Source organism: Pseudoalteromonas sp. CR1 (assembly GCF_019392235.1).
Taxonomy (GTDB): domain Bacteria; phylum Pseudomonadota; class Gammaproteobacteria; order Enterobacterales; family Alteromonadaceae; genus Pseudoalteromonas.
In genome coordinates, this window is sequence record NZ_JAHXRM010000001.1 from 56,599 (window position 1) to 114,269 (window position 57,671).

At 39.7% G+C, this 57,671-nt stretch carries 59 protein-coding genes (2 of these 59 only partly in view); 35 read left to right on the forward strand and 24 right to left on the reverse strand.

Going from position 1 to position 57,671, the window contains the following annotated elements; all coding sequences use genetic code 11:
- A protein-coding gene (locus KZZ04_RS00300; protein WP_219421352.1) for an AAA family ATPase crosses the window boundary here: on the forward strand, window positions 1–17 show its end. It extends 1,996 nt beyond the left edge of the window; only the last 17 of its 2,013 coding nucleotides appear in the window; its start codon lies off the left edge, out of view; its stop codon occupies window positions 15–17.
- A gap of 78 nt (window positions 18–95) precedes the next feature.
- Here the strand turns inward: KZZ04_RS00300 and KZZ04_RS00305 are convergent, their stop codons facing one another.
- On the reverse strand, window positions 96–1,070 hold the full coding sequence (locus KZZ04_RS00305) for a hypothetical protein (RefSeq protein WP_219421353.1): 975 nt from the start codon (window positions 1,068–1,070) through the stop codon (window positions 96–98).
- A gap of 250 nt (window positions 1,071–1,320) precedes the next feature.
- Between KZZ04_RS00305 and KZZ04_RS00310 the strand changes: the two genes are divergently transcribed.
- Together KZZ04_RS00310 and KZZ04_RS00315 are read left to right on the forward strand one after the other, a co-directional pair.
- A complete protein-coding gene (locus KZZ04_RS00310; protein ID WP_219421354.1) occupies window positions 1,321–1,539 on the forward strand; it encodes a hypothetical protein in 219 nt (72 codons plus the stop codon).
- Between the two features lie 3 nt (window positions 1,540–1,542).
- Complete coding sequence (locus KZZ04_RS00315) at window positions 1,543–2,343, forward strand: hypothetical protein (RefSeq protein WP_219421355.1); 801 nt, start codon at window positions 1,543–1,545, stop codon at window positions 2,341–2,343.
- Window positions 2,344–2,555: 212 nt separating this feature from the next.
- Here KZZ04_RS00315 and KZZ04_RS00320 read toward each other — a convergent pair whose 3' ends face one another.
- From KZZ04_RS00320 to KZZ04_RS00330, 3 genes are all read right to left on the reverse strand, one after another.
- Window positions 2,556–3,074: an HD domain-containing protein gene (locus tag KZZ04_RS00320; protein WP_219421356.1), complete on the reverse strand. Its 519-nt coding sequence runs from the start codon at window positions 3,072–3,074 to the stop codon at window positions 2,556–2,558.
- Window positions 3,075–3,224: 150 nt separating this feature from the next.
- A complete protein-coding gene (locus KZZ04_RS00325) occupies window positions 3,225–3,545 on the reverse strand; it encodes a hypothetical protein (protein WP_109875366.1) in 321 nt (106 codons plus the stop codon).
- 199 nt (window positions 3,546–3,744) lie between these two features.
- On the reverse strand, window positions 3,745–4,137 hold the full coding sequence (locus KZZ04_RS00330) for a hypothetical protein (RefSeq protein ID WP_109875365.1): 393 nt from the start codon (window positions 4,135–4,137) through the stop codon (window positions 3,745–3,747).
- Window positions 4,138–4,389: 252 nt separating this feature from the next.
- Here KZZ04_RS00330 and KZZ04_RS00335 point away from each other — a divergent pair, with 252 nt between their 5' ends.
- Together KZZ04_RS00335 and KZZ04_RS00340 are read left to right on the forward strand one after the other, a co-directional pair.
- Window positions 4,390–5,409 (forward strand): YafY family protein, encoded by a 1,020-nt coding sequence (locus KZZ04_RS00335; protein ID WP_109875364.1) that lies wholly within the window; start codon window positions 4,390–4,392, stop codon window positions 5,407–5,409.
- Window positions 5,410–5,596: 187 nt separating this feature from the next.
- On the forward strand, window positions 5,597–5,806 hold the full coding sequence (locus KZZ04_RS00340) for a hypothetical protein (protein ID WP_109875363.1): 210 nt from the start codon (window positions 5,597–5,599) through the stop codon (window positions 5,804–5,806).
- Between the two features lie 169 nt (window positions 5,807–5,975).
- On the opposite strand, the gene KZZ04_RS00345 is transcribed toward KZZ04_RS00340, so the two are convergent.
- The gene (locus KZZ04_RS00345) at window positions 5,976–7,052 is read right to left on the reverse strand and encodes a mechanosensitive ion channel family protein (protein ID WP_219421357.1); all 1,077 of its coding nucleotides are present in this window, start codon (window positions 7,050–7,052) and stop codon (window positions 5,976–5,978) included.
- A 116-nt stretch (window positions 7,053–7,168) separates the two neighbouring features.
- On the opposite strand from KZZ04_RS00345, the gene KZZ04_RS00350 reads away from it, so the two are divergent.
- Complete coding sequence (locus tag KZZ04_RS00350; RefSeq protein WP_219421359.1) at window positions 7,169–8,122, forward strand: YihY/virulence factor BrkB family protein; 954 nt, start codon at window positions 7,169–7,171, stop codon at window positions 8,120–8,122.
- A gap of 7 nt (window positions 8,123–8,129) precedes the next feature.
- On the opposite strand, the gene KZZ04_RS00355 is transcribed toward KZZ04_RS00350, so the two are convergent.
- The gene (locus KZZ04_RS00355; protein WP_138529574.1) at window positions 8,130–9,014 is read right to left on the reverse strand and encodes a LysR family transcriptional regulator; all 885 of its coding nucleotides are present in this window, start codon (window positions 9,012–9,014) and stop codon (window positions 8,130–8,132) included.
- 112 nt (window positions 9,015–9,126) lie between these two features.
- Entirely contained in the window at window positions 9,127–12,150 is a 3,024-nt protein-coding gene (locus KZZ04_RS00360) for an EAL domain-containing protein (protein WP_219421361.1), read from the reverse strand.
- Between the two features lie 275 nt (window positions 12,151–12,425).
- Here KZZ04_RS00360 and KZZ04_RS00365 point away from each other — a divergent pair, with 275 nt between their 5' ends.
- Window positions 12,426–13,271 (forward strand): pirin family protein, encoded by an 846-nt coding sequence (locus KZZ04_RS00365; RefSeq protein ID WP_058403228.1) that lies wholly within the window; start codon window positions 12,426–12,428, stop codon window positions 13,269–13,271.
- A 17-nt stretch (window positions 13,272–13,288) separates the two neighbouring features.
- Window positions 13,289–14,260, forward strand: a complete 972-nt coding sequence (locus KZZ04_RS00370; protein WP_219421363.1) for a glutathione S-transferase family protein — start codon at window positions 13,289–13,291, stop codon at window positions 14,258–14,260.
- On the opposite strand, the gene KZZ04_RS00375 is transcribed toward KZZ04_RS00370, so the two are convergent.
- Genes KZZ04_RS00375 through KZZ04_RS00385 form a run of 3 tightly spaced genes read right to left on the reverse strand, consistent with a single transcriptional unit; the run spans window position 14,261 to window position 15,302 of the window.
- A complete protein-coding gene (locus tag KZZ04_RS00375; protein ID WP_219421365.1) occupies window positions 14,261–14,503 on the reverse strand; it encodes a hypothetical protein in 243 nt (80 codons plus the stop codon).
- A gap of 10 nt (window positions 14,504–14,513) precedes the next feature.
- Entirely contained in the window at window positions 14,514–14,960 is a 447-nt protein-coding gene (locus tag KZZ04_RS00380) for a threonine/serine exporter family protein (RefSeq protein ID WP_219421366.1), read from the reverse strand.
- Window positions 14,961–14,966: 6 nt separating this feature from the next.
- Window positions 14,967–15,302 carry a hypothetical protein gene (locus KZZ04_RS00385; RefSeq protein WP_058403224.1) on the reverse strand — a complete coding sequence of 112 codons (336 nt, stop codon included), beginning with the start codon at window positions 15,300–15,302 and terminating at the stop codon, window positions 14,967–14,969.
- 496 nt (window positions 15,303–15,798) lie between these two features.
- On the opposite strand from KZZ04_RS00385, the gene mraZ reads away from it, so the two are divergent.
- The 16 genes from mraZ to lpxC all read left to right on the forward strand — a co-directional run bounded on the left by mraZ (window position 15,799) and on the right by lpxC (window position 33,536).
- On the forward strand, window positions 15,799–16,257 hold the full coding sequence (gene mraZ, locus KZZ04_RS00390; protein ID WP_006792136.1) for a division/cell wall cluster transcriptional repressor MraZ: 459 nt from the start codon (window positions 15,799–15,801) through the stop codon (window positions 16,255–16,257).
- Window positions 16,258–16,285: 28 nt separating this feature from the next.
- Window positions 16,286–17,224: a 16S rRNA (cytosine(1402)-N(4))-methyltransferase RsmH gene (gene rsmH / locus KZZ04_RS00395; RefSeq protein WP_058403223.1), complete on the forward strand. Its 939-nt coding sequence runs from the start codon at window positions 16,286–16,288 to the stop codon at window positions 17,222–17,224.
- A complete protein-coding gene (ftsL, locus tag KZZ04_RS00400; RefSeq protein ID WP_058550716.1) occupies window positions 17,221–17,550 on the forward strand; it encodes a cell division protein FtsL in 330 nt (109 codons plus the stop codon). The genes rsmH and ftsL overlap by 4 nt, the downstream gene beginning before the upstream one ends.
- The gene (locus tag KZZ04_RS00405) at window positions 17,547–19,364 is read left to right on the forward strand and encodes a penicillin-binding transpeptidase domain-containing protein (RefSeq protein ID WP_058403221.1); all 1,818 of its coding nucleotides are present in this window, start codon (window positions 17,547–17,549) and stop codon (window positions 19,362–19,364) included. Before ftsL ends, KZZ04_RS00405 begins: the two co-directional genes overlap by 4 nt.
- Window positions 19,357–20,835 carry a UDP-N-acetylmuramoyl-L-alanyl-D-glutamate--2,6-diaminopimelate ligase gene (murE, locus tag KZZ04_RS00410; RefSeq protein ID WP_219421734.1) on the forward strand — a complete coding sequence of 493 codons (1,479 nt, stop codon included), beginning with the start codon at window positions 19,357–19,359 and terminating at the stop codon, window positions 20,833–20,835. Before KZZ04_RS00405 ends, murE begins: the two co-directional genes overlap by 8 nt.
- Window positions 20,832–22,214 (forward strand): UDP-N-acetylmuramoyl-tripeptide--D-alanyl-D-alanine ligase, encoded by a 1,383-nt coding sequence (murF, locus tag KZZ04_RS00415; RefSeq protein ID WP_058403220.1) that lies wholly within the window; start codon window positions 20,832–20,834, stop codon window positions 22,212–22,214. Before murE ends, murF begins: the two co-directional genes overlap by 4 nt.
- Window positions 22,214–23,296: a phospho-N-acetylmuramoyl-pentapeptide-transferase gene (gene mraY / locus KZZ04_RS00420; RefSeq protein ID WP_138529586.1), complete on the forward strand. Its 1,083-nt coding sequence runs from the start codon at window positions 22,214–22,216 to the stop codon at window positions 23,294–23,296. Before murF ends, mraY begins: the two co-directional genes overlap by 1 nt.
- A complete protein-coding gene (gene murD, locus KZZ04_RS00425; protein WP_138529588.1) occupies window positions 23,297–24,631 on the forward strand; it encodes a UDP-N-acetylmuramoyl-L-alanine--D-glutamate ligase in 1,335 nt (444 codons plus the stop codon). It abuts the gene before it with no gap.
- A complete protein-coding gene (gene ftsW / locus KZZ04_RS00430; protein WP_058403217.1) occupies window positions 24,628–25,803 on the forward strand; it encodes a cell division protein FtsW in 1,176 nt (391 codons plus the stop codon). Before murD ends, ftsW begins: the two co-directional genes overlap by 4 nt.
- Window positions 25,800–26,876, forward strand: coding sequence for an undecaprenyldiphospho-muramoylpentapeptide beta-N-acetylglucosaminyltransferase (gene murG / locus KZZ04_RS00435; RefSeq protein ID WP_219421368.1), 1,077 nt, complete (start codon window positions 25,800–25,802; stop codon window positions 26,874–26,876). Before ftsW ends, murG begins: the two co-directional genes overlap by 4 nt.
- Window positions 26,877–28,328, forward strand: coding sequence for a UDP-N-acetylmuramate--L-alanine ligase (gene murC, locus KZZ04_RS00440; RefSeq protein WP_138529595.1), 1,452 nt, complete (start codon window positions 26,877–26,879; stop codon window positions 28,326–28,328). It abuts the gene before it with no gap.
- Window positions 28,325–29,245 carry a D-alanine--D-alanine ligase gene (locus KZZ04_RS00445; protein WP_219421370.1) on the forward strand — a complete coding sequence of 307 codons (921 nt, stop codon included), beginning with the start codon at window positions 28,325–28,327 and terminating at the stop codon, window positions 29,243–29,245. Before murC ends, KZZ04_RS00445 begins: the two co-directional genes overlap by 4 nt.
- Window position 29,246: 1 nt before the next feature.
- Window positions 29,247–30,026, forward strand: a complete 780-nt coding sequence (locus KZZ04_RS00450) for a cell division protein FtsQ/DivIB (RefSeq protein WP_138529599.1) — start codon at window positions 29,247–29,249, stop codon at window positions 30,024–30,026.
- On the forward strand, window positions 30,023–31,255 hold the full coding sequence (ftsA, locus tag KZZ04_RS00455; protein WP_010555687.1) for a cell division protein FtsA: 1,233 nt from the start codon (window positions 30,023–30,025) through the stop codon (window positions 31,253–31,255). The genes KZZ04_RS00450 and ftsA overlap by 4 nt, the downstream gene beginning before the upstream one ends.
- A 21-nt stretch (window positions 31,256–31,276) precedes the next feature.
- Entirely contained in the window at window positions 31,277–32,521 is a 1,245-nt protein-coding gene (gene ftsZ / locus KZZ04_RS00460) for a cell division protein FtsZ (protein WP_219421372.1), read from the forward strand.
- A 103-nt stretch (window positions 32,522–32,624) separates the two neighbouring features.
- Window positions 32,625–33,536 carry a UDP-3-O-acyl-N-acetylglucosamine deacetylase gene (lpxC, locus tag KZZ04_RS00465; RefSeq protein ID WP_008126813.1) on the forward strand — a complete coding sequence of 304 codons (912 nt, stop codon included), beginning with the start codon at window positions 32,625–32,627 and terminating at the stop codon, window positions 33,534–33,536.
- A 103-nt stretch (window positions 33,537–33,639) separates the two neighbouring features.
- On the opposite strand, the gene yjjG is transcribed toward lpxC, so the two are convergent.
- The 3 genes from yjjG to KZZ04_RS00480 all read right to left on the reverse strand — a co-directional run bounded on the left by yjjG (window position 33,640) and on the right by KZZ04_RS00480 (window position 35,844).
- Window positions 33,640–34,314, reverse strand: a complete 675-nt coding sequence (gene yjjG, locus KZZ04_RS00470; RefSeq protein WP_058403211.1) for a pyrimidine 5'-nucleotidase — start codon at window positions 34,312–34,314, stop codon at window positions 33,640–33,642.
- Between the two features lie 15 nt (window positions 34,315–34,329).
- Window positions 34,330–34,869, reverse strand: coding sequence for an inosine/xanthosine triphosphatase (gene yjjX, locus KZZ04_RS00475; protein ID WP_138529605.1), 540 nt, complete (start codon window positions 34,867–34,869; stop codon window positions 34,330–34,332).
- Between the two features lie 75 nt (window positions 34,870–34,944).
- The gene (locus tag KZZ04_RS00480; RefSeq protein WP_138529606.1) at window positions 34,945–35,844 is read right to left on the reverse strand and encodes a phosphoribulokinase; all 900 of its coding nucleotides are present in this window, start codon (window positions 35,842–35,844) and stop codon (window positions 34,945–34,947) included.
- 157 nt (window positions 35,845–36,001) lie between these two features.
- Here KZZ04_RS00480 and KZZ04_RS00485 point away from each other — a divergent pair, with 157 nt between their 5' ends.
- Both KZZ04_RS00485 and KZZ04_RS00490 read left to right on the forward strand, forming a co-directional pair.
- The gene (locus KZZ04_RS00485; RefSeq protein ID WP_219421374.1) at window positions 36,002–36,877 is read left to right on the forward strand and encodes a hypothetical protein; all 876 of its coding nucleotides are present in this window, start codon (window positions 36,002–36,004) and stop codon (window positions 36,875–36,877) included.
- A 61-nt stretch (window positions 36,878–36,938) separates the two neighbouring features.
- Window positions 36,939–37,304 carry a hypothetical protein gene (locus KZZ04_RS00490; RefSeq protein ID WP_006794078.1) on the forward strand — a complete coding sequence of 122 codons (366 nt, stop codon included), beginning with the start codon at window positions 36,939–36,941 and terminating at the stop codon, window positions 37,302–37,304.
- 99 nt (window positions 37,305–37,403) lie between these two features.
- Here KZZ04_RS00490 and KZZ04_RS00495 read toward each other — a convergent pair whose 3' ends face one another.
- From KZZ04_RS00495 to KZZ04_RS00520, 6 genes are all read right to left on the reverse strand, one after another.
- Window positions 37,404–39,977, reverse strand: a complete 2,574-nt coding sequence (locus tag KZZ04_RS00495; protein ID WP_219421376.1) for a M1 family metallopeptidase — start codon at window positions 39,975–39,977, stop codon at window positions 37,404–37,406.
- A 123-nt stretch (window positions 39,978–40,100) separates the two neighbouring features.
- On the reverse strand, window positions 40,101–40,781 hold the full coding sequence (locus tag KZZ04_RS00500) for a hypothetical protein (RefSeq protein ID WP_138529607.1): 681 nt from the start codon (window positions 40,779–40,781) through the stop codon (window positions 40,101–40,103).
- Window positions 40,782–40,878: 97 nt separating this feature from the next.
- The gene (locus KZZ04_RS00505; RefSeq protein WP_058403205.1) at window positions 40,879–41,229 is read right to left on the reverse strand and encodes a DUF2750 domain-containing protein; all 351 of its coding nucleotides are present in this window, start codon (window positions 41,227–41,229) and stop codon (window positions 40,879–40,881) included.
- A 17-nt stretch (window positions 41,230–41,246) separates the two neighbouring features.
- On the reverse strand, window positions 41,247–41,825 hold the full coding sequence (locus KZZ04_RS00510; protein ID WP_219421378.1) for a glutathione S-transferase family protein: 579 nt from the start codon (window positions 41,823–41,825) through the stop codon (window positions 41,247–41,249).
- A 65-nt stretch (window positions 41,826–41,890) separates the two neighbouring features.
- Entirely contained in the window at window positions 41,891–42,172 is a 282-nt protein-coding gene (locus KZZ04_RS00515; RefSeq protein ID WP_002958009.1) for a peptidylprolyl isomerase, read from the reverse strand.
- A gap of 84 nt (window positions 42,173–42,256) precedes the next feature.
- On the reverse strand, window positions 42,257–42,832 hold the full coding sequence (locus KZZ04_RS00520) for a glutathione peroxidase (RefSeq protein WP_219421380.1): 576 nt from the start codon (window positions 42,830–42,832) through the stop codon (window positions 42,257–42,259).
- Window positions 42,833–42,880: 48 nt separating this feature from the next.
- Here KZZ04_RS00520 and KZZ04_RS00525 point away from each other — a divergent pair, with 48 nt between their 5' ends.
- The 3 genes from KZZ04_RS00525 (at window position 42,881) to KZZ04_RS00535 (ending at window position 46,697) form a co-directional block, all read left to right on the forward strand.
- Window positions 42,881–43,402, forward strand: coding sequence for a GNAT family N-acetyltransferase (locus KZZ04_RS00525; protein WP_257903494.1), 522 nt, complete (start codon window positions 42,881–42,883; stop codon window positions 43,400–43,402).
- Between the two features lie 119 nt (window positions 43,403–43,521).
- The gene (locus KZZ04_RS00530) at window positions 43,522–45,495 is read left to right on the forward strand and encodes an ATP-binding protein (RefSeq protein ID WP_219421382.1); all 1,974 of its coding nucleotides are present in this window, start codon (window positions 43,522–43,524) and stop codon (window positions 45,493–45,495) included.
- Between the two features lie 68 nt (window positions 45,496–45,563).
- Complete coding sequence (locus KZZ04_RS00535; protein WP_219421384.1) at window positions 45,564–46,697, forward strand: PleD family two-component system response regulator; 1,134 nt, start codon at window positions 45,564–45,566, stop codon at window positions 46,695–46,697.
- A gap of 156 nt (window positions 46,698–46,853) precedes the next feature.
- Here the strand turns inward: KZZ04_RS00535 and queG are convergent, their stop codons facing one another.
- From queG to KZZ04_RS00555, 4 genes are all read right to left on the reverse strand, one after another.
- Window positions 46,854–47,984: a tRNA epoxyqueuosine(34) reductase QueG gene (queG, locus tag KZZ04_RS00540; RefSeq protein WP_219421386.1), complete on the reverse strand. Its 1,131-nt coding sequence runs from the start codon at window positions 47,982–47,984 to the stop codon at window positions 46,854–46,856.
- An 86-nt stretch (window positions 47,985–48,070) separates the two neighbouring features.
- A complete protein-coding gene (locus KZZ04_RS00545; RefSeq protein ID WP_138529610.1) occupies window positions 48,071–49,288 on the reverse strand; it encodes a methyl-accepting chemotaxis protein in 1,218 nt (405 codons plus the stop codon).
- Between the two features lie 58 nt (window positions 49,289–49,346).
- Window positions 49,347–50,051 carry a glycerophosphodiester phosphodiesterase family protein gene (locus tag KZZ04_RS00550; protein ID WP_219421387.1) on the reverse strand — a complete coding sequence of 235 codons (705 nt, stop codon included), beginning with the start codon at window positions 50,049–50,051 and terminating at the stop codon, window positions 49,347–49,349.
- Entirely contained in the window at window positions 50,048–50,914 is an 867-nt protein-coding gene (locus KZZ04_RS00555; RefSeq protein ID WP_219421389.1) for a DMT family transporter, read from the reverse strand. Before KZZ04_RS00555 ends, KZZ04_RS00550 begins: the two co-directional genes overlap by 4 nt.
- A 157-nt stretch (window positions 50,915–51,071) precedes the next feature.
- Here KZZ04_RS00555 and KZZ04_RS00560 point away from each other — a divergent pair, with 157 nt between their 5' ends.
- From KZZ04_RS00560 to rlmB, 6 genes are all read left to right on the forward strand, one after another.
- Window positions 51,072–51,242, forward strand: coding sequence for a hypothetical protein (locus tag KZZ04_RS00560; protein ID WP_171034612.1), 171 nt, complete (start codon window positions 51,072–51,074; stop codon window positions 51,240–51,242).
- A complete protein-coding gene (locus KZZ04_RS00565) occupies window positions 51,239–52,342 on the forward strand; it encodes a sensor histidine kinase (RefSeq protein WP_219421391.1) in 1,104 nt (367 codons plus the stop codon). The genes KZZ04_RS00560 and KZZ04_RS00565 overlap by 4 nt, the downstream gene beginning before the upstream one ends.
- Entirely contained in the window at window positions 52,339–52,953 is a 615-nt protein-coding gene (locus tag KZZ04_RS00570) for a DNA-binding response regulator (protein ID WP_138529618.1), read from the forward strand. Before KZZ04_RS00565 ends, KZZ04_RS00570 begins: the two co-directional genes overlap by 4 nt.
- A gap of 113 nt (window positions 52,954–53,066) precedes the next feature.
- Entirely contained in the window at window positions 53,067–53,804 is a 738-nt protein-coding gene (locus KZZ04_RS00575; protein WP_219421393.1) for an enoyl-CoA hydratase/isomerase family protein, read from the forward strand.
- A gap of 200 nt (window positions 53,805–54,004) precedes the next feature.
- Entirely contained in the window at window positions 54,005–56,446 is a 2,442-nt protein-coding gene (rnr, locus tag KZZ04_RS00580) for a ribonuclease R (RefSeq protein ID WP_138529622.1), read from the forward strand.
- 5 nt (window positions 56,447–56,451) lie between these two features.
- Window positions 56,452–57,195: a 23S rRNA (guanosine(2251)-2'-O)-methyltransferase RlmB gene (gene rlmB, locus KZZ04_RS00585; RefSeq protein WP_006794097.1), complete on the forward strand. Its 744-nt coding sequence runs from the start codon at window positions 56,452–56,454 to the stop codon at window positions 57,193–57,195.
- Window positions 57,196–57,327: 132 nt separating this feature from the next.
- On the opposite strand, the gene KZZ04_RS00590 is transcribed toward rlmB, so the two are convergent.
- Window positions 57,328–57,671, reverse strand: the final stretch of a protein-coding gene (locus KZZ04_RS00590; RefSeq protein WP_138529624.1) for a TonB-dependent receptor. It continues 1,822 nt past the right edge of the window; the window shows 344 of its 2,166 coding nt (coding positions 1,823–2,166); its start codon lies beyond the right edge, outside the window; its stop codon occupies window positions 57,328–57,330.

Consider the following 57,671-nt stretch of genomic DNA (forward strand, 5'->3'; position numbering starts at 1 on the left):
GGAGAATAGGCTTTTGACATGAAATACAAGGTACTTTTAAGCTTTAGTAGAGCAATTGGCTTATATACTTTAACTAATACTGTTGTAGTTGAACGTTAGTCTGTCCCAACGGCGTCTAAAATATTTTTCACGTCTTGGTTGTCAGTAGTCTCGTCGCTATTAGGGTTTTCGTCGGGCTCAATATTAGTTTGCTGTTGAATTACTTGTTTCGATAGCTCGGTGAAATCGCATGCAATGAATGACTGTTCATGAATTTCCTTTTGTAATTTTCGAACAGTGCTGAGCGCTAACTCGTTTAATATATATTCAACTTCTGTTTTAACTTTTCTTACCTTATTGAATAGGTGATTGGCTTCGTAGTAATCAATTACAAAGCTATGGCTCGGATACCCTTCAATCAATTTATTTAAGGAGTTTTCCTTAAGGTTATTTGATTTTTGATTTAGTCGTTCAGCATACTCTAGCGCTATACTTAAGGCTCTTTTTTGCTCGCCTAACTTTACAGGGTCAATCTGCGCTGAAATAGGCTTTATAAGGCTTTCACTTAGAGTGGAGGCAATATCCGATGCTAGTTTAGTATTTAAGCCACTACCATATTTTATGTCTGTGACATAGTGGCGAAAGGATTCAATTACTCTGGCCTGTAAGTTATCGAGAGCTTTAAATATATCTAAAGTAGAGCTTTGTTCGCCCATCTCATCTTTTTTCCTAGTTTGAATATCTAAAGGGCCCAACTCTCCTAAAGGCCCATAAATTATTTCGTTTGCTGCTATAGCTATTAATGTTCCTGCGCTTTTACACATTTCAGGAATTGCTACTGTTAGGTGGTTATATTCATACTGGAGTAACCTTGCCATCTTATAACCTGCATGCGGATCACCACCGAAAGTATTAATAATTAAAACAACATTATCACCTTTAGTACCATCAATATTTCTTTTTTCTAATTCTGAGGATAGCTTTGTAAACCCCTCATAGGAGATCGTGCCTGCATATAAAAAAATGTCAGTCGTTTCAAGTTCATCTACTAGTTCTAAGTGGGGGGGGTCAATCGGTTCAACGTGTTCCATTGTTTTATTGGTACTCCATGCAAAATAAATCGAACCAGAATATAGCATGTGAATATAATGTATGCGAATTTTATGTTTGCTTTGTCATAGCCTAATCTATAAAATCGCACCACAATTTTTACGGGGCTTGCCTTCGTAAATGGTCGGGTATTATTTAGTGGCTTTTTTTTAAAATGGGCTATATAGTTGAAATAAGAGCAGGGATTATACGCTCTACTTATTAACATTAATGAAGGGGATTCGCATGAATATGAAAAATATCCTAGACTTTCTATTATCTGACAATGCTAAAGAAATTGCTGATAACTTCGATAAATCATCAATTAAAGGTGCCCAAGTTGTTGGACGTGGTACGGTAGTCGTTGATGGTAAAGAAATAGCCTCTTCTCAAGAGTTTACTGCTTTAAAAGCCGCTGCTTCTCGTATTGTTAAAGCAGAAAACCTGCGTGGTGCTCAAAGACAAGGTTAAGTTTTGTTTGCCTTATTAATTTTACCAATCTTGATAAGCGGTTTTATTCATTTATCACAATATCCAAAAGAAAAACTAAAACTTCATCGTTATGATGGTCAATTACTTTACCTAAAGTCAGCTAAACACGGTGTTGTATATCTTCTTATAACTTCACTTCTTTGTTTTTTATTGAAAGATTTTGCTATAGCAAGTCATTCGTTCCAACCAGTAACTTGGTTGATAGATATTATTAAGAGTAGAGATTTAAACAAAGAGAAAATATCAACTTCAGAAGTTCAATTTGCTTGGTTGTTGGTGATATCCTTCCTGACTATAATTTTTTCATATTTCTGTACATACTTGGCCCAGCTTTATACTTTTTCGTTGGATGCACTCTCAGAAAAATATTACGGAAACAAAGTACAGAGTATATCTTATCTTGGCGATATTCTGAAAGATAGTCCGATTGACAGCTTGTTCTATAATAGTTTTAGTAACTTAAAACCAATTTTAATTACTTTAAAAAGTAAAAAAGTTTATGTAGGTATTGTAAATCAGCTTGGTGAACCTAATGAATCATCTTTGCCAAACCAAGAAATCTCGATAGTGCCAGCATTATCTGGCTACCGTTCCTCAGATAAACTTAAGGTGATATTTACTAATGACTATGATGAGTTAGATTCTAACGAGAATGATATTAGTACAATTATCAAAGTATGTGAAATAGAAACTACATCATGGTTCAACGCTGAGGTATATGAAAGGGTTAATGGTAATGTTGATAATGCTCAGGCGAAGAGCAAGGGCTCTAATGTTAATTAGAAGTTCACACTGATATTTTTTGATAAATTTTATAATAATAGGTTATAAAATGTGCCACCGAGTGTGACGCTCAAAACCTTGAAATTACTTAGTTGTTGTTTTCTAGGTGGAATGTTTTGCTTGCCAGTATACTCACTCATTCAATAAAAAAGCCCGTAGTTAACACTGCAGGCTTTTTAGTTTTTGAAAAAATTATAGTTAAATAGAGAGCACTATTTAGCGATATAGTCAGCTTTTCTTCTCAAGTATTCTTTATATAACAAGGGGCTAGATACCTTGCAGATTTCAGCCACCTGATCTAACCAGAGGAAGTACTCGATTTGCCGTTCAACTGTCCAACCAGATGGTATTGCAGCAGCATTAGAGCATAAGTCTGCTAATTTGATACGTTTTACCGAGTTTGACTTAGTGGGAAGTAATCTGAGCGTTTCTTCTCTTCGTTCCTTCAAACATAGTGATTTGTTGTCTGAAAGTGCCTCTACTAATTCTAGAACACGTTGACCACAGGTTTTATAAATTTCTGCTGTAGTAACGCCTGTGTCCTCTAAAATATCATGAAGTATTGCGGCGCATAGTTCGTCGTCGTCATCAACTCCTGCTATATCAGTAAGCAGGGCTGCAACTTCTATCAAATGATTAATATAGGGTGAGCCGTCTGATTTTCGCTTTTGCTGCACATGATATTTTGAAGCCAGAGCTAGTGATTTAATTAAAAGCTGGTTTGAGCTCATATTGCAACCTTAGAGTAATATTTATAAAAGTTATAGTTAAAAAGCCAAAGTTAAAACTGCAAAGTACAACTTCTTAGGTTGTACTAAAATGGCACTGTGAACGTAGCCTCTAAATTTTTGAAACAGGTTATCCTTGCATAACACCCTAAATTAGCATGTTTTTATGTACCCATCATATTGACGTTGTAGTTCTAACCAAGTTGCAGCGCCAACTTTTGTGGCTTTTTCTAGTTTTTTGGCAAGTGTGGAGTCAAGAGATAAGTTTCCTGCCATAAATTGCTTAAGGGTCTCAATTTCTATGTTTGACTTATCAGCGAGATATTGAATGCCCTTAGATTCAAATTTATCTAAGCAATTTCGCTTAAAAAAGTTTGAAGGGTGTTTTCGAAAGCCACCATCGGGTCGTTTTACTAGCTTTAAATCCTTTAGAGGAATCCTTTTGCTGAGCTTTATAAAGTTATAATTGGTCACGTGATTTCTTTGCGCTCCTTTTTTATACTTTAATGGTTTTTCTAAAAAAGGCCTACATTAAGTAGGCCATGACGAAAAAGTTTCTCACACTTTTTCTTCTGCCCCTCCACGGAAGCAACACATGCTCATAATATAAAATAGTTGCGACAGAATAAGTCGCAATATCGTTGTTTTTATTAAATATCGATCATTTAGTTACTCAACGCAGCAAGTTTAAGAAGCCCACCCATGCATTATTTGAGTCTGGCTTTCTGAGAGTGAAAACAAATAACTCTACGGAACCTCCATTAATGAGCATATTAGTAATTTCTAGTAACTGTTCAAAATTTTGAGGCTCAGATACAAGCGTGTCGTCATCTAAAGGTGCATACGCACCTAACTTACTATCAAAGTCTCGACGGTCTAAATTCAAGTAAGCGATTGATTCATCTTTATATTGCGCTCGCAGTTCTTTAATGTCTTTGGGGTGTTCATTTTCAGCTAACTCTTTTAAGAGAAAGTCGATTTGATTGTCATTGATGTAAACCTGAAAGCCATGGTCAGTTTTAATTGCTTTATTTTTTAACAAATCTTGTTCAAGGTCGTATTTCATTAAGTTTCCTTGCTAAATGTTTATGTGATGCTAGAGAAGCTTGAGGGCTTAAAAACATGACTGCTAGGCTTTTAAACAACTTCCTTATCATCGTAATTACACGCAGATTAACCCAAAGCACTCTACTATAAAAGTGCTTTCATATATAAAATAGTGCAATTACACTATTTCAACCTGAAGGCTAACCTGCTGTTATTGTTTGATTTATGATAATGTGTCGGTAAGTTTAAGTTATGATAGGCCCCAAAGTTGATGCCAACGGCTAAAGGAAAGACTCTCCCTCGCATTATTAATATGATGCAACTCATCCCCATTACTCCTAGATGGACAACTGCCAAAATTTTACAGTCAGGCCTTGAAGATAGAGGCTTTGCAGTGACAAAACGAACTGTAGAGCGAGATTTAGTTGAAGTGGCTGATTTATTTGGGTTAGTAAGCTCAGACTCACCTGACGGGTACAAATGGTCTTATTCAAGAAAGCGTGCAGATATTTACTTACCTTCAATTTCTGCAGAGGAAGCTTTATCACTTCAGCTAGTTGAGCATCACCTTGAAGATTACTTTCCTAAAGAGGTGTTTTCTCAGCTTGATGCAATTTTTAAAAAATCAAAAGATACATTGGTGAGATCCGAGTTATTACACTCATGGCCATCGAAAATTGCGAGTTTGCCACATGTTTTAGCTTTTAAACCATTAAACATTGATGCTGGAATTAAATCGCTAATTACTCAAGGGATTTTAGAGCAAAGAAAATTGGAGATAACTTACGGTGGTTCCGATTGTGTTCATCTTATTTCACCATTAGGTATGTTGATAAGAGACACTAAATTGGTTCTTATTTGCTACTTTTATGATTATAAAGAACCGAGGCATATTCTTTTTCATCGAGTTAATAGCGCCAAGTTATTAACTGAAACATTCGATACCGACTTTGACACTTTAAAATATGCTCAAACAGGTGCTGTGGGTGTATTAGTAAATGCTGAGGTAATTGATGTAAAACTCGAAGTCAAAGGTTATGTCAAAGATCTATTCCAAGAATCAGCCATTAATGAAAGCCAAAAGGTTAGTGACGAAAATGCTTTAACTAAATCGACTACTCAAAATGATTGGGTCAGTGTTTCTATTAAATTAGCTCATACTTTGGAGTTGGAGAATTGGCTCATGGGTTTGTCAGATCACATTATTGTAAAGGCACCAGAGCAGCTAAAAGCGAGGGTTATAAGGCGAATTATAAAATCATTAGGGCACTATGGTATTAAGACTGAATAAAGATCTTATATAAGCATCTCAACTACCTTAGCTAATCTGAATTATTTAGCAAGGTACGACGCTCGATACTTTTAAAATCTCTATGGCAAATTTAAGGTTCTACGATTAAATATAATACGCGACCCATTTTGTCGTAGTTAAGCCTTAAGCTATATATCTGAAATAATTAAGGTAATTGGAGAAAGTAATGACTTGTTCTTGTGAAGTTAAAAATTTAGAAACAGCCTTTAAAGCAAAATATAGAAAATTGTTCTTTCTCATCTTTTTAATAATTCTTGGCGGCTGGGGTTCAAATTATGCCAAAGACAAAAAAATTAAAGAACTAGAAGCTGCAATACAAAAGTTAGACTATTCAGTTCAAACGATCAAAAGTAAAAATAGCTTCACCTCGGAATGAGGTTGCAATGTGTGCCACCGAGTGTGACACTCACAGCTCAGAAATTATTTAAGTTGTTGTTTTTATTTAGGTGGGATAGTTTGCTTGTCAGCTTATAGGCTGACTCACTCATTCAATAAAAAGCCCGCAGTTAACACTGCGGGCTTTTTTGTGTCTAAATTTTATTAATCTAAATAATATTTTTCCCTTGCTCTGGATCCCTTGATTGCTCTGCCTGTTCGCGTATTTCGTCGGTATCGCTGCTTACATCGTTGAGCGTTAAGGTTTGTTCGTGTGTTTCAGACCTTACCTCAGTATTTGAATCTTGCTTGGGTATTGAGTTTATAAAATCTGTACTTGAACTAGTTAATAAAATCCGTTCTCGGGCATCATCCGGCATACTAATATTTTGCTCGGTAAACTCATTGACTAATTCACGCATTATTTGAGAGCTTACTTTTAGGGGGCTGTGCTGTTGCCCATTTACCCAAAAATATAAAATAAAGTTTATGGTTGATGAGCCTAAATTCTTTATAAGTACTTGTGCTGGGGGATCGCTTAATACCGCGGCTTGTTGATTTATTATATTTAGGGCTAGCGTTTGCGCGCTGCGTATGTCGTTATCGTAACCTATACCTATTTCTACTTTACCGCGCATTTTTGGGTTGGCAGTTAAATTTTTTATGGTGTTTTTATATACTGTAGCATTAGGAATTTGAATGTGGTTTCCATCGTAGTCAACAAGCGTTGTTGCGCGGGCTGTTACTTTTTTGATAACGCCTAAACGTCCATCTACTTCAATGACGTCGTCTATTTTAAACGGGCGCTGCACACTTAAAAGTAAGCTTGCGATAAAGTTCTCAGCAATGTCTCTAAAAGCAAAGCCTAATATTAAACCTATTAAACCGGTCCCGCTCATTATAGCTACCGCAAACTCAGTGAGCCCTGCTAAACGTAAAAATAGATACAGGCCTAATAAAATGATTAAAGTGCTAATACCGCGCCTTGCGACAAGTAACACTAGTTTACTATCGGTTACAAACGAGATCGGCTTTGTGAGCAAGCGTGAAAGAGGGCCTGCTGTAAAATAGCTAATAGTGAGTAAGAGTAAACCTAGTAACAAGGTGGGTAATATTTGCGCTGTAGCGTGAACTAATTGCATGGTTTGGTCATAAAAAAATTGCCATGAAAATACATTTTCATCCATTACGGGGTTTAATGACGGTGTACTGGCAGCCGATTGCACGTCTGATGTTATTGTAGGCATTGGGTTTCTTCCGCGTTTAGTTACTTTTACTTTAACAGCAAGTTTAATACCAAACACCTTTTTTAAGTTGGCAGTTATTTTGCTTCATTAAAGTACTAATTATAGTGAGATTAAGTATGAAAAAGCCAAAAAGAGGTCAACATGCAGAGCAACCAGCTCATATTCCAATTAAAGGCTGGTGGGATATTGCAAAGCGTATTTTTGCGCGCATGAGTAAAGACAATTTATCTTTAGTGTCTGCAGGTGTGGCGTTTTATGCGCTACTTGCTATTTTTCCAGCCATTGCTGCTTTGGTTTCTATATACGCTTATTTTGCTTCACCTGTGGAGATCAGTGAGCATCTCAGGCAGTTTACATCCTTAATACCAAGTAGTTCACGTGAGCTGATTTTATCGCAAATCTCAGATCTCACACAAAGCTCTCAAACACGTTTAACCTTAGGGGCGTTAGGCACACTATTACTCACTATTTGGAGTAGCTCTAAGGGAAGCCAAGCATTAATTACAGCCTGTAATATAAGTTATCATGAATACGAAAAGCGCTCTTTCTTTAGGGCGCAGCTTGTTCGTTTTATGTTTTCGGTAGGCGCTATTTTAGTCGCTATTTTTGCGCTGTTGATTATTGGTATCTTGCCCATAGTACTCAATTTAGTGGGCCTCAAGGACAGTATTGATTTGTTGATCAAGGTTGTGTCGTGGCCAATACTGGCACTTACGTTTAATTTTGCATTAGTGCTTTTATACCGTTATGCACCGCATAGAAAAGCCGCTAAATGGCGTTGGATAACGCTTGGCTCTGTTATTGCAACCGTATTTTGGATTGTGGCATCTATTGGCTTTTCATTTTATGTATCGCGTTTTTCAAGTTATAACGAAACTTATGGATCGCTGGGTGGGGTGGTGATCATGCTTATGTGGTTATATATAAGTGCGTATATTGTAACCTTAGGTGCCGTTATTAACGCAGAGACAGAGCAGCAAACGGCGAAAGACAGCACAATCGGGCCAGAGAAAGAACTAGGTGAACGCGGCGCTTATGTTGCTGATCATCTGGGTATCAAAAACGATTAATTAACCGCTATTCTGCAGCTATTATTACTGTAAGTTGCTCTTTAAATTCTTGTGCTGCAGGGCCCAATCTATCTGCGTCGTTACACATTAAATATAAGTTAAGAGGACGCGTAGTGCCTTGTTCAAGATTAAGCACTTTGAGGGTATGATCATCAATTAGGTGAGCGACTTGATTGAACGGAAGCCACGCGTAACCTAGGTTTTGGCTCACCATATCAATTGAATTGCGTAAATGGCTGACTGTCCAACGCATATCTGCGCCTAGCCACCCTTCGTCTTGGCTAGTGTGTGTTGCAGAGTCGCGCACTACAATTTGTCGATGTTGTTTTAAATCTCGAAAGCTTAATTGATCTTCGCGCTGGTTAAGTGGGTGATTTGTATGTGCGACAGCAATAAATTCAATGTCTGTTAATTTACTGCAACTAATACCATAAATAGGAACTGATGAAATAGCTAAATCAACAACTGCATTGTTGAGTAATTCGTTGGCACCGGTTAACACGCTTTCAATTAAATCTATTTTTAGCAATGGATAAAGCTCACTTGTTTTAGCAAGCGCTTGGTACAAAATAGGTTGAGGGAATACTTCATCAACTGCTATTTTTAATGTGCTTTCTACACCTTCACTTAGTGTATTTGCGACTGATTCTATTTTATTCGCTTCTTCAATTAAAAACTCTGCGCGGCGCAATATAAGTTTCCCACTTTCAGTTAAAAACGCTTTACGACCTTTAACCTCAAGTAACTTTATTTGCAAAGCAGCTTCTAATTTTTGAACTGCATGATGAACCGTTGACTGGCTTTTGAAAACTGCGGCGCTTGCGCCTGCAAACCCGCCATGGTCCACTACGGCTTTAAACATTCGCCATTGATCTAATGTGGGTTTTGCCATTGAAATTCCTGTTAATGCTTTATTTGCCTACGTAACTTGACCGCTCAAAGCGATTATTTATTGCATAACAACAGTGGTTTAATTAAACCCAGGTTTGAGATAAGTTTATTATTCAGCAATCAGTTAACTTAGAAAGCATTACTCTTTTATTAGTGATTAGCGTCATAAAGTCATTTTTATTAAGCGGTTTAGAAAATAAATAGCCTTGTCCATAATCACAGCCAGCTTCAGTTAGTAGCTGGTACTGTAATGGTGTTTCAATGCCTTCTGCTATTACTTTTAAACCAAGCTGATGAGCCATTACAATAATTGCCTCGCAAAGCGAGAGCTCTTGGCTGTTGGCTTTAATATTATCAACAAAGCGTTTATCAATTTTTAAATAATCAGTGTCCATTTCCTGCAAGTAGGCCAGTGAAGAGTAGCCAGTACCAAAATCGTCAAGCGCCAATTGCATCCCCGATTTCACAATTTGTTTGAGGCGCTTTTGTGTAAGTTCCTCAGGGTTAACCATTAAGCCTTCCGTTATTTCTGCAACAATAGACGAGGGGGGAATTTTAGCGGCATCAAGCATGGCATACCAATCATCAATGCCACTATTAGCAGTAGATAGTTGTATGGGCGAGACGTTTATACTTATTTGAAAATCGTTATCTGTAATTTTTTTTATTTCGGCAAGCGTTTCTATTGCTTGCGAAAATACAAATTGCCCAATGGCATTAATTTGTCTTGTTTCTTCAGCAAGTGGAATAAACGCAACTGGGCTTATTAGCCCCTTTTGCGGGTGTTGCCAGCGTATTAAGCCTTCGGCCTTGTGTATATGTAAATCGTTAAGCGACACGATAGGCTGATAAAATAATTCAAACTGGTTATATTCTATTGCACAGCGCAAGTCTTTCAGTAAATGCATGCGAGCCTGTGCGTGCTCTCTCATATCCCGAGAGAAAAACTCAAAGCCATTTCGACCATTACTTTTTGCTTTATACATAGCCTGATCGGCTGCTTTTAGTAATTGCTCAGTATTTTCACCATCATCAGGTGCACAGGCAATACCCATACTGGCACTTATAAACACTTCTTCATTATCTATATGTAATGCAGACGATAAGCTTTGCAAAATATTACTAGCAATCTGGTTGATATGGCGGGTACTTTTAACCTGATTAAATACAATAACAAATTCATCGCCGCCAATTCGCGCAACAAATTCGGCATTTTTAGCTGAATTGACAATACGCTGTGACACTAGCTTTAATAAGTTATCTCCGTAGTGGTGGCCTAAAGTGTCATTGATATCTTTAAAGTGATCAATATCTAAAAGCATGACCACAAAGGTTTCATTCTTAGAATTAGAAAACTGTTTATTAAGTCGTTTTTTAAGCTCTAATCGATTTGGCAAATCGGTTAAATGATCAAAATGAGCTTGCCGCCAAATTGTTTTATTTGCTTGAATTTTTTCAGTTAAATCAGTAAAAATAGCGATTCGACGGGCAGGGTTATTATTTTCATCGTAAACCGTGTCTATGTTTAACCATTCAGTGAACAGCACCCCATCTTTTTTACGATTTATAATTTCACCTTGCCAACGGCCTGTCGCATTTATTGATGCCCAAATTTTTTCATAAAACTCTTTTGAGTGCTCCCCTGATGAAAGTATGCGGGTAGAGTGGCCAATCACTTCGTCTTTAGAATATTGTGTTGTTTCACAAAAAGCAGGGTTTACATCAAAAATAATACCGTTGGCATCTGTAATTGCCATACTTTCACTACTATTGCCGTAAACAAGAGATGCTAAGTGAAGCGAGTCTTCATTTACTTTTCGTTGGCTGATATCACGTAGCACAAGTATTAACTCATCGTTCTTTTCAAGATGATTGATATGAGCTTCAAAGTAATGAGTGGTTATGCCTGTACTTATTTTAAAATCAAATGTGATGACGTCTTTGCGAGTAGATGCTTCATTTAAAATTTGTTCAGTGATATCGGTTGGTAAAATATCTAATAATTTTTTCGGTGATTTATTGTTAGCTGAAAATAGCGGGATAATAGTGCCACTAATATTAAGTACCTTACCTAGGTTATTTAACCTAAGGTACATATCGGGCAGAGCATTTAATAACCCCGTTAGTTCGTCGTGTTTATTTTTTAAATCGGCTTCTGTTTGCAAACGAGTCTCAGCCATTACTTCAAAGCGTGAATATAAAGCGGACAGCTCGGGACTATTAGGCTTAATTTTTTTAGTTGGCATATTGCCTTGTGCTAATAGGTCGGTTGCTTGGGCAAGTTCTTCAATGGGGTAAAAAATACTTTTTCTGATAATACGATGCCCAATAAAAGCAATAGTTAAAATAGCGCTAAAAAATAAAATAATAGTTTCTAAAAAGTGTGTATTTGCGCGAGCAATATACTTATCAGTGGGTGATGTAATGTAAATTTCTAAATTATTGTTATTAATATCGTTATAAATAGTCGCGCGATGAAAAATTTGATTCACATTGTTTGCGTCTTTAAACAGAGCCAGTGAGTTATCGCCATGTAAAAAGTGTTTGTTGTTTATTTTTTCTCCCAAAGGGAGCAATGAATTCGGGTAACTTGCTAGCACAAGGCCATTAGAGTCGGCAATAACAGCCTTAGAACCGTTTGGAAACTCGGCTTTGTTCAAGGCTGTATTCCACCAGTTAAGTGCAATAACTGTAACAACAACCCCCTTCAATTGCCCTCGCTCATTAATAATAGGGGAAGCAAAGTTAACACTGGGTGCTTGAATGCTTCGATCGTATTGAAAATATCCAATTGAAAAGCTTTTATTTGCTATGGCATTTTTAAAGTATTGCCTATCACTAATAGAAACATTTTTTACTATGCCATTGGTTACACACATTAAGTTTCCTTTAACATCTACCACACCAATGTTGGCAACATTATTATAGAGAGTGTGTGTTTGGTGAAAATATTCAGGGCAGGTTGAAGGGAGGTTTGTGTCGTCAGCAATCGTGTTTGCTAGAAATTGAGTGAGCTGCTCAGTTTCGCTAATCATTGCGGTTTGCTGGTGGGTTAAGTGTTTTGCAATATTAACGACTCTCTCCTGGCTTTTTTCTATTGCAGCCTCACGCTCAGCCCATAGAGCTAAAAATGTCACAACGATGCCCGGAATACTAATAACAATAAGTAGTCGATAAAGTTGGCTTTTGAGAGATGAAGTTAAGATACCCTGTCCCTTTTTTGAGTAAATTTAGTGGTGATTGTAGTCAATAAATTATAAAAAAACCATATTTTATAAGTTGTTATAAAAAAATATTTCATCATTAAAACATTCTATATAAACGAACGATTAGCTCGATATAAAGACATGGTTGTTTTATTTTTTCAGTGCTTTAATGAGTATAGATAATATTTCATATAGTGATTTAAAAAATGAATATAGCAAAAATATTAACGTCTTATGCAACACAAGATGGCGATGGTGTCAGTATAAGTCGTATACCTGGATTCGATGGTAAATACCTTGACCCGTTTTTAATGATCGATGAGCTTAAGTCAGATAACGAAGCTGATTACATGGGTGGTTTTCCTGCACACCCGCACCGAGGTATGGAAACGTTTACTTATATCATTAAAGGTGGATTTGAGCATCAAGATCAAATGGGTAATAAAAAAGCGATCAGAGCAGGCGATGTGCAATGGATGAGCACAGGCAAAGGGGTGATCCATAGTGAAATGCCTTTAGCTGATGCCAAAGATGGACTTCATGGTTTTCAAATTTGGATCAATATGCCAAGCACAGAAAAAATGCGCGATCCGATTTACCAAGATACAACGCAACATCCGGCTCCAACGTTTAAAAATAAAAGTGGCGTAACACTGACTGCCCTTGCTGGTTCATGGCAATTTGAAGCTGTCGAATTAACATCAAGTATTCAAAAGCTTTCAGCAAATGCCGCTTTAGCTGATGTAACTTTACCTGACGGTCAGCTGTTAAAGCTAGCCCCGTTAAAACAGCAAAATGTGATGCTTTACGTACATTCTGGGTCGCTTATTACGAAAGATAATCAAACACTCAAGGCGGGTAAGTTACTAATTTTAGAACCTGGTAGTGATATTGAGATAGCAACGCAACATGGCGCAGGTGTATTAATTTTAGCGGGTGATCCGCTTAAGCAACCCATTGCACATATGGGGCCATTTGTTATGACTACACAGGCCGAAATACATCAAGCCATTCGTGATTATCAAAATGGTGAATTTGGCACACTTATTTAATTTTTGAGGAGCAAATAATGGGATTACTCGTTAATGGTCAATGGCAAGATAAATGGTATGACACAGATTCAAGCGACGGAAAGTTTGAGCGAGAAGCCGCGCAATTACGAAATTGGATCACGCCTGACGGTAGCGCAGGAAAAACGGGTGAAGGGGGGTTTAAAGCTGAGGCTGGGCGTTATCATTTATATGTTTCGCTAGCGTGCCCTTGGGCACACCGCACGCTTATTTTTCGAACTTTAAAAAAACTTGATGAGCTTATATCTGTATCGGTTGTAAGCCCTGATATGTTAGCTAATGGCTGGGAGTTTTATCAAAATAACTACAGTACCGGAGATGCTTTGTTTGCCAGTGATTACTTACATCAAGTTTACACTAAAAATAATTCTAGTTACTCAGGGCGAGTAACCGTTCCTGTATTGTGGGACAAAAAACAAAACAAGATAGTGAGTAATGAATCTGCCGATATAATACGTATGTTTAATAGTGCATTTAACGAAATAACAGGTAACAAAGACGATTACTACCCTGAATCGCTTCGTAGTGAAATAGATGAACTAAATGCATTAGTCTATCCAAATATTAATAACGGTGTATACCGAGCTGGATTTGCAACAGCAAAACAGGCGTACGAGCAGGCATTTGACGATGTGTTTAATGCACTCGACAACGTTGAAAAAATGTTGAGTAAAAAACGCTACCTAGTGGGCGACAAAATAACAGAGGCAGATTGGCGTTTATTTACAACGTTAATAAGGTTTGATTGTGTATACGTAGGGCATTTTAAATGCAACTTGCGCACAATTGAGAGTTACCCTTCGTTAAGCGGGTACCTAAGGGATTTATACCAAGTTGAGGGGGTTGCAAATACGGTTGATTTTTATCATATCAAACGGCATTACTATTTTAGTCACACTATGATCAATCCAACCCAAATTGTACCAAAAGGGCCCAAAATTGATTATTTACAGGCGCATGGTAGAGGTTAATTAGCCAATTAACCTAAGCAGCCAGCCGTATTTTCTTAAAAGGCTGGTTTCGCTTTTGCCTGACTGAACGGCAACGCCAGCTATAAATGCGCTGCTTAAGCCCACTTTGCTGGCAGCAAAACGCTTTAATCGATATACAAAAGCGGCTTGATGTTGTCGTTTTAGCTCGCTTTGTAAATCCATCTGTTTAGTCAGCGCTTTTACACACTCATCGGGGTTTTTAATTAATATATCAACTAACATATTAACATCCTTATAAGTTTAACAATTGCTTAATACTTCGAATTGTTTTGCTAAACCCTATTTTGTTGCTTAAATAAACGGTGCTTTTCCATAACCAAATTAAACACGCCACTTGCAGAAATGTCGCGCTTGCAATGCTAAGCCATACAGAACCAAATAAGTCATATATTCCATAGCCAATCGCGCCAAGCACTCCCGCCCACAACAAAACCAAACCACTGGCAAAACAGCCTAAAAATATAGAGATCAGTGCAAGCGATCTTAACGATAAGCGCCACTCAGCTTTCGCAAGTTGGTGGGTGATCTTTCCTTGAGTATGATAATCATCCTTGAGCTGTTTTGAATACGTTAAAAGTTTTGCGATGTGATCTTGCCAATCATCCTTTTGAAACTGTTGATCAGTTGTTTGGTTTTGCGCTGTACCGTCCTTGGTTGTGCTTGAGTGGAAATCTTCCATCAGATTTTACTTACGACGGAACAATGAAGTAATTAACATACCCGCTGCAAACGCAATACCTGCAGTTGCTAGGGGGTTTTCAGATGCAAAAGCACGTGTTTTAGCTGTGCACTCACTCAGTTTTTCGCGGGCAATTAACTGCTTTTCACTCAGTGCTTCAGCTGAACTTGATGCACCTTTTCTTACACTACTTTCAGCTGTTGCTGCTTTTGTAGAAAGTGCATCAACAGCATCATGAGCAGCTGATGTTGCTTTTTCTGTCAGTGGGGCATCGGTCGTTTGTGCCTTAGTGTCAGACTTAATATCTGTAGTCGTATTTTGCTTATTTGTTGCAGTAGCCATAATCAATCCTTAATGAGTAAAAGTATTTAAGTAGTGTATTGATATAAGCAACAATCAAACCACACTATGTAATTTTCTTAATTCATTGATTTTAAGTACTATTTTGTTTTTTAGTGAACCACTTTAAATATATAATAAAAACGAAGCAGTAACTCTTACCACCAACCTAAGTAAATATTACAAAGTGGGTAAAACCCACTAAAAAATTGTAATTATTCATTGTTTATTCAGTAATCAAACCATGTAAACAAAAGGTTATTAAAGTAGATGAAAATATTTTTTTGTTTGTATCTCCACTTTTTCCCACGTAATTCAACCGCTTCGCCTGAACCCTTATTTTTTCTAGCTTAGAGACTCGTTAAAGGAGGTCAGCTTACTTGACAAAAAGGCTTGTCAAGCCCTAAACTGGAGCACTGTGGTAAAAAGTGGTTTTTAGTGGATCAAACTGGATCAGCATAGTTAATAGCTGATTAAAATAATTTAAAGCAGGCTAATTATGTTCCGTGGCGCGAGTTCACTGAGTTTGGATGATAAAGGACGTTTTGCGGTGCCGACCAAGTACCGAGAATCTCTGCTATCTGAAGATCAGGGAACAGTGATTTGCACTGTCGCGTTAAATGAGCCGTGCTTATGGTTGTATCCCTTGGCTGAATGGCAAGAAATAGAAAGTCGTTTAGCTAAAATTTCCAACATGAATCCACGTGCCCGTCGAATGCAACGCATGTTGCTAGGCAATGCGACAGAGTATCAACTTGATAAAAATGGTCGAATTTTGTTAGCGCCGTCGTTGCGTGCGCATGCAGACCTTGGCAAAAAAATAATGCTAGTAGGGTTAATGAATAAATTTGAAATTTGGGATGAAGCGCGTTGGAACGAACAGATGCGCCAAGACACTGAGCTTGAAAGGCTAGGTGATTTTGAGCCTAATTCGGATTTAGATAACTTTACACTCTAACGGCACAAAAAAAGGCAAACAATAGCTAATGACAGCGCAATTTGAACACGTATCCGTTTTGATGGACGAAACCATTGATGCCCTAGCAATTAAGCCAGACGGCATTTACATGGATGGCACATTTGGACGAGGCGGTCATTCAGGTCAAATACTTGCACGTTTAGGCGACGCAGGACGCTTACAAGCGATAGACCAAGATCCACAAGCTATAAAGTCGGCTGAAAAATTTGCTGATGATGGCCGTTTTGCTATTGCACACACTCGATTTTCAAAACTATACGATGTAGCAGAGCAAAACGATCTTATTGGTAAAGTGGATGGCATTTTATTAGATATTGGCGTGTCATCTCCACAGCTTGATGACGCTGAGCGTGGTTTTAGCTTTATGAAAGATGGCCCACTTGATATGCGTATGGATCCAACAAGTGGCCGAAGTGCTGCTCAGTGGTTAGCAGAGGCTGAGTTAGACGATATTACCCACGTCATTAAAAAGTTGGGTGAAGAAAAGTTCGGTAAGCGTATTGCACATAAAATTTTAGAAACGAGAGAGCACACACCCATTACTACCACTAAGCAGCTTGCAGATTTAGTTGATGAAGCTGTACCGGTAAAAGATAAGTTTAAGCATCCTGCAACACGCACTTTTCAGGCTATTCGTATTTATATAAACAGTGAACTTGAAGAGATTCAAACAGCATTACAGTCTGCCGTTAAAGTGCTTAAACCAGGTGGTCGCTTAGTGGTTATTTCGTTTCACTCGCTAGAGGATCGCATAGTAAAACAATTTATTCGAAAACAGAGTAAGGGAGAAGCATTACCCAGAGGTCTGCCTTTAACCGACGCACAAATAAATCAAAACCTGACGTTAAAAGCAGTGGGTAAAGCTATTAAACCAAGTGTTGAAGAAGTTGCACGTAATCCGCGATCGCGAAGCTCTGTACTTAGGATTGCTCAGAGGTTGGGATGAGTACAAAAGCAAATCATCGTCAACCTCCCAATTTATTTTTCGAAATAATTAAAGGCCTGGGTGCTAATAAGCTGACCTTGGCCTTGTTGGTTACGATATTTGTTTCTGGTTTTAGCGTAGTGCAAGTTACGCATTTAGCGCGCGGGCAATTAATTGAACAAGATATGTTACTGCAAGAGCGTGATGAGCTTGATTTAGAGTGGCGATACTTACTCGTTGAGGAGGAGTTTTACTCTCAACATGCGCGTATCGAAGAAGTAGCAACCTCGCAACTAAAAATGAAAAGACCGACAAGTCAGGATGAACAGGTAATTATATTAAAATGAGAAATCGAGGCAAAAAACCAGTCAACAACTTAATTACATGGCGTTTTATGCTTGTGTGTTCGGTTGTACTTTTGGTGTTTGTAACACTCGTATCTCGTGCTGCTTATTTACAAGTAATTGAACCTGATAAAGCACGTTCAGAAAGTGATAAACGCACAGTACGTGTTGAAAAACTACACGTACAACGCGGAATGATTTTTGACCGCAATGGCAAAGAACTCGCGGTAAGTGTACCTGTTGTGAGTGTATATGCTGACCCTAAAGCGTTGCATAAATCGCTTGTATCTAAAGTTGTTAGACAAGCGCGTAAAAATGGCGAGGATAAACAAGCACTGTTAGATAATGCGGTAGAGCTAAACAAGCGCACCGCGCAGTATTACAAAAACGATTTACGTTGGCGCGAACTAGCTGATGTATTACGTATTGACCAGAAAAAAATTAACGCCCGCCTTTTAAATGATCCTAGTCGTCGCTTTGTTTATCTAAAGCGACAGGTAACCCCTGCAGTTGCTGATTATATTGGCAGCTTACGTCTTCCTGGTATTCATTTATTGGATGAGTCTAAACGTTATTATCCGGCCGGTGAAGTAACTGCGCATATTATTGGTTTTACCAACATCGATGGTAAAGGAATTGAAGGCATTGAAAAGCTCTACGAAAACGCTTTAACTGGTGAAGAAGGTCGTCGCACAATTAGAAAAGATGCTCAAGGCCGTGAAGTACAAGTGCTAGATGAGCGTGAACGTGTAGAGCCCGAAAGCATTCAACTAAGTATCGATCAACGTATTCAGGCAATTGCTTATAAAGCCGTAAAGTCAGCGGTTTTATCTTATAAGGCTACATCGGGTTCAGCCATGGTGGTTGATGTTAAAACCGGTGAAGTACTAGCCATGGTTAATAGTCCATCTTTTAATCCAAATAACTTAACCGATGCAGCTCCACATAAACGCAGAAATCGCGCTATTACTGATTTGTTCGAACCGGGTTCAACCGTTAAGCCACTGGCCATTTTAGCTGGGCTAGACTACGGCGCAATTCAAGCCGATGAACAAATAGATACCTACCCAGGTTGGATGCGTTTAGGCGGAAGTTTAGTCCAAGATACGCGTAACCATGGTGAAATGTCACTGCGAGAAATACTAAAATATTCGTCAAATATGGGGGTGACTAAAGTCACTCAGCTGGTACCAAAAGACTACCTGGTAGGTTTATTCCAAAAGGTTGGGTTCGGATCTGATTCAGGCACCGGTATGGTTGGTGAAAGCAGTGGTTTATTTTACCCAAACCGTCGTTGGTCTGATCACGAAATTGCTGCATTGTCATTTGGTTACAATATTGCTGTTAGTACTGCGCAAATGGCTCGCTTTTATGCCATGTTAGGTGCCGGAGGGGTCAATAGGCCACTCACTGTGTTAAAGCAAGATTCCGTCCCTGAAGGGGATCGTGTGTTTCAACAGCAAGATGTTGAAGCGGTAGTACACATGATGGAAAGCGTATTTGAAAGTGGCGGAACAGCACACAACGTTAAAGTTGATGGTTATCGTGCTGCAGGTAAAACGGGAACTTCTAAAAAAGCCGCAGTAGGTGGCTACGGTGATGAATATGTTGGTTATTTTGCGGGCGTGGCGCCAGCAAGTAATCCGCGTTTAGCTGTGGTAGTAATGATCAATGAACCTGGCGGTGATGTGTACTATGGAGGTGCCACTGCAGGCCCTGCATTTGCAGAAATCGTTTCTAACGCATTAAGAATATTAAACGTCGCACCCGACAAGGAAGAAGTTGCGTTCGTAAAAGGCAAAAAGAATGATGCGTGATTTAAAAACCATTTTAAAATATATCGAAATAGATGCACCCTCGCAGTTAGTTAATCATTTGCGATTGGATAGCCGAGACGTCAACCCAGGCGATGTATTTGTAGCAATAAAAGGCCATGAGTTAGATGGCGGGCAGTTTATAGCTAAAGCAATTGAAAATGGTGCAGTGGCAGTTATTGCCGATAGACTTTGCGAGTTCGAAGTTGAATTTGACCCGCTTTACTTAGTGTCTGAGCTTGATAAAAAACTGGCTGAACTTGCAAGTCGATTTTACAACCAGCCTAGCCATAGTCTTGATTTAATTGGAGTAACCGGTACAAACGGTAAATCGACCACCACGGCTATGATTGCTCACCTAGCGCAGTACTGTAATACGCAGTCAGCAATTATTGGTACGCTAGGTTTCGGTCATCCAGAGAATTTAACGCCGTTGATAAACACCACGCCTTCGGCAGTCGATTTACAACATATCTTAAGTGACTTACATCAAGCGGATAAAAAGTTGGTGGCAATGGAGGTATCGTCGCATGGCCTTGTGCAGCATCGTGTTGAACGGTGTCTGTTTAAAGCAGCTGTGTTTACTAACCTTTCTCGCGATCACCTAGATTACCATGGCGATATGGCAAGTTATGGTGATGCAAAGCTCATGCTATTTCGCGATTTTGATCCACAGCTTGTCGTACTAAATCAAGACGACAACCAAGCAGAGCAGTGGCTTGAAAAATACGATTTTAATCATTTAATTTGCTACGGACGAGAAAATTTAGCACCTAAAAATGCACAGTATGTGTACTTTTCAGATGTTGATTATTCGGCTGAAGGTATTTCGGCGCAATTATCTACAAGCTGGGGTGATATTAAGGTAAAATCGCCGCTGTTTGGTGAATTTAATCTTTATAATTTAACGGCTGCTTTAGCAACGTTACTTGGTTTGGGTTATCCACTAAAACAGCTTATTGCAGGTTGCTTACAACTTCAACCAGTAGCAGGAAGAATGCAGGCATTTAGTGCTGTGGGTAAACCAACCTGTGTAGTGGATTATGCGCATACGCCAGAAGCACTAGCTTTGGCACTACAAGCGTTGCAAAAACATGTACCTGGTGGTGTTAGCTGCGTGTTTGGTTGTGGTGGTGATAGAGATAAAGGCAAGCGAGCTTTGATGGCGCAAGCTGCTGAAAAAAATGCTAACAAAGTTATTATCACCAGTGATAATCCTCGCTCAGAAGAGCCTAATGCAATAATTGCTGATGTGTTGGCTGGTTTAGAGCATCCTCAAAAGGCCCATTCAGACGCCGATAGAGCACGTGCAATAAGCTATGCAATTAATAATGCGTCTTCGGATGAGGTGGTTTTAATTGCCGGTAAAGGCCATGAAAATTATCAAATTATAGGCAATGAACGTATCGACTTTTGCGATCGTCAATTTGTACAAAAACAACTAATAAAAACAGGTAGAGGGACTCAAACATGATCCCGATGGATTTTGATTGGTTAGCCAATGTGCTAACAACTGATTATCAGGGTGATAATCAGCAAGTGCTTAACATAAATACAGATACTCGCACAGTATGCGAAGGTGACGTGTTTTTAGCACTGAAAGGGCCAAATTTTGATGGTCACAAATTTATCACTGAGGCAAAACAAAAAGGCGCTATAGGCGTTATCGTCGATCATAAAGTCGATGTTGATATCGCCCAGTTTGTAGTGAAAGACACACGTATTGCATTAGGGGTTATTGGCACCGCTGTTATGGCCCAAGTGGCACCTAAAACAATCGCTATTACCGGCAGTGTAGGTAAAACCACTGTAAAAGAAATGTGCGCGGCTATTTTATCTGTACATGGCGATGTGCTGGCAACAAAAGGTAATTTTAATAACGATATTGGCGTACCTCTAACGTTATTGCGTTTAGAGCCGCAGCACCGTTTTGCTGTAATAGAGCTTGGTGCAAATCATTTAGGTGAAATTGCATACACAACGGCAATGGCAAAGCCAGACGTAGCGGTAGTGTGTAACGTAGCACCAGCACATTTAGAAGGCTTTGGTAGCTTAATGGGGGTGGCCAAGGCAAAAGGCGAAATTTTTGATGGCCTAAAAGAAGATGGCGTAGCCATAATTAATTGCGATAGTGAGTTTAGTCAATATTGGCTAGATAAGCTTGAAGGACGAAATATAAAGCGTTTTTCAACGTCTGAAAAACTTGATATTTGGGCTGAAGATATAAGCTTGGATGCCAATGCTCGTGCAAGCTTTACCTTGTGTACAAAACAAAAAAAGGTACCTGTTACCCTAGCACTACCGGGCAAACATAATATTGGTAATGCGCTTATTGCTGCTGCGCTGACAAGCGAGCTTGATGTAACTTTAGAAGATATTGCCAGCGCTTTGGCGACAATGGGCGATGTAAAAGGACGTGTTAACTTAATAGAAGTGTCTGATCTGCTCACCGTGGTTGATGATACCTACAATGCTAATGTTAAATCGGTTAAGGCTGCCATTGACTTACTGAGTGATATGCAAGGTCACCGTATTTTAGCGTTGGGCGATATGGGAGAGCTTGGCGAAGATGCACGTAAATACCATCAAGAAGTGGGTGAATATGCGCTTCAAAAAGGCATTGATGAGTTATTTACTTTAGGTGTGTTGAGTAAGTGTGCCAGCGATGTGTTTGAGCTGCCTAATCGTCACTTTTCAAACCGCGATCAGATGCAACAACAAATTCAAGCCACAATTAATCACGTTAATAAAAAAACAACCATCGTCGTGAAGGGATCACGCAGTTCTCGCATGGAATTATTAGTAACCGATTTAGTAAATGGCCAGCAACAAGCCATCAATGGAGTATCATAATGTTAGTTTGGCTGGCTGAGTATTTAACACAGTATTATAGTGGTTTTAATGTTTTTTCGTATTTAACACTGCGCGCTATTTTGGGTATTTTAACCGCGTTGGTTATGTCGCTTTATTTGGGGCCAAAGTTAATTCGTGGTTTGCAAAAAATGCAAATAGGGCAAACCGTGCGTGACGATGGTCCGCAATCGCATTTATCTAAATCGGGTACACCTACAATGGGTGGCTTACTTATTTTAGCGGCAATATTTACCAGTACATTATTATGGGCAGATCTCTCTAATAAGTATGTGTGGGCAACATTATTTGTAATTGGTTCTTTAGGTATTGTGGGCTTTATTGATGACTACCGTAAAGTTATTCGTAAAGATCCCAAAGGACTAATAGCTAAATGGAAGTACTTTTGGCAGTCAGTAATTGCATTAGTGGTTGCAACTGCATTGTACTTTTCAAGTACACACGCTGTTGAAACCTCATTAGTTGTTCCGTTTTTTAAAGATGTGTTGCCACAGTTAGGCTTGTTTTACATTGTTATTACTTATTTTGCATTGGTGGGAACATCAAATGCTGTAAACCTGACCGATGGCTTAGATGGTCTTGCTATTGTGCCTACTATTTTAGTGGCTGCGGCACTTGCCATTATTGCTTATCTAACAGGTAATATTAATTTTTCTGCTTATTTACATATTCCTCATTTGCCATTAGCCAGTGAGCTTGTGGTTGTATGTACTGCCATTGTTGGTGCAGGCCTTGGTTTTTTATGGTTTAACACCTACCCGGCGCAAGTATTTATGGGCGATGTAGGCTCATTAGCGTTAGGGGGCGCATTGGGTATTATTGCGGTGTTGGTCCGTCAAGAACTGCTACTTATTATTATGGGTGGGGTATTTGTAATGGAGGCGCTGTCGGTAATTTTACAAGTGGGCTCGTATAAGTTGCGCGGCCAACGAATTTTTAGAATGGCACCTATTCATCACCATTACGAATTAAAAGGTTGGCCTGAGCCACGCGTTATTGTCCGTTTTTGGATTATATCTATTGTGCTTGTTCTTGCTGGCCTTGCGACATTAAAGATAAGATAAATGCAGTATTTAAACGAGATAAAAAATAAACAAATAACAGTGCTCGGACTCGGTGTAACCGGTCTGGGCATTGTGCGTTTTTTACTATCTCATGGTTTGTCACCAAAGGTTGTCGACAGCCGGGCAAATCCACCAGGGATTGAATGGCTAAGTAATCATGCGCATAGTTTAAACACACATTTTGGTAATTTAGATACCGCAGATCTTAATTGCAGCGATATGATTATTATCAGCCCCGGGCTTAGCCTTAAAACTCCAGCTATTGCGAGTGCTATTAATTCGGGTGTTGAAGTAATAGGTGATGTTGAGCTATTTGCGCGCATTAATACTAAGCCTGTCGTGGCAGTTACTGGCTCAAATGGCAAATCAACAGTGGTCACACTGGCGTACGAAGTGTTAAAAACTGCTGGCTTTAATGTGGCACTAGGCGGGAACATTGGTACCGCAGTGCTTGATTTATTGAGTGATGACTTTGATATATATGTTCTTGAACTTTCGAGCTTTCAATTAGATACCACAACAAGCTTAAAGTCGGTGAGTGCTACCGTATTAAATGTATCTGAAGATCATTTAGATCGTTACGACAGCTACCAAGCTTATATCGATTCAAAGCTGACTATTTACAACGGTGCCGAGTGCATTGTTGTAAATGAAGATGACAAACAAACACACCCCGTAAGTACTTACTCAGCGCCTAAGGTAAGTTTTGGTGCATCGCAAGGTGAATACCACTTAGCAGAGCACAATGGCAGTACTTACTTTACAGCTAAAAACGAGTTGCTTTTACCTGTAAATTCGTTAGCTGTTATGGGTAAACACAATTATTTAAACACGCTTGCGGTTATGGCGTTACTAAGCCCTTTTAATATTAGTAATGAGGTGTATAAAAAAGCACTTGGCCACTTTAATGGTTTAGCTCACCGCTGCCAATTTGTTGCACAGTTAGGTGGCGTTAAATATTTTAACGATTCAAAGGCAACTAATGTAGGCGCCACTATTGCAGCCATAGATAGCCTATCAACAGGCATTGAAGATCTCATTGTTATAGCAGGTGGCGATGCTAAAGGCGCTGATTTAAACCCACTTAAGCCTTACTTAAAAAAACACGTAAAAGCGCTAATTTGCTTTGGTAAAGATGCAAAAGATTTAATGGCACTAACCAGTAAAAGTCACTTAACACAGAATATGAGTGAGGCGGTTACTTTAGCAAAGCAGTTTAGTTTGCCAGGTAATGTCGTTTTACTAGCCCCTGCGTGTGCAAGTATTGATATGTACAACAACTATATGCAACGTGGCGATGACTTTGTTACGTGTGTTTTGGCAGAGCAAGTATGACTGCCTTTGCGCAAATAAAAGAGGCGTTAATACCTAAGCCATCGGCGCAGCTTTACGATGTGCCTTTGCTTTATTCAATGCTAATGCTAATTGGCGTTGGCTTTATTATGGTGATGAGTGCGTCTATGCCAACGGCAGAACGCCTTTTTGATAACTCACATCATATTGCTATTCGTCACGGGATGTTTTTGGCCGTTGCGTTTGTGCTTTTTTGGATTGCTGTATGTGTGCCAATGGACTGGTGGAAGCGATCCAATGCTTATTTATTGATATTGGGCATGGTATTGCTCATTGCTGTACTCATTATTGGTCGCGAGGTTAATGGTGCCAAACGGTGGATCCCAATAGGGCCTATTGGTTTTCAAGTGGCAGAGGCTGCAAAGCTGTACTTTTTTAGTTACATAGCGGGTTACTTGGTTCGAAAGCGTGAAGAAGTACAAGAAAACATAAAAGGCTTTGCAAAGCCGATCGCGGTGTTTGCCGTGTATGCATTGCTTATTTTATTACAACCTGATTTAGGCACCGTGGTGGTTATGTTTGTAACCACTGTTGGTTTATTGTTTTTAGCCGGCGCTAAGTTATGGCAGTTTTTTGTACTTATCCTGACGGGAATTGGCTTAGTTGTTTTGTTGATTATTGTAGAGCCCTATCGTATGGCACGTGTTGTCGGTTTTTTAGATCCCTGGGACGATCCATTCGGAAAAGGGTACCAGCTTGTTCAATCGTTAATGGCATATAGTCAAGGTGGTTGGTTTGGCCAAGGGTTAGGTAATAGTGTACAAAAGTTGCAATATTTACCTGAGGCACATAATGATTTTATTTTTGCGGTTATTGGCGAAGAGCTTGGTTTAGTTGGCGTGGTAAGCATTTTAATGGTGCTCGCTACTTTAGTATTTAGAGCACTATTAATTGGCCAGCAAGCCTTAAAATGCGGCAAAGAGTACGAAGGCTATTTTGCTTTTGCAATTGGTATTTGGTTTGCGTTTCAAACCATGGTTAATGTGGGCGCTAGTGCGGGAATTTTACCGACTAAAGGCCTTACGTTACCGTTTATTTCTTATGGTGGTTCTAGTTTGATGATTATGACCATAGCAACTGGAATATTATTACGCGTTGATTTTGAAACTAAAATGGCAACTAAACAAGCGACCTCAGGTGGAGGTAAACGATGAGTAAGAAGTGTGTTGTAGTCGCAGGTGGTACTGGCGGGCATATATTTCCGGGTATTGCAGTTGCTGATTATTTAAAAGAACAAGGCTGGCAGGTTACTTGGATTGGCACACCCGATAGAATGGAAGCAAGCGTTGTTCCTAAACACAATATAAATATTGATTTTATTAATGTAAAAGGTGTTCGCGGGAACGGATTAAAACGCCTCATTAAAGCACCATTCATGGTAATTAATGCAATATTGCAAGCGCGTAAAGTATTGAAACATCAATGTCCAGATGTCGTTTTAGCTATGGGAGGCTACGTCACTGGCCCAACAGGCATTGCTGCAAAAAGTTTGGGTATTCCGTTGGTTATTCATGAGCAGAATGCGGTTGCGGGTATGAGTAATAAATGGCTTTCACGATTTGCAAATCGTGTTTTGGCTGCATTCCCAAGTGCATTTGACTCGGGTAAAGCCGAACTTGTTGGCAACCCAGTGCGTCAAAGTGTAATTGATATACCAACGCGTGATGTTTCAAGCCCTATCAATATGTTGGTTGTAGGGGGATCGTTAGGGGCTCAAGTGCTTAATCAAACGCTACCCGCTGCATTTAAAGCCCTTAATAAAACCAGTGAAATAAAGGTATGGCACCAAACAGGTAAAGGGCATTTAAATGGTGTTGAGCAAGCATATAAAATGCAAAATTTTTCAAGCGACAATGTAAAGGTTGCTGAATTTATTGATGATATGGATGCAGCGTATGCTTGGGCCGATATTGTTATTTGCCGAGCAGGTGCATTAACAGTAAGTGAAATTGCAGCAGCGGGAAAAATGGCTGTATTTGTGCCGTTTCCTCATGCAGTTGACGACCATCAAACGGCTAATGCCCACTACTTGGTGAAGGCTGAGGGGGCGTTAGTTATGCAGCAAAGCGTGTTTAATGAGCAATCGATTGTTGAGCTATTAACCCCTTATTTAGTAACCCCGAGTCTAATTAATAAAATGGCTAGTAATGCAAAAAAACAAGCCATTTTAGATGCCACAGCAAGCGTAGCCGCGCACTGTGAGCAAGTATCGAATAAGAGAGCGTAAGTGAAAGAAGCATCAGTACAAAACAAAAACATACGACCTGCAATGCGTAGAATAGAAACCATCCACTTTATTGGTATTGGTGGAGCGGGTATGGGCGGTATAGCAGAAGTGCTTGCTTTTGAAGGTTACCGTATTACAGGTTCAGATATTGCGCATAGTGCAATGACAGAACGCTTAATTAAAGCCGGTGCAGAAGTATTTATTGGTCACCACGAAAATAACGTAAAAGACGCCAATGTTGTTGTAGTTTCAAGTGCAATAGATGAAACAAACCCTGAAATAATTGCCGCAAAAGCCGCAAGAGTTCCCGTTGTGCGTCGTGCTGAAATGCTTGCGGAATTAATGCGTTTTCGCCATGGTATTGCCATTGCTGGTACCCATGGTAAAACCACAACGACCAGTTTAATTGCCAGTATTTATGCACAAGCAGGGCTTGATCCTACTTTTATTATTGGTGGCTTATTGAACAGTGCGGGTAGTAACGCAAAGGTGGGCAAAAGCGATTTTTTAATAGCAGAAGCTGATGAAAGTGACGCGTCGTTTTTACATTTACAACCCATGGTATCGGTGATCACTAATATTGAAGAAGATCACATGGATACCTATGGCGGCAGCCTCGAAAAAATGAAAGACACCTATGTGGATTTCATACATAACTTACCTTTTTATGGACTGGCTGTTGTGTGTATAGATTCTGAGGTGGCTGCCGAACTTATTCCTCGCTTTGGTCGTCCTATTATTACGTATGGCGATTCGCCTAGTGCTGATTATCGTATGAGTGATTTTAGTCAATCAGCGAACACCTGTACGTTTACAGTCACCAATAAACAAGGTGAGTGCTTAACCGCAACGCTTAATATGCCAGGTAAACATAATGCGCTTAATGCAACTGCGGCGATTGCAGTAGCAAAAGATCAAAATATTGCTAATCATGCAATTTTAGAAGCCTTGCAAAAGTTTGAAGGGATTGGTCGTCGTTTTCAGCATTATGGTGAATTTGAGAACGAGCGCGGTAATGTAATGCTTGTTGATGATTACGGTCACCACCCGTCGGAAGTAGCGGCTACCATAGCGGCTGTTCGTGAAGGGTGGCCTGATAAGCGTTTGGTAATGGTTTATCAACCACATAGATTTAGCCGTACTCGTGACTTATACGAAGACTTTGTAAAAGTACTCGCTGATGTTGATCAGCTTTTATTGCTAGATGTTTATGGTGCAGGCGAAGAACCGATTGTAGGAGCTGATAGTAAAAGTTTATGCCGAAGCCTTCGCCAACGCGGCAAAGAGCCATTGCATGTAGCGTCAAGTAAAGAGCTTGCAGGTGTATTAGCCGATAACCTACAAAATAATGACTTAGTGTTAACGCAAGGTGCGGGTAATATAGGTCAGTTAGTAAAAACATTAGCGGCGACAGGTATGTCGGTAGAAAAATTAAAGCAAGGTGAAGTATGACCCAAGTAAATGCACAATTTGGTAAAGTAGCGGTACTGCTTGGTGGAAACTCAGCAGAGCGTGAAGTGTCTTTACGATCGGGTCAGGCTGTTTTAAACGCGCTACAAAATAGTGGTGTAGATGCAATCGCATTCGACCCTCAAAATCGCTCGTTGTGGGAATTAAAAGAATTAAATGTAGAGCGAGTTTTTATTGCGCTGCATGGCCGAGGTGGTGAAGATGGAACCGTCCAAGGTGCATTGGAATTTATGAACTTACCTTATACAGGTAGTAATGTACTTGGCTCGGCTTTAGCAATGGATAAAATTCGTTGTAAGCATCTGTTTAAATCTGCGGGTTTAAGCACTGCTCCTTATGCCGTTGTTGATGCTAAAAAGGGTTTTAATGCACATGCCATTATGGCTGAATTTAAAAAAGTGATGGTTAAGCCCTCTCATGAAGGGTCGAGCATTGGTATGGCGCAAGCAACTACTGCGCAAGAGCTTGAAGATGCATTAATAAATGCATTTAAGTTTGATAGCCAAGTGTTAGTAGAGCAGTGGGTAACCGGGCGCGAATTTACAGTGACTGTTTTAGGTGACGAAGTACAGCCCGTAATCGAAATGACAACACCGAATGGCTTTTACGATTACCAAGCAAAGTATCAATCAAACACAACACAGTATCATTGCCCAGCAAATTTATCGGCGCACGACACACAGCTTTTACAGGCTATGTCGTTAGAAGCATTTGAGTTAGTCGGTGCAAGCGGTTGGGGTCGCGTAGATGCAATGCAAGATGAGCAAGGCAATTTTTATTTATTAGAGGTCAATACCGTACCCGGAATGACAGAAAAATCATTAGTACCAATGGCAGCAAAAGCAAATGGGGCAACTTTTGAGCAATTAGTTGTTCGCATTTTGGAGCAAACGCTTTAATATGCATCCCTTTTTAGAAAAAGCTCATAAAATCAAACAGAACCTAAATTGGTCGCTGATTTTTGGCGTGAGTTTTTTTTTAGTGGTTGTTATTGGGTTAGTGCAAATTACAACGGGTGTATCTGATTGGTTAGTAAAAAACAAAGATGCGCAAATAAAGCACTTAACTGTGCAAGGACACCCTAAATACACAGATGAAACCGCGATTATAACAGCAATAAAAAAAGCGGATCTTAGTAGTTTTTTTGAGCTTGATGTAAAGCACGTGCAAAAGCTTGTACAAGATTTACCTTGGGTAGCGACAGTGTCAGTGCGAAAACAATGGCCAGATACGATTCAGGTCTATGTTGTTGAACACGAGGCGGTGGCGCATTGGAATAGTGATTTATTAATTAATCACAATGGTGAAGCTTTTCAAGCGCGCAGTGACAAATTAAGTAAAGATTTACCTCAGCTATTTGGCCCAGAGGGCAGTGAACAAGAAGCATGGATTGCCTTTAAACAGTTTGACGAAATGCTTAAAGTAAACGCGTTAACGCTTAAAAGTTTAGCGTTATCAGAGCGTTTTTCTTGGCAGCTTTGGCTTGATAGCGGGGTGCGCTTAAATTTAGGGCGCAGAGATAAAGCCAAGCGTGTGCAGCGTTTTATAGACGTGTATCCACGCATGGAATACCCAGAAAAAGCACAGATAGATGCAGTAGATTTACGGTATGATACCGGCCTTGCAGTGAGCTTTAAGCCAGTGCAAGAAGAACAATTACAAAATAAGAGTAAGGCATGACTAAGTCAGCAGAAAGAAACCTCGTGATTGGATTAGACGTTGGTACCTCGAAAGTGGTAGCCACGGTAGGTGAAATCACCGCAGATAACAAGCTCAGCATTGTGGGTGTAGGCAGCCAAGTATCTCATGGTATGGATAAAGGCGGCGTTAACGATTTGAACTTAGTGTCTGAGTCTATTCGCCGTGCGATTGACGAAGCCGAACTAATGGCCGATTGTCGAATTAGCTCAGTGTACTTGGGGATTTCTGGTAAACATATTCAATGTCAGAACGAAAGCGGTGTTGTTGCTATAAACAACACTGAAGTGACAGATGAAGATATTGAAAATGTTATTCACATTGCACGCTCTGTGCCGATATCGGCTGAGCGTAAAATGCTGCACGCATTGCCGCAAGAGTACAGTATTGATATGCAAGAAGGGATTAAAAATCCTTTAGGTATGAGCGGTGTGCGTATGGAAGCACGTGCACACATTATTACCTGCTCCAACGACATGGCTAAAAACATAGAAAAATGTGTTGAACGTTGCGGCCTTGAGGTCGACCAACTGATATTTACAGCATTAGCTTCTTGTTATTCAGTTCTTACAGACGATGAAAAAGAATTAGGCGTAGCGGTACTTGATATTGGTGGTGGTACAATGGACATCACTATTTATATTAATGGTGCGCTGCGTCATTCAGCAGTCATCCCTGTGGCGGGTAATCAGGTAACGGGAGATATTGCAAAAATATTTCGTACACCTATATCGCATGCTGAGTCACTCAAAGTACAATATGCATGTGCAAGCAGCCAATTGGCAAGCAGCGAAGACACGATAGAAGTGCCAAGTGTAGGCGGACGACCAGCAAGGTTAATGTCGCGTCATACGCTGTCAGAGGTTGTAGAGCCTCGCTTTAGAGAATTGTTTGAACTGGCGATGGAAGAAATTCGTCGTTCAGGTTTAGAAGACCAAATTGCGGCGGGTCTCGTTATAACAGGCGGGACTGCCAAAATGACTGGTGCAATGGAAGTGGCGGAAGACATTTTTCAAATGCCAGTAAGAATAGGTAAGCCAATCGGGATGGTTGGTTTAACAGACTATGTAGATGATCCTTCGTACGCAACCGCTGTTGGTTTGTTACAATACGGGCGTACTATGCAATCGATGAATGCACAAAAGTCGAAAGCAGAGGATAACAATAATTGGTGGAACCGCATTACTAAATGGTTTCAAGGCGAGTTTTAAGACTCAAGTCGGAGAGTGAACATGTTTGATATAATGGAACAACACAGCGAAGAAGCTGTAATAAAAGTAATAGGCGTGGGCGGTGGCGGCGGTAACGCTGTTGAGCACATGGTAAAACAGCAAATCGAAGGCGTACGCTTCATTGCCGCAAATACAGATGCGCAAGCACTACGCAATTCAGCCGCCGATGTAACCGTTCAACTGGGCACACAAATAACCTCTGGGTTAGGTGCGGGCGCAAACCCTGAAGTGGGCCGTGAGTCAGCTGAAGAAGATGCAGAAACTATTCGCGCTAGCCTAGAAGGTGCCGACATGGTATTTATCGCAGCCGGTATGGGCGGCGGTACAGGTACAGGTGCTGCCCCAGTGGTTGCTAAAATTGCTAAAGAACTCGGTATTTTAACCGTTGCTGTAGTAACGCGTCCTTTTGACTTTGAAGGCAAAAAGCGCGCAGCTGCCGCAGAGCAAGGTATTAACGAACTATCAGAAATTGTAGATTCACTTATTACAATTCCTAACAATAAATTACTTAAAGTTTTAGGCAAAGGCACTACACTGCTAGATGCATTTGCTAAGGCAAACGACGTGCTATTTGGCGCAGTACAAGGTATTGCAGAGTTAATTACGCGTTCTGGTTTGATCAACGTGGATTTCGCCGACGTACGTACAGTAATGTCTGCCATGGGAACTGCAATGATGGGCACAGCGTCTGCATCGGGTCCTGATCGTGCGCAAGAAGCTGCAGAAGCTGCTATTTCAAGCCCGCTTCTAGAAGATGTTGATTTAACGGGTGCTAAAGGTATCTTAGTTAACATTACTGCGGGTATGGATATTGCGATTGAGGAATTCGAAATTGTCGGTAACCACGTTAAAGCACTAGCCTCTGAGAACGCAACGGTTGTTGTGGGTGCGGTAATTGACCCTGAAATGACCGACGAGTTACGTGTAACTGTAGTTGCAACAGGTTTAGGCGGCGATCGTCGTCCACAGTTTGGTATTGTTGATAACGGTTTTAAAAAGGCATCAGGTTCTGATGTTGCGAGCACGTCTAACCAAGCAAGCAGCATGTATGTGCCTAGCTTTGCAAGCCAAGACAGCACTGATGAAGCTGCAGCTAAAGCGCAAACTGAAAGCGCAGAAAAAGCGAGTTCTAAAAGTTCAAGCAATGCAACAAGCTCGTCGTCGCAAGCGAGTAAAAAAGCAGATAAGTCAGAGGGTGGTGATTACTTTGACATCCCAGCATTTTTACGTAAGCAAGCAGACTAATAAAAAGCGTTATATTGCTGTTAAATTGAACGAATATTGTAAGGCGCGCGTACATATGTTACTATCCGCCGTCTAACTGTAATAAATTTAAGTGAGCGAACCTATGATTAAACAGCGTACGATTGCAGAAGTAGTCAAAGCCATAGGAATTGGACTTCATAAAGGTGAGAAGGTCACAATAACTCTCCGACCTGCGAGCGCAAATACTGGGATTGTATTTCGTCGTGTCGACCTTGATCCGGTTGTTGAATTTGAAACAACACCTGAAGCCGTTGGTGATACGCAGTTGTGTACCTGTTTAATTAACAAAGATGGTGTTCGTTTATCTACTACTGAGCACCTTATTGCTGCAGTTGCAGCAATGGGCATAGACAATCTAATTGTTGAGTTAGATAGCTCAGAAGTGCCTATTATGGATGGTAGTGCATTACCATTTATTTATTTATTACAAAAAGGCGGCATTGAAGAACAAAATGCGGCTAAACGCTTTATTCGTATCAAAGAAAAAGTACGTATAGAAGAAGGTGATAAATGGGCCGAAGTAGAACCATACGACGGTTTTCACATCGACTTTGAAATTGCCTTTGATCACCCGGCTATCAATGAGAGTCGCCAGCGTGTTGGTTTAGACATAACCGCGCAGAGCTTTACAGAAGAAATTAGCCGGGCTCGTACGTTTGGTTTTATGAAAGACATTGAATACATGCATGCTAATAACCTTGCACTAGGTGGCAGCATGGACAGTGCAGTAGTGCTCGACGAGTTTAAAGTACTAAACCCAAATGGTTTACGCTACAGCGATGAGTTCGTTAAGCACAAAATACTAGACTGTGTAGGTGACATGTTTATGACAGGCCACAATATTTTAGGCAAGGTCACTGCGTTTAAGTCGGGCCACGACTTAAACAACAAGTTACTTCGTAAAGTTATGGCAACTGAGTCAGCATGGGAGTGGGCAACATTTGAAACGCCTGTAACGATGCCTGCACCCGGTCTTGAGTTAGCAACTGCCTAACCAAGCATTTAAAGTACACACTTAAAACAGTTCCAAAAAATGACGCTTATTAGCGTCATTTTTTTGATTTGCACTTATCCTTTAAAGTAGTAAATTTTAAAAATTAAATGTCTAATATGGCTTGTAACTGTTCTAATTTAGTTATTGTGTAAGTGGGGGATATTCCCTCTGGCAATTGTTCGCCAGGGTGTTGTAACCAACACGTATCAATGCCTACATTATTACCGCCGAGTATGTCGCTTGATGCGGTATCACCTACCATTAATATTTGGCTTTTATTTGGGTTGCCCATCAGCTCAAAGGTATGTTCAAAAATAGCTTTGTTAGGTTTTGCTATACCTACAAGTTCAGATATAACCAACCACTCAAACATATCTTTCAAACCAGTATGCTCCAAACGAATTGTTTGTAGGCGGGCAAAGCCATTAGTAATAATGCCCAACCTAGCATGGGGTTTTAATTTATTAAGTAACTCTATAGCACCTGGTAATGGCTCACAAATTTGCGCCATTGCATCTAAAAATGCATCGTTCAACTCTTTAGCTGGCACATTCAATTTTGCTGACCATTCGTTAAAGCGGGTTACTTGTAGGTAATCAGCACTAATCGCACCATTTTGATAATCAACCCACAGTTGTTTGTTGGTTTTTTGATAGTGAATGTAATCGTCTTGCGTAAAGTTAACGCCGTAATTTTTAAACATACGGGTCATACCGGCTAAAATATCAAACCTAAATAAAGTTTCGTCTGCATCAAACAACACGTAGCTGTATTTCATTCAATTTCCTGTTTTTTATGTGCGATAAAGGTTGCTATGTAAAAAGGGGGCCATGGCCAAGGTAAGCGCTTGGGTATAGGTGCTTTCGCGTGTTGCATGGTTATTTGTAAGCAGGCCTATGGCGCCGCCTTTTTGTTTTATGTTAGTTGTATTAAATGCTTTATCCATTACATCGCCGAGCTCTTCGCCATTAAGCAGGGCTTTAAAAAGTATATTGGGTAATGGAAGGTTGCTACTACGTCCTACAACTTGCTCTGTGGCGTTATCAATAACAACATAGGCAAAGGTCGCTGCACCATAACTAAATTGCTCTGCACCGCCTTCCATTGCCACGTAGTAATCGGCTTGATGATGCTTTTTGCAATAGTTAACGCGGTTTTGCGCGCCAATGCATGTTTCGTCTTCACCAATAGGTTGTTCAGGCACGTTTGAAGGGGCGTCAACACCTAGGCAATCAATGGTGTTATTTGGAAAGTACATAGTAAAAATGTGCTTTGCTGCATTTATTTTTACAGGGTTTTTAGACCCAACTATAACTTTTAACAAAGATGACATGCTGATCTCGTATTAAGTAAAATCAGCAGTGTACGTTAGTTCTGTTAAACAAAAAAGAGTACAAAAGCCATAATGCTAAATAGGTAAATCAAGCGGAGCGAGGTTTTCTAATGCACGCTTTTTCAAAATAATATCTTTAATAAGTGGCGTTAATACTAGCTCCATTGCAAGGCCCATTTTACCGCCAGGTACTACAAGCGTATTAATACGCGACATAAAGCTGCCTTCAATCATTCTTAAGTAATAGGGGAAATCAACATCTTCAATGCCTCTAAAGCGGATCACAACGAAGCTTTCATCAAGTGAAGGAATATCTTTTGCACTAAATGGGTTTGAGGTGTCTACGGTCGGGACGCGCTGAAAGTTAATATGGGTTCGTGAAAACTGAGGTGTAATATGATTTATGTAATCGTCCATACTACGCACAATTGACCCCATCACGGCTTCGCGAGAGTGGCCACGCTCTGAAGTATCGCGTATTAGCTTTTGTATCCACTCAAGGTTAATAATAGGCACCATGCCTATGAGTAAATCAACATGTTTGGCTACATCTACATCTTGGTCAACAACTCCGCCATGCAAGCCTTCGTAGAATAAAATGTCGGTATAATTATCAAGGTCTTGCCAGGGAGTAAATGTACCAGGCAGTTGGTTATAAGGGACCGCTTCATCAAAGGTGTGCAAGTACCGGCGTAATTTTCCTTGGCCGGTTTCACCATAGTTACTAAATAACGATTCAAGCGCCCCAAAGTCGTTAGCTTCTCGGCCAAAGTAACTAATATGTTTACTTTCTTGTTGGGCTTCGCGTATTTTTTTGTCCATTTCGGGGCGTGTGTAACGATGAAAGCTATCACCTTCAATGAATGCTGCATGGATATTTAGGCTACGGAAAATATGCTTAATAGCATTAGTTGTGGTTGTAGTTCCCGCACCGGATGAACCAGTAATAGCAATGATAGGATTTTTAGCTGACATGTTAATTCTCTTTTTTAGGACCAAGCTACATAACCAGACTCAATTTAACACTTTTTTAAGTCATTTGGGTATCTTACGTGTTGACTGACTAAGCTCAAGTGACGCCATCAGCAAATAACGTTATCATGGGGTGCTTAAAATTAAAACGAGAGAAAGCATGAAACTTTTAAAACCATTACTTAGCTTCTTTTCATTAAGTGCGATAGCCGCAGGTTATGCACATGCTAACATGCCCAAAAGCCAAATATTACTTGCCGATTTAAATACGCCATATGGTGTTCAAGTGACCATAGTAAGCGACAAAACAAGTTATAATAATCAGCCTTACTTAATTAACAACGATTTATACTTTACCCATGAGGTTATAACTAATAACCAAAGCCAAACCGATATTGCACATTACAATTTAACAACGCGTGAAATAACTAACTTAACAAATACGCCTGTCAGTGAGTATTCGCCAACATTAATGCCTAATAAAAATAGCTTGTCAGCCATTGTCGTAGAAGCCGATTCAAAACAAAAGTTGTGGCAGTATCCACTTGATACGCAAAGCCCGCCTAGTCGTATTTTTGATTGGATTGAACCTATTGGCTACCATGCTTGGGGTATAAATAACGATTTAGTGATGTTTATTTTAGGTCAGCCGCATACGCTTCAATATACCTCAGTAGACGCTGCTAAAGGTGAAATAGCCGCCAGTGATATTTCTCGCACACTGATTTATAACCATAACGCAGCGACGTTTTTATTTAGTTACACCAAAAGCGATGAACATATTTTAGCGAGCTTTAATCCTCAAAATAAACACGTAGACGATTTATTAAGGCTGCCCTCTCAGGTGCAAGACTTTATTTTAAAAGATGATAAAACAATTGCCTATGCCATTAAAAACCGTGTTTATCAGCGTAAACTAGATGGGAGTAATGAGATATCGCAATGGCTTGATTTAAGCACATACTGTGAAACTAATATCACTCGAATGAGTTACAACAACGATAAGCTAGCTTTTGTATGCGACGTAACACAATAAAGTAAGACTTCATATCGCGTATGCGATAAGGTTATACGCAAATTAACGGATAGGGATAAACATGGCGTACAGTGCAGATGAGTTAACAGAGCAACTTATAAAATTACAATGCAGAAGTAATTTTAAAATTAAAAACATTGCAGAATACATGTTAGTTAATTCAAAAGAGGCCTTTTACACTCACAGTGAAAGCGGTAAAGGCAAAATAGTAATTCGCCCTGCGTTTGAAGTATTCAGTGATGACTTTAACGATATAGATGGCGTAACTCGCGCACAAGGGTATTTTCATAGCAGTGAGATGACTCGCTTCCCAACGCGAATATATAAAAGCGCTCAACCAATTCATTATGGCGTGGCATTTAAAATAAACTCAGAGCAAGCTGCAAAAGATTTTATTGCTAAATTGACGATGATCATTGGCAATTAATCTATACTTTACTCAAGAGAGTAACTATTAGTTCAGCCCTAAAAATGTAAAGCCGCTAAGTGAATACTTAGCGGCTTTTTATTACTTAATTAAACAGGTTTATTTGCTGTTTAAGAAGCTATTGACCGAATCAAGCTCGCGGTTTTTTAGTGCTATACAATCAAGTGTACTTTCTTCTAGTTTACTCAATGTGCGGCTGTACCCAGGTACGTCTGAGATTTTATCGTTAAAGAAGTTTTGAGTGGTTGCTAAGCTTTTGGCATCACAGCCTACAGTTGTAAAGTACGGTAAGTTAGGAATAAAAAACGGCGGTAAACTTGCTGTTACTCTATCGTAATTGTTATAAACCCAATCTATGAATAATGCTTGGCGCTCTTCTGTGTAACTTTGCCCAGATAAAATAGTACGCATATCAGATGCGGTTACTTCATCAGTTAAGCTGTAAGCGAGCACTGTATTTTGTAACTCAGACTCACCAAAAAAGCCCATTGCCGCTAGCATGTTAGTGCGCACTTGTGGATCTTTAGTCGTTTTAAATGTTGTCATGAATTGATTAAGCAAGGCTTTATCACCATGAAAAGCAGCAAGTCTCAAATAAACACCCGCTAAGTATGGATCTACTTTTTGTGGATTAGTTAAATACACTTGCGTTTGTTCTTTGGCTTTATTGATTACGTTTTGGTCCTCGCCATCAAAACCTAAGCGAGATATAACGGCAGCGCGAAGTTGCGACACGGCACCATCTTCGTCAATTTTTGCCTCTAAACCATACTTTTTAGCCGCAGGGGTAACCGCATCACGTATAAACGCAGGCCATAGGTCTTTATTGCTCTCATCTTTGAACGTACGTTGCTGCGATACCAAGTAACCCAGCGCCGTATTTGCTACGCGAGGGTGGCTGTCGCTCACAAAAACTTCAAGTGTTTGCATTAATTTAGCGGCAGAGATAACACCGGCTTTAAGCAGTGCATCGGTTGCCGATAATAATGCTAAGCGTTCACGGTCAGTTAGTACCGTTGGTGCGTTTTCAATTAATGCGTTAAATTGCGCGTCGTCCATTACCCAGCGATAGTAGCCAAGAGCGCCTTGGTCAGGGTAAATCCACTCTGGAGCAAAGTCTAAATCAAGTGTTTGGCTTTGCTTGTTAAGTAAAATGCTGGCTGTTTTAACTTTGTCGCCTGCACCGTATTTAATCGTTACTGGCACATTCCAAAGCTGTGCTGGCGCATCAACACCGGCATTTACAAAGCGGCTTTGTGAAATAGTTACTTTTTTACCTTGTTGCTTAACATTTACAAGAGGGAAAGAAGATTGCTCAATAAATGATTTTAAAACACTGGCTACATCTTTGTTTGACGCTTTACCCAGTGCCTGCCATAAATCAGCCGCTTCTGCATTTTTATAAGAGAAGTCTTTTAAGTAACGTTGAATTCCTTTTTGGAACGCCTCTTCGCCAATCCAATTTTCAACCATTGCCAGTACTGAGCTGCCTTTACTGTATGCAAGGCCTAAACCGTCCATAATGTCAGCTTCAGTTTTAATTGGCTTACGAATCGGCTTAGTGCTCAAGCGGGCGTCTAATGCCATTACGTTGTTTTGCGGTAAGTCTAAATGTGATTCAAACTCAGGATTTAGCTGCTTGGTCATTTTAGCTGCCATCCAGCTTGCAAACGCCTCGTTTAACCACAAGTCATTCCACCATTTCATGGTGACCAAGTTACCGTACCATTGGTGAGCAAGCTCGTGAGCAATAATAGAGACGTTACGTTGTTTTTTACTGCGTGTTGCCGCGGCTAAATCAACTAACAAAATATCTTCGCGGTAGGTTACTAAGCCTGAATTTTCCATTGCACCAAATGGGAATTCAGGTACGGCAACCGAATCGAGCTTTTTATATACATAAGGAATACCAAAGTACTCTTCTAATGCTGCAAGTACGCGCGGCATATTATCTTTTGCGTATTCGGCTAAATGAATTTTACCTTGAGGAGTGATAACACGCCCAGGAATTGGCATACCTTCTATGTCTATTTCTTCAAACGGACCAACTGCCATTGCTACTAAATATGATGGAATAGGCGGTGTTTTATCAAAAAAGTGCGTTGTCATATCACCATTTGTTGTTGTTTTTAGTTCTGGTGTATTGGCATATACTTTTTGTGAGCTAGGGGCCGTTATTGTTAACTGAAAAGGAATTTTATAGCTTGGTTCATCAAAAACAGGAAAGGCACGACGTGCATCACTCATTTCAAATTGGGTAAATAGGTAAGGCGTACCTTGATCTAAGGTTTTGTATAAACCCACACTTTGGCGATTGTAGGGTGCCGAAAAATCAATTTTAAGCGTGTATTTACCCGGTTGGATTTTTTCATCACAGCTAAATTTCACTTTACCTGTTTTAAGCATTTCGTTACTTAGGTCACAGTTTTCTTTACCCAACAGTTGTGCCACTTTAACAGCGTAATCAACACCATTGAGCTCAATATAATGGGTTGGTTTTAATACTTCTAATGCAATTTCAGTCATTCCTGAAAATGTATCTTGGCTAGGGTCGAGTGTTAGCGATACATGTTGAGAACTTGGTTTTGCGAGTTTTTCTATAACGAATTCGTTAGCGTGTGCAGCATTCATTGCTAGCGCAACGCTCACTGTTAAGAGGCTTTTAAGAAACATAATGATCCCTTGTTTATTGTTAGAAACGCCCAGATTTTATGGGTACAGTTTATCCTACCAGCTTTTATGGAGCGCGTAATTGATTTAAGAAGTCGCTTTGAATGTAAATAGTAACAAAGTTTGTCAGTGACTTTCGCGAGATAAAAAACGTTGCCAATGTAGTTGAGTATTTATAATGCGTACTTGTTGAATAACCGTATTTAATAAGTTGATGTCATCAAACTGGCTGTTTGAGTACTCGTTAAAACCCATTAAATAATTAAATGCGTTTTTAGAGTCAGCTTGTAGCGCATAAATACGAACTTGTTGTTCAAAGTTAAGACGCAGGCTACTTATGGCCGTTTTCATACCGAGTTGGTCAACGTTGGGGATATCACATTTTTGCAAGTAGCCGGCACGCTCACCTTCACCTGAAAACCAAATACGCACTTTTTCACTGTATCTGCCGGTTTTAGCCGGAAGATCAAACATAAGCCGTTGATAATTTTTTGATTTTATAAATTCAATATACTCATTAAATCCGGCATTAATCAATGCATTGTGTACAGGGACTAAACGCGGCTTTATTTTACCGTGAGTATGGAAGTTAAAACATAAAATATCATTATGAATACAAAGGTCATCAAGGGTCAAACAGCCAATTTCATCACTGTAAGCACCACTGTAGTAGGCTATTAGTGGCAGCCAAAAATGCCAATGTTTTGCTTGTTCACGGGGGAGTCGAAAATCACCGTATATATATCCATTATAAAGAGTGTGCAGTTCCATGGCTGAAAAAGAGCGGCGACCAAGATGGGTTTTCAACGTAATACCTTGAAAATAATAAGATGTTTTATTTTATACCCAACTAGCATTGGATGCTAGTTGGGCTACCAGGCTTTTATGTCCTGTGTGTAAACTATTATTCACTCAATGCGCGAGCTAAGCCGGTCGGTTCAATCTCTACACATACTTGGTCATCATTCCAATTAATGCCAACTAATGCGTCATCTTCATTTAAGTCTTCAACCCATGCATCTAAAAATTCATCAAGGCTAATTTCTACTGGGCTGTAATCTTTCCATTCTTCTTTACACTGCGCTTTAGCCGCTTCTTCACTTTCCCAAAGCAGTAAAACATCAGTGTCGTCAAATTGGTTTGAGTCGCACACTACAAAGCCATTATCTTCTGCGCCCAGTGCCCAAATGACTTCGCTAACACGTACTTTTTCTACGAAGTTAACTAGTTGTGATTCAATTTCAATATCGCTCATGTGTTTACCTTATTAAGTTAGTGACGAGGATTAGTTTCTATTGCTGATTGACGTTCGCTAAATTGCGCATGAAATACAACAAGTTCACTGTACTGACTAAAGTCAGTTAATTCACGAAAGCTAATCCAATCAAGCAGGCAGTATAAACTGATGTTGAGGTATTCACAGCTTTTAAATTCTTCATCGTTTAAATGGTTGCTTAAAAAGCTTAATGTTTGCTCTATTCGCTCATTTTGAAGATTAAAAAATAATGCATCGCTTTGAGTATCTAAGCCCGAGCGTTTACATAACAACATTTCAACTAGTGAGTCGTTACAGGCATTAATAGTGGTGAGGATATGTTCTTGTGGCCACGTTAGTTTTGCTTGGTCTGTTTTGTCTAATAAGTAGCGTATTATTGAGTTTGAGTCGCTCAGTGTTAAATCACCATCAATTAAAATAGGGATTTTTCGCGCAGGGTTTTTACTGGCCATTTTGGGGCGGTCTTGCTCAGAAAATATATCTAAGCTTACAAGTTCAATATGACAGTTATTTTGCATAGCCCACATTCTAATTCGGCGAACATACGGTGATGGAACAGAACCAATTAATTGCATAATCACTCCAAAAAAAAAGCCGCTAATGCGGCTTTTATTAAACGTTAATAGCAGTAAAGCTCAATTTATTCTGAACGGCTAGTAACTTCAAGTAAATGATAACCAAATTGTGTTTGCACAGGGCCTTGTACTTGGTTAATAGGTGCAGAAAATACCACCTTGTCAAACTCTGGTACCATCATACCTGGGCCAAACTCACCAAGGGCGCCGCCGTCTTGCCCTGATGGGCAATTAGAATGTGCTTTTGCTAATTCAGCAAAGTCTTCGCCTTGTTCAATTTTTGTTTTTAAGTCTAAACATTGTGCTTCGCTGTCTACCAAAATGTGTCGTGCGCTTGCCACTGTCATAAAATCTCCTGAGTATAAGTGGTGTTTTTTTAACCTAGTGTATTGCCATACTAGTTAGTTTCAACAAATTGTACCAGTATAAATTTAGATTTTAGACAGCGAATTTTCTACTGCCTTAATCATTTTTGGTGAATCTGGTTTTACTTTACTGTTAAATCGTAAAATTGTTTTACGATCAGCAGATACTAAATATTTGTAAAAGTTCCAATTTGGCGAACTTGTTTGCTCATTTAAATGCTTAAATATAGGGTTTGCATCACTGCCTCTTACTTCGCTGGTGGCGAACATAGGGAAGGTAACCCCATAATTAATGAAACAGACTTTAGCCGTTTCTTTTTCGTTATCTTCTTCTTGAAAAAAATCATCAGAAGGAAAACCTAGGACTACTAGTCCCTCGTCTTTGTATGTTTTGTGTAGTTTTTCTAAGCTTTCAAACTGAGGGGTAAAACCACAGTTACTGGCAGTATTAACAATTAATAGCGGTTTATTTTTGAATTTGCATAGGTTTATTAATTCTTTAGAGCGCAGCTTTCGAATATCAACGTTGGTAAAATCGTCACAGGTGTGTGTCTCAATAGATTCATTGTTTGGCAGCGTTTGTGCTGTAACCGCACTATTTATTAATAAAGCAGATAACCCTATTATTATTTTTTTTAGCATTATATTACCTAACTATCGGATTGTTTGATTGGCTGATCATACGCTAATATGGAGAAAATTGATCAACCACTTAAATTAACTATGACAACTCGCTTAGCTACTATTGACGATCTTAATGAAATTGTTGCCATTTATAATGAAACCATAGAAGGGCGAATGGTAACGGCAGATACCGAAGAAGTAACCGTTGAAGAAAAAAAAGATTGGTTTAATAGTCATACCCCAAATCGCCCAATTTATGTTTACTGTGAAAACAATACCGTTCTTGCGTGGGTGAGCTATAAATCGTTTTACGGACGCCCAGCTTACGATGGAACTGTAGAAATGAGTATTTACATAACTAAAAATGCACAAGGTAAAGGCCTTGGTAAACAGTTAATGCAGTTTGCCCAAGTTGAGGCTAAAAAACTTAAAATCAATGTGCTGCTTGGTTTTATTTTTAGCCATAATTTACCGAGTGTTAAGCTATTTAAGCACTTTGGTTTTGATGTGTGGGGCGAGTTACCAAACGTTGCTGTTATGGATAATAACTTATACAGTCTAACAATATTTGGTAAGCATTTAGAATAAGTTACAACAATTAATTGGTCATATTTGTTTACAAATAACATACAAGGAATGTGTGTTATTTAGGCATTTTTATACTACGCTAATAACATATAAATTTAATTGATTTAAAGTGTCGTTTAATGGAAAGAAAAATATTAATCATAGACAGTAGCACCATCATAGCAATGAGGGTAAAAGTACTCTTAGAGCTTATAGGGTGTCATGTTGAGTTGGTTCATTTTTCTATGCTTGAAATGTACACTCATGCCGACAGCTTCGATTTAGTTGTTATTTCTCATGGCGTTCCGGTAAGCCCTGTAAAGCCTATAATCGATAAACTCTCTCACGGGCGATTATTACTTCTAGCTCCAAAAACAGAAAATACTGAGCAGCTAACTGCATTTGCAGGCCTAAATAAAATAGTGCCTGAGGCAACGGTTGTTTACCCTTTTTTTTCTAATAAAGAGATCACCTCTCTTTTAGAGAGCTTATTAGAATTAGACTCAAGCCATATGTTGCAGCTACCCACTATTTTGCTGGTAGATCACATTCAAGAGCGACTTGAGAACATGCAAAGCAATTTGCTTGGTGCACATATAAAAACCTTTACTGCGAGTAATTTAACTGACGCTCTTAGCATTGCACAAGACAATAAAGTTGACATTTTAATAAGTGACTTCAGCTTAGGTGATGTCACCGGGTTACAGATATTTTCAAAGCTAAAAGCGAGGCAACCCAATACAAGGTGCTTACTTTTTACCTCTCGCCCTGACCAAGTTTCAATGATAGAAGCTATTCGCCAAGGTGTAGAAGACGTTCTTATTAAACCACTTAATGAAAATATTTTACTGCAATCAGTGCATAAGCTTTGGCAAACCGAATTATTAAAACGCCGAAATGCCGAGTTAGTTGACCGACTTCAAGAAACTGTCGATGCACTAATAGAAAAAGACAGCCTGCTACAAGTTATTTATAAACACACCCCTGACGCGATCATGTTATTTGAACGCAATGGCCAAATTATTGAAGCAAATGACGCATGTCTTAAGTTATTGGGTTTACCCTTTAGTGGGCTGGCAGGGAGATCATTATTTGATTTCTTAGATGATGACTCTGTTGCTGGGATCAGAGATAAAATTTCAACATTAAACAGTAATCGCCAGTTTAGTTATGATTTACGCCTCCCTATTCAAAGTGGTGGCACAGTCCCACTATTTGGATCTTTTAATGAAATAGACCACCATGGCGAAATTGCATTAGCAGTAATTTTTAAAAATGTGACGCACTTAAAGCAAAAAGAAGAACTGCTTCAAGAAGCAAAAGGCTTACTTGAAGAAGAAGTTAAAGCCCGTACATCGCAGTTAGAGCATGCTAAAAACGTAGCCGAAGCGGCAAATTTAAGTAAATCAGACTTTTTAGCTAATATGTCGCATGAGCTACGAACGCCTATGCACTCAATTTTAAGTTTTGCTCGCTTTGGGCTCGACAAATTAGAAGCGGGTGATTTTGCAAGAGAAAAGCTATTAAAGTATTTGTCACGCATTGAATGCAGCGGCGATAGGCTACTATCGTTACTAAACAACCTGCTAGATTTATCAAAGCTTGATGTTGGTAAATTTCCATTTAATCCGCGCCCGCATAATTTAGAAAGCATTATTAAAACCAGTATTGATGATGTGTCGGGCACGGCTATGGAAAAACAAATTAATATTATTTTTCCGGCGCCAGATTCAGCAGTCATTGCGCAATGTGATGAAGAGCAAATTAATCAGTTGTTACGCAATGTATTGGGTAATGCATTAAAGTTTAGCGAACCGAAAAGCAATATTACGCTCACGCTTGCTACAAATGATGAATATGCTGAAATAAAAGTCATTGATAGCGGTATTGGTATTCCTGAAGATGAGCTTGATCATATTTTCACAAAGTTTGTGCAAAGCAGTAAAACAAACAGTGGTGCAGGTGGTACTGGATTAGGGTTGGCACTTTGCAGAGAGTTTGTATCGTTACACCAAGGTCACATTAATGCCTATAATAATGCCTGCGGCGGTGCCACAGTGCATATAAAACTACCACTCAAAATAAATTTAGAAGAACATCTAGTTAACGAATAAAAGTACGCTAAAACAGTAGATTGCTTTTTTAAGTGATTTATTTTCGAATTTAAAAGGATGATTTAGTTATGGCTTTAACAAAAATACTAGCAGTAGATGACGAGCCTTTTAATCTTGAAATAATAGAAGAGATTTTAGAGGAACTGGATTTTGAGCTAAAGCTCGCTACCAGTGGCCCTGAATGCTTGGATATGGTTGAAGATTATATGCCGCAGGTTATTTTACTTGATGTAAGCATGCCGCAAATGAGTGGTTACGAAGTATGTAAAATGCTTAAATCTAACCCCAATACAGCACATATTATTGTTATGTTTGTATCAGCAAGAGGAACGGTAGAGGAGCGAATGGAAGGCTACTCAGTCGGTGCTGAAGATTACATTGTAAAACCGTTTGGACACGACGAGCTTAGGTCTAAATTAAAGAATCTAAATCAAGTATTAGTCGAAAAACAAAGCCTGGAAAAACAAGTGGAAGCGGCCACATCTACCGCTTTTAACGCGATGGCTAACAGCAGTGAAATGGGGCAAATAGTTAACTATGTCGAAAATATTGCGCTAATTACTAATCCAGATGATCTAGCAAAAGCACTCATTGATTGCCTGCAATCGTTTGATCTTCAGAGCAACGTAGAATTTAGATACGACTCTATTGTTAAGCATTATGCTTTGCATGGAGTATGCTCGCCTATTGTTATTGAGTTGTTTGAAATGCTTAAAAATAAGGGGCGGCTACATGAATTTTCGCAGCGTTTATTGGTTAATTATGAACTAATAAGCTTACTTATTTTAAATATGCCAGGACATGATCCAGATAAACACGGCAGAATACGTGACCACGTTTGTTTTATAGTAAGTGTTACAGAGCAGCAGTTACGCGCCATAATAACTAAAAATTTATTAGATGCGCAGCAAGTAAAACTTAATGCAGTGGCAAGTACTGTGCACAGCAAGTTTCATGGTTTGATAGATTTACTAAATGAAAGCCGAATAAATAATGAACAGGTGTTTAAAAAGCTACAAGAAGACCTTGAAGTAAGAATTCCAACGATGGGGTTAGATGAAGACCAAGAAATTTTTATCTATAAAAAAGTAGATGAAACAATTCAAAATTCAGTAGCCCGCGAGGAGTCTGTTGTTCAAGTAAAAGAAGCGTTTGCAGATATTGAAAAAGAACTTTCAATTTTACTAAATCACAGTCAATAATGTGGGCTTTTATGGATTAAGGTTTGTAAAAGCTTAGGCTTTTTAATCACTGTGTAAGATCTGTAACTAAGTGGGCTCTACATTACTTAGGTAGCAAATAGATTACTGTAAATTAAACCCTTATAAAACCAACAGACCTTGAGGCTACCATAAGTGTTATGCATCTCGTGGTAACCCTTTTTCTACTATCCTAATCAGCCTTTGCGTTTTTCTAAGTGAGGGTTGTTTATTGTTTTGCTGCTTCAGGGCCCACTCAATATGCTCTTTTACTAGGTCACTACACCCATTTATTTTTTGCTCTAGTGCATCAATAATATCTTGGGCAAAGTTTGCATTACCTAAACCAACCGCTAAATTACGTAACCAACGTTCGTGACCAATTCGGCGGATCGGACTCCCTTCGGTATTTTTTAAAAATGTTTCTTCATCCCAGCTAAATAGCGCTAGCAAGTCTTTGTCTTTTAGCTGCGTGCGCGGGTGAAAGTCTTGTTCGTCGGTTATTTGTCCATAACGGTTCCATGGGCACACTAGTTGGCAGTCGTCGCAACCGTAAACACGATTGCCTAATAAAGATCTATACTGCTCAGGGATAGCCCCTTGGTGCTCTATTGTCAGATATGAAATACATTTTCGCGCATCAACCACATAGGGTTCTACAATTGCGCCTGTAGGGCATAATGTTATACAGGCAACGCATTTTCCACAGCCTTCAAAGGTGTTTTCACTATCAATAGGCAAAGGTAAGTCAATAAACAGCTCGCCTAAAAAAAACCATGACCCTGCTTCTTTATTTATAAGTAACGAATGTTTACCGCGCCAACCTAGCCCCGCTTTTTCTGCCAATTGGCGCTCTAGTATAGGGGCTGAATCAACAAAGGGCCTAAAACCATATTCACCCACTTCTTGTTCTATTTTTTGACCTAGCTTTTTTAATCGGTTACGTATTAACTTATGGTAATCACGACCAAGTGCATAACGGCTAATATACGCTTTTTGTTTGTTTTTTAATGTTTTAGCAAAGCCTGCATCAGGTGGGAGGTAGTTCATTTTTACTGATATAACTCGCTGTGTACCAGGTATGAGTTCAGCTGGTCGTGCGCGCTTCATGCCGTGTGCTGCCATATAATCCATTGAGCCATGAAAGCCGGCATCAAGCCAGCGTTGAAGCTGTTGCTCATGCTTACTCAAATCTATATCGGTAATGCCCACTTCGCTAAAGCCAAGTTCTTTCCCCCATGCTTTTATTTGCTGGGCTAATTTAGGGTAGTCAGGAGTTAGGTTGCTCACACATTTTCACGCACGTTAAATAATCGCCCAGTAATTTACCATATTTACAGGGCGGTGTTGAGTTTAGCGCGTTAATGTAGCGCAAACTAAAGCACAAAGCGCTTTAATTGCTGCTGAGTTTGCATGCTTAACTCTTGTGATAATTGGCTATCGGCAAGGGCGGTGTCTATTTGTTGTTTGGCTTGCTCACCAAGCTCAACAATTTGCTCTACCGATTGATGGGTTAAATTTTGCGTATCTTCTAGTAAATGCACGGCGCTGGCAATTTGCTGTAATTGTTGTTGATTACTCTCAAATTCGTTAAGCATTTTACTAAACCCATCTGAGGTTGCACTTATTGAATTTTGTGCATTTTTAGAGTGGCTAATCAGCTGCTCTGACTCTTTGTTGGTTTCACTGACCAAATCATTCATTTGATTAATAAAGTCACTAATTTGGCGAGTTGCACCGCTTACCTTAATTGAAAGGGTGCGAACTTCATCAGCAACAACAGCAAAACCACGTCCGGCTTCACCTGCTCGTGCAGCTTCTATTGCGGCATTAAGAGCGAGTAAGTTAGTTTGATCAGAAAATTCCTCAACCATTTTTAAAATGCTGCGAATATTTTCACTGTTTTCTTTTAACCCCTCCACTGTGCTTGCAAAACTACCTAGCATATTAGTAATTAATTGAACTTGCTCAACGAGCGTGCTGAGCTCTTTATCTGAGAGTTTAACAAAGGCTAAATGTTCATTATTTACAGTGTGTACACTGTCGGTGTTACCCACAATATTTTGCAAGCTTTGAGTAATTTGGTTGCTGGCATCAATGATGGTGTGGCTCAAGTGTATTTGCTGCTGGCTAGAGTTTTCAGTATGCTTCATCGACTCTGTAACCGCTTTATTACTTTGCGCACTTGCCTCTGCACTGGTGTAGGTTGTGTTAAGCAGTTCACCTAAATGGCTAGTGAAATCGTTATATTGGGAGCTTAACGTTTTAAATTCGTCGAATGAAAAGTGCGGGAGTTTGGCGTTTAAATTGGCATCTTGTTGATTAATTTTAATGAGCGTATCGCACATTGCTTTTACAGGACGCACAATTAAAAATCGCATATAAAAAAGGGTAAACGCAAAGCCAGCAACAATAACCAAGGTTAGCAGCCAAAAAAGGCCAAGACTTTGTTGCTCACTTAAGCTGTCATAAAGCCAAAATAAAGTAATCGCCTGAAACAAAAAAACAAAACTCAAGTTACCAACAATTTTACGCGTTAAAGTAAAAAAGAACGTTTGTTCGATATAATTATAAATTTTCATTAAGCCACTCATCTTGCTTAAACCTATGTTTGAATGCTTTTACGCAGGCATTAGCAAGGTATAAGCGAATCTATTTATTAGCTAACGATAGCAAATATGCTTTAGATTGCATGGGAAAGTTGGTAAAAATTCCGTCTAAACCGTAGTCACGCATAAGTGCGATATCTTGTTGTTTATCCACAGTATAAGCGTAGATTTCTAGCCCGCGTTTTTTAGCATCATCTACAAATGCTTTGTTAATAAAGCTTTTATCTACATGCACGCTAAATGCATTTAAATCTTGGGCAAACTTTGCGTAATTAATTGGAATAGAAGACGTCAATGCGCCTATTTTTAACCAAGGTAAACGTTTTTTAAGCCATTGTAATTGATGGTGATCAAACGATGACACTAAAATATTAGCACATGAAATTGTTCCCGCACTGATATTACGCTCAAGCTGGTTAGCAAACTTTTCAAGCTCAAAGGCATGTTTAAGTTCTAAATTAAGTAAGGTTTTATTATCATTCCAATCAAATAACTGCTGAAGCGTGGGTATATATTCGCCATTACCAGCATCAAGCTTTGCTAGAGTTGCGGCGTCAAACTCGCTAACTTTACCTTTACCATTAGTGGTTCGATCTAACCACGAGTCATGTATGAGCATGTAGTCGTCGGTGGCACTTTGAATATCAACTTCAATACCATCTACGCCAATATTCAACGCTTCTAAAATGGCACTTTTGGTGTTTTCGGGAAAGTGGCCGCTTGCGCCTCTGTGTGCAAAAATTTTCATTGTCGCGACTTTTTAGTAATCGACCAAGTTTCAAAGCATGCCGCGCTTACAATGAGTGCGCCGCCAATAAAAGTCATTAATGTTGGGCGTTCGTGAACAATAATAATAGCCAAAATAGTACCGTACAATGGTTGTAAACACGAAATTAACCCTGCCGTTGCAGCCGATAAATGTTTTAAACTTGCCGCAAATAGCGAGTGTGGTGTAGCGGTAAATATAATACCAGCAACGGCAATTAAAATAAGGTCATGGTTACTCACTTCGTACACGGGCACTTCAATAAATGCACACAGCATTAAGCTTGCCACTAAGGTTTGATAAAACATTGTTTGTGGGCCGCCATATTGGCTAAAGTAGCGTTTATGGGTAATGTTTCTAATAGAGAAAAATAACGCCGATACCACACCAGTAATAACACCGAGCGTTACATCGTCACCTAAATCAGCACTTGGCACTAATAAATAAATACCAAGTACAACTACGCCAGCACTTATTATGTCTTTTGCTTGAGGCTTATTTTTATTAAATAACGGCTCTAAAAAAACCGTCATTACTGGGTAGCTAAAAAATGCAAGCATACCAATGGTTATGCCTGCCATTTGCATCCCCGCAAAGTAAGTCACCCAGTGTAATCCCACCGCAACACCTAAAAATAGGGCAATAAAGTAGTCTTTTGGCTTATTTAGCTTTATTTGTTTTTTTCCTAATAAAAGCATTGTCAATATCGCCATACCAGCAATGGCTGTTCGGTAAACGGTAATATCCAGCGCATTTAAACCAATGAGTTTGGCAAATAGGGCCGTTCCTCCAAAAAGTAACACGGCAATATGTAAGTAAAATAAACTTTGCTGTTGTGGCTGCATTTAAACGTCATCTCCTTTTTTTAGCATGTTATCACTGGGCGAGCGTCTACAAGATGAATTTTTTGAAATATGACAAATGTCAGCAAAGTTAATGACACTTCACACTCTTATTATTTTTACGTACTGGCATAGTTACTCTACTTAATAGGAGAGCGCTATGAATAGTTTAGTTTTAATGAGTCTTGATATCAGCGAATTTTTTGATTCGCTCAATTTTACTATCACTTATATTGATTATTTTATGTTGATGAGCATTTTTGTGGTATCTATATTTATTAACAAAAATAGTGCTTTAAATAAAAATAATACACCAGAGGTGCTAGCATGAGTTCGCAAAGTAGCTTTTCTCAACAAACGGATAAAACGTTTTGGAAATATGGCCATTTAATTTTTACAGGCTTTTATTTATTGCCATTAATTATTAATTTTGACCAATTTACAAAAAGCCAAATGAGTCTATGTTTAGCTTTTTATATTGCTTTTATTATTTTGTACATAAAAGCAATTAACTGCGATAACACAAAAATTACCCCCTTATTTTTAGCCTTGCTGGCCATTTGTTTTAGCGCTACTTTTTTTTCCTCTGGTACACCTACTTTGTATGGTTTTGTTGCCTATGTGGCAGGGTATAGTTATACCCTAAAGCAGCGGTTTTATGCTGCATTAGCCATTATAGTCGCGCTTTTTGCAAGTTCGTATTTAAGCGATATGGGAAAGCTTCAGTACTTTTTGGCTGTCGCATTAATATTATGTGCCGCCTTATTTAGTTATGGAATTGCAGCAAAAAGAGAACGCGACCATAAAAAGCGTGAGCAAGAAAGCGCAAACCAGTTAGAGCAATTAGCTGCTATTGCTGAGCGAGAACGTATAGCGCGTGACCTACACGATATTTTAGGCCACTCACTTTCATCTATTGCATTAAAGGCCGAGCTGGCTAATAAGCTAAACCAAGGGGAGCGCTACGAGCAAGCTAATAACGAAATAGCCCAAGTAGCCGACCTTGCAAGGCAGCTATTAAGCGATGTGCGCAATGCCGTAAGCGACTTAAAAGAGCTCAATCTAGTAAGCCAAGTTGCACAGTTAAAACAACGGTTATTAGAGCAGGACTTTAATGTCACGTTTAACGTTGAGTTATCTGTGCTACCTGCCAAGGTAGAGGGCATTGCTAGTTTAATAATTAAAGAGTCAGTTACTAACTTATTACGCCATAGTGCAACTAAAAACTGTGTAATAACAATTAAACAAACACCCCAGCAACTACTCATTGAAGTGATAGATAATGCTCCTTGCATCACATTTAAAGCAGGTAATGGTTTAAATGGGATCAAAGAGCGGGCAGAGCAAATAGGAGGCAGTGCAACGTTTACCTGTGGCGAACGTTTTACATTAAACGTAGCGCTGCCAATTTCATCTGAGGATTTACAATGATCAAAGTATATTTAGTGGAAGATCAAGCGCTAGTGCGTGACGCTGTTAGTGCATTACTTAGCCTAGATTTTAATATTGATGTAATTGGCCAAGCAAGCAACGGGCAAGAGGCCCTAAATGCTATTAATGCGCTTGATGAAGGTGCGATGCCAGATATTATTTTAACCGATATAGAAATGCCTACTATGAATGGTATTGAGCTTAGTGAAAAAATAGCAACGCAATTTCCGGCTATAAAAATGGTGATCATGACCACGTTTTCACGCGCTGGGTATATTAGGCGCTCGTTAAGTGCCGGTGTTAAAGGGTTCATATTAAAAGAAGCCCCAAGTGACGAACTAATCAACGCGCTTAAAAAGGTAATGCAAGGTCAAAAGGTAATTGACCCAGAGCTTGCCATTAATGCCCTAGACGACGCCGACCCACTTACCGATAAAGAACGAAAAGCATTAAAGCTTGCAAGCGATGGCCTTAAAACGAGCGAAATAGCCACACAGTTATTTATAAGTGAAGGCACAACGCGTAACTATTTGTCAGACGCCATTGCCAAACTTAATGCAACAAACCGAATCGACGCAGCACGTATAGCTAAACAAAAAGGATGGTTATAAACACATGTGATTAAGGTTTATAAATTTAACACAAACCCTTACTATATTAGCCATAACAATAAAGCAACGAACAGCGCTTAAAACAAGCTTAAAATGCGCTAAAAGAGGGTTAAATGGCAAACTTAATAGATTTAACAGTAAAAAACAGTGTCGCAATATTAACGATGAACACCGCAGAAAATCGACACAATCCAGCGTTTTTGGCTGAATTTAATTTACACCTTGATCATATTGAGGCTGATAAAAGCATTCATTCGGTTGTGCTCACTTCGGCAAGCGACAAAAGCTGGTCGTTGGGTATTGACCTTGAGTGGATGGCAAATCCAAGCATTTTACCAGCGGCTATTTCTGACTTTATGTTGCAAATAACACAGTTACTACAACGTATTGTTACGTTTCCTATGCCTGTTATTGCAGCCCTTAACGGCCATACGTATGGTAATGGTGCTGTACTGGCTTGTGCCTGCGACTTTAGATTTATGAAGTCAGACAAAGGCTTTTTTTGCTTTCCAGAGGTTGATGTATTGGTCCCTTTTGTACCGTCTATGTTTCCTATTATTAATAAAGCGATACCGCAAACCTTTTTTAATAGGCTAGCAATGACGGGCGAACGCGTGGGCGCGCAACAACTGTTTGAAAATAACGTAATAGAAGCGGTATTTAACGATAACGACGAACTACAAGCCGGCGTTTATGAGTTTGCAGCGCAGTTTAATAAAAACCGTTGGATTTACGCTCAAAACAAATCGCAAATGAATAAACACATTTTACACACTATAAAAGAAGAAGACCCTGCCTTTATCGATAACGTGAGTAAAATGTTGTACAAAAATTTACATAAAACTAAGTAATAACTGAGTTAACGGATGCAGCTTAATCACAATGACATAATTAAGCTGCATAATTAAGCACGCATTAAGGCCCTGTACGCTAAGTTTTCTAAAACTAAATAACCGATAAATGCGCTTTGTTTAAAGATTAAGTGCTTTTACCTGTCTCATTTTACGTATATGGGTTAAAATACTTCCATAACCAACTAACAAGATAGTGAATGTCAAACCAAGATCCAAATCTCAGTCGAGAACAAGAAAAGTACGAAAACCCCGTCCCTAGCCGTGAGTTTATACTTACTCATCTTCAAGAGCGTTCAAAACCTGCTAACTACGCACAGTTATGCGAAGAACTAGCCGTGAATGACGAAGAGCGTCAAATTGCATTTAAACGTCGCCTTCGTGCCATGGAGCGCGATGGTCAGTTATATTTTAATAAATTTAAATGTTATGCACTGATTGACGAAGCCGGTTTAACCAAAGGCAAAGTAATAGGCCACAGAGACGGTTTTGGCTTTTTAGAAGTTGAAGGCGAGAACAAAGATTGGTTTATTGCCAAACATCAAATGAACATGGTGTTACATGGCGACATTGTACTAGCTAAAGGCACAAAACGTGGCTCTGGCTCAAAATGCGATGCCCGCATTATTAAAGTGCTTACCAACGAGCGCGCACCTATTGTAGGGCGTTACTTTGTTGAACATGGTGTTGCAGTTGTAGTCGCTGAAGACCCGCGTATTACGCAAGACATCATGATTTTACCTGGCAACGAAAACGGTGCCCGCCACAACCAAATGGTGCAGGTTAAAATTACTCAAAACCCTAGCCGCAATATGAACGCGGTAGGTAAAGTTGTTGACGTACTGGGTGAACATTTGGCGCCTGGTATGGAAATTGAAGTTGCCCTTCGTAATCACGATATTCCGCATGTTTGGCCAGAAGAAGTGGACGCACAAGTGGCTCACTTAGGCGAATTTGTCGAAGATGCAGACAAACAAGGCCGCGTAGATTTACGTAACTTACCGCTTGTAACCATAGATGGCGAAGACGCACGCGACTTTGATGATGCAGTGTACTGTGAGCCTAAAAAGTCAGGCGGTTGGCGTTTATGGGTTGCCATTGCTGATGTATCGCATTACGTAGGTATGAACACGCCATTAAATAAAGAAGCCATAGCACGTGGTAACTCAGTTTATTTTCCTGAGCAAGTTATTCCGATGCTGCCAAAAGTACTGTCTAACGGGTTGTGTTCACTCAATCCAAAAGTAGACCGTTTATGTATGGTTGCTGAAATGACCGTATCAGCGGCAGGTAAGTTGTCGGGTTATAAATTTTACGAAGCTGTGATGAATTCGCACGCGCGTTTAACGTACACCAAAGTCAACGCCATTTTACAAAACGACGAAAAGCTTCGCGACGAATACGCCGCCGTAGTGCCACATTTAACTGACTTACAGCAAATGTATATGGCGCTCAAATCAGCACGCCAAGAGCGCGGTGCTATTGAGTTTGAAACACTCGAAACACGCTTTGTATTTAATGCGCAGCGTAAAATAGAGTCTATTGTGCCCGTTATTCGTAACGACGCGCACAAACTTATTGAAGAATGTATGATTTTAGCCAACGTGTCAGCGGCTAAGTTACTCGAAAAGCACGAAGCCAGCGCACTTTACCGTGTACATGACGAGCCCGACAGCGAAAAGCTGGGTAACTTTACTCAGTTTTTAACTGAGCTTGGTATTCAAAGCACATTAAGTGATGAACCAACCCCTAAAGAGATAACCCAAGTATTAGCTAAATTAGGTGAGCGCCCAGAAGCCGAGCTTATTCAAACTATGCTGTTGCGTTCAATGAAACAAGCCGTTTACCAGCCAGATAACATAGGCCATTTTGGTTTAGCGCTTTCGGCTTATGCGCACTTTACATCGCCAATTCGTCGTTACCCAGATTTAGTTGTGCATCGTGCAATTAAAGCGGTACTAAAAGCACAAGGTCAACAAACATCAGGCGCGTATGCTTATACCGACGACGAAGTAGATCAATTAGGTGAGCAGTGTTCAACCACCGAACGCCGTGCAGACGATGCGACTCGCGAAGTAGCCGATTGGCTTAAATGTGAGTTTATGCAAGACCACGTTGGTGATGAGTTTAACGGGGTTATTTCATCGGTAACTAATTTTGGTTTGTTTATACGCCTAGACGACTTACAAATTGACGGACTTATTCATGTTACTAATTTAGGTGATGAATACTTCCAGCACGACGCTGCAAAACATACCCTAATAGGTGAGCACACACATAAAGTTTACCGCCTTGGCGATAAAGTGACAGTGCAAGTTGCCTCAGTTAGTTTAGACGATCGCCGTATAAACTTAGTGCTCAAAGGCGATATAGCACAAGACAGGTATTCACGCCGTCGTGCACCAAAAGGTAAAGCACCAGCGAGTGTACGCTCACAGTTAAAAGCAGGCAAAGTACCGGGCAAAAAGTCAGACGACAAGCCCAAAGGTAAAAAAAAGCCAGCCGGTAAAGGCAAAGCTGCTGGTAAGTCGGCGATTAAAGCTACCGACGGCACCACAAAGAAAAAACCGAAAAAGAAATCGGCTAAAAAGCCTAAAAGACCAGGCAAAAATGCCCGTAAACGTACAAGCCCAGGAGCATAAAATACGTGAGTAATGAATTAATTTTTGGCTTTCACTCTGTTGAAGCAATTTTAGCAAAAGAGCCTGAGCGATTTTTAGAAATTTACGCCCTTAAAGGCCGTGATGATAAACGCTTAACACCGATTATTGATGAAGCACGTAAATTTGGTATTTCAGTACAATTTATGCAGCGTAAAGCGCTTGATAACAAGTCGAAAGACGAACAGCATCAAGGTATTATTGCTAACGTAAAAGCGGCGCCAACGTACAACGAAAAAGATCTAGATGTGATCATTGCCCGTGAAGAAACCCCATTTTTATTGGTACTTGATGGCATAACCGACCCGCATAACTTAGGTGCATGCTTGCGTAGTGCAGATGCGGCAGGTGTTCACGCGATTATTGTTCCTAAGGATAAGTCGGCAAAGCTTAACGGCACAGCGCGTAAAGTAGCGTGTGGCGCAGCAGAAACAGTCCCTCTTATTCAGGTTACTAATCTTGCACGTACGCTTCGTGAAATTAAAGATGCGGGTGTATGGGTAGTTGGTACCGCTGGCGAAACCGATACACACGTATTTGATGCAAGCTTAACAGGCCCAATGGCCATTGTTATGGGCGCAGAAGGCGAGGGGATGCGCCGTTTAACGCGTGAGCATTGCGATGTATTGGTTAAAATTCCAATGGCAGGTTCGGTGTCTAGCTTAAATGTATCGGTTGCAACCGGTATTTGTTTATTTGAAGTATTACGCCAACGTAACGCAAACAATTAAATTGCCCTAGCTTAAAGCTTAAGCATTAAAAAAGCCGAGATTAAATAATCTCGGCTTTTTTGTATCTATTATTTGCTTAGCATATCGTGAGTAAAACGGTTCAGCTAACGAGCCGTTTTACTCAGCAATTACTTAAAAGCTATATGTGTAGCCCATTTGAATACTACGAGGCTTACCTGGCTGAATACCGCCATTAGCACGGTTAGCGATGTACGTTTTATCAAACAGGTTATCAACCGTTAAGTATACTTTTTGGTTGTCGTCGATTAAGTATTTAGCTGCTAAATCCCACACTACACGACTATCGATTGCGTTTAAGCCTGAGTCAGATAGGTCGGCATGAGAATCAGACACGTAACGTATTTGGCTGTTAACAACAAACGATGCAAACTCAGCGCCTAACGATAAAGCAACTTGGTTTTCTGGTACGTAAGGCATTGCGTCGCCTTTTTCTACTGAGCCCCAAATTTCTGAAT

Coding starts and splice junctions, on each gene's coding strand:
- KZZ04_RS00305 (WP_219421353.1), bottom strand. CDS start 1,070: ATGGAACACGTTGAACCGATTGACCCCCCCCACTTAGAACTAGTAGAT.
- KZZ04_RS00310 (WP_219421354.1), top strand. CDS start 1,321: ATGAAAAATATCCTAGACTTTCTATTATCTGACAATGCTAAAGAAATT.
- KZZ04_RS00320 (WP_219421356.1), bottom strand. CDS start 3,074: ATGAGCTCAAACCAGCTTTTAATTAAATCACTAGCTCTGGCTTCAAAA.
- KZZ04_RS00330 (WP_109875365.1), bottom strand. CDS start 4,137: ATGAAATACGACCTTGAACAAGATTTGTTAAAAAATAAAGCAATTAAA.
- KZZ04_RS00335 (WP_109875364.1), top strand. CDS start 4,390: ATGCCAACGGCTAAAGGAAAGACTCTCCCTCGCATTATTAATATGATG.
- KZZ04_RS00340 (WP_109875363.1), top strand. CDS start 5,597: ATGACTTGTTCTTGTGAAGTTAAAAATTTAGAAACAGCCTTTAAAGCA.
- KZZ04_RS00345 (WP_219421357.1), bottom strand. CDS start 7,052: ATGCCTACAATAACATCAGACGTGCAATCGGCTGCCAGTACACCGTCA.
- KZZ04_RS00350 (WP_219421359.1), top strand. CDS start 7,169: ATGAAAAAGCCAAAAAGAGGTCAACATGCAGAGCAACCAGCTCATATT.
- KZZ04_RS00355 (WP_138529574.1), bottom strand. CDS start 9,014: ATGGCAAAACCCACATTAGATCAATGGCGAATGTTTAAAGCCGTAGTG.
- KZZ04_RS00365 (WP_058403228.1), top strand. CDS start 12,426: ATGAATATAGCAAAAATATTAACGTCTTATGCAACACAAGATGGCGAT.
- KZZ04_RS00370 (WP_219421363.1), top strand. CDS start 13,289: ATGGGATTACTCGTTAATGGTCAATGGCAAGATAAATGGTATGACACA.
- KZZ04_RS00375 (WP_219421365.1), bottom strand. CDS start 14,503: ATGTTAGTTGATATATTAATTAAAAACCCCGATGAGTGTGTAAAAGCG.
- KZZ04_RS00380 (WP_219421366.1), bottom strand. CDS start 14,960: ATGGAAGATTTCCACTCAAGCACAACCAAGGACGGTACAGCGCAAAAC.
- KZZ04_RS00385 (WP_058403224.1), bottom strand. CDS start 15,302: ATGGCTACTGCAACAAATAAGCAAAATACGACTACAGATATTAAGTCT.
- mraZ (WP_006792136.1), top strand. CDS start 15,799: ATGTTCCGTGGCGCGAGTTCACTGAGTTTGGATGATAAAGGACGTTTT.
- rsmH (WP_058403223.1), top strand. CDS start 16,286: ATGACAGCGCAATTTGAACACGTATCCGTTTTGATGGACGAAACCATT.
- ftsL (WP_058550716.1), top strand. CDS start 17,221: ATGAGTACAAAAGCAAATCATCGTCAACCTCCCAATTTATTTTTCGAA.
- KZZ04_RS00405 (WP_058403221.1), top strand. CDS start 17,547: ATGAGAAATCGAGGCAAAAAACCAGTCAACAACTTAATTACATGGCGT.
- murE (WP_219421734.1), top strand. CDS start 19,357: ATGCGTGATTTAAAAACCATTTTAAAATATATCGAAATAGATGCACCC.
- murF (WP_058403220.1), top strand. CDS start 20,832: ATGATCCCGATGGATTTTGATTGGTTAGCCAATGTGCTAACAACTGAT.
- mraY (WP_138529586.1), top strand. CDS start 22,214: ATGTTAGTTTGGCTGGCTGAGTATTTAACACAGTATTATAGTGGTTTT.
- murD (WP_138529588.1), top strand. CDS start 23,297: ATGCAGTATTTAAACGAGATAAAAAATAAACAAATAACAGTGCTCGGA.
- ftsW (WP_058403217.1), top strand. CDS start 24,628: ATGACTGCCTTTGCGCAAATAAAAGAGGCGTTAATACCTAAGCCATCG.
- murG (WP_219421368.1), top strand. CDS start 25,800: ATGAGTAAGAAGTGTGTTGTAGTCGCAGGTGGTACTGGCGGGCATATA.
- KZZ04_RS00445 (WP_219421370.1), top strand. CDS start 28,325: ATGACCCAAGTAAATGCACAATTTGGTAAAGTAGCGGTACTGCTTGGT.
- KZZ04_RS00450 (WP_138529599.1), top strand. CDS start 29,247: ATGCATCCCTTTTTAGAAAAAGCTCATAAAATCAAACAGAACCTAAAT.
- ftsA (WP_010555687.1), top strand. CDS start 30,023: ATGACTAAGTCAGCAGAAAGAAACCTCGTGATTGGATTAGACGTTGGT.
- ftsZ (WP_219421372.1), top strand. CDS start 31,277: ATGTTTGATATAATGGAACAACACAGCGAAGAAGCTGTAATAAAAGTA.
- lpxC (WP_008126813.1), top strand. CDS start 32,625: ATGATTAAACAGCGTACGATTGCAGAAGTAGTCAAAGCCATAGGAATT.
- yjjG (WP_058403211.1), bottom strand. CDS start 34,314: ATGAAATACAGCTACGTGTTGTTTGATGCAGACGAAACTTTATTTAGG.
- yjjX (WP_138529605.1), bottom strand. CDS start 34,869: ATGTCATCTTTGTTAAAAGTTATAGTTGGGTCTAAAAACCCTGTAAAA.
- KZZ04_RS00480 (WP_138529606.1), bottom strand. CDS start 35,844: ATGTCAGCTAAAAATCCTATCATTGCTATTACTGGTTCATCCGGTGCG.
- KZZ04_RS00485 (WP_219421374.1), top strand. CDS start 36,002: ATGAAACTTTTAAAACCATTACTTAGCTTCTTTTCATTAAGTGCGATA.
- KZZ04_RS00490 (WP_006794078.1), top strand. CDS start 36,939: ATGGCGTACAGTGCAGATGAGTTAACAGAGCAACTTATAAAATTACAA.
- KZZ04_RS00495 (WP_219421376.1), bottom strand. CDS start 39,977: ATGTTTCTTAAAAGCCTCTTAACAGTGAGCGTTGCGCTAGCAATGAAT.
- KZZ04_RS00505 (WP_058403205.1), bottom strand. CDS start 41,229: ATGAGCGATATTGAAATTGAATCACAACTAGTTAACTTCGTAGAAAAA.
- KZZ04_RS00510 (WP_219421378.1), bottom strand. CDS start 41,825: ATGCAATTAATTGGTTCTGTTCCATCACCGTATGTTCGCCGAATTAGA.
- KZZ04_RS00515 (WP_002958009.1), bottom strand. CDS start 42,172: ATGACAGTGGCAAGCGCACGACACATTTTGGTAGACAGCGAAGCACAA.
- KZZ04_RS00520 (WP_219421380.1), bottom strand. CDS start 42,832: ATGCTAAAAAAAATAATAATAGGGTTATCTGCTTTATTAATAAATAGT.
- KZZ04_RS00525 (WP_257903494.1), top strand. CDS start 42,881: ATGGAGAAAATTGATCAACCACTTAAATTAACTATGACAACTCGCTTA.
- KZZ04_RS00530 (WP_219421382.1), top strand. CDS start 43,522: ATGGAAAGAAAAATATTAATCATAGACAGTAGCACCATCATAGCAATG.
- KZZ04_RS00535 (WP_219421384.1), top strand. CDS start 45,564: ATGGCTTTAACAAAAATACTAGCAGTAGATGACGAGCCTTTTAATCTT.
- KZZ04_RS00545 (WP_138529610.1), bottom strand. CDS start 49,288: ATGAGTGGCTTAATGAAAATTTATAATTATATCGAACAAACGTTCTTT.
- KZZ04_RS00550 (WP_219421387.1), bottom strand. CDS start 50,051: ATGAAAATTTTTGCACACAGAGGCGCAAGCGGCCACTTTCCCGAAAAC.
- KZZ04_RS00555 (WP_219421389.1), bottom strand. CDS start 50,914: ATGCAGCCACAACAGCAAAGTTTATTTTACTTACATATTGCCGTGTTA.
- KZZ04_RS00560 (WP_171034612.1), top strand. CDS start 51,072: ATGAATAGTTTAGTTTTAATGAGTCTTGATATCAGCGAATTTTTTGAT.
- KZZ04_RS00565 (WP_219421391.1), top strand. CDS start 51,239: ATGAGTTCGCAAAGTAGCTTTTCTCAACAAACGGATAAAACGTTTTGG.
- KZZ04_RS00570 (WP_138529618.1), top strand. CDS start 52,339: ATGATCAAAGTATATTTAGTGGAAGATCAAGCGCTAGTGCGTGACGCT.
- KZZ04_RS00575 (WP_219421393.1), top strand. CDS start 53,067: ATGGCAAACTTAATAGATTTAACAGTAAAAAACAGTGTCGCAATATTA.
- rnr (WP_138529622.1), top strand. CDS start 54,005: ATGTCAAACCAAGATCCAAATCTCAGTCGAGAACAAGAAAAGTACGAA.